Source organism: Algoriphagus sp. (genome assembly GCF_046296635.1).
In the GTDB taxonomy this organism is placed as follows: Bacteria; Bacteroidota; Bacteroidia; order Cytophagales; family Cyclobacteriaceae; genus Algoriphagus.
On record NZ_JBKBKZ010000003.1, the window covers coordinates 184756 to 231156 of the forward strand.

The 46401-nt window shown below is 40.9% G+C and carries 34 protein-coding genes and 1 tRNA gene; 23 read left to right on the plus strand and 12 right to left on the minus strand.

Translation table 11 applies throughout. From position 1 onward, the window contains the following. Nucleotides 1–392: 392 nt before the first annotated feature. The 5 genes from ACK4HU_RS04170 to ACK4HU_RS04190 all read right to left on the minus strand — a co-directional run bounded on the left by ACK4HU_RS04170 (nt 393) and on the right by ACK4HU_RS04190 (nt 6808). On the minus strand, nt 393–2309 hold the full coding sequence (locus ACK4HU_RS04170) for a fumarate reductase/succinate dehydrogenase flavoprotein subunit (protein WP_409803587.1): 1917 nt from the start codon (nt 2307–2309) through the stop codon (nt 393–395). A 195-nt stretch (nt 2310–2504) separates the two neighbouring features. Next, entirely contained in the window at nt 2505–3851 is a 1347-nt protein-coding gene (locus ACK4HU_RS04175; RefSeq protein ID WP_409803588.1) for a hypothetical protein, read from the minus strand. A gap of 91 nt (nt 3852–3942) precedes the next feature. After that, a complete protein-coding gene (locus tag ACK4HU_RS04180) occupies nt 3943–4302 on the minus strand; it encodes a DUF6150 family protein (RefSeq protein ID WP_409803589.1) in 360 nt (119 codons plus the stop codon). A gap of 89 nt (nt 4303–4391) precedes the next feature. Then, complete coding sequence (locus ACK4HU_RS04185; protein ID WP_409803590.1) at nt 4392–5387, minus strand: hypothetical protein; 996 nt, start codon at nt 5385–5387, stop codon at nt 4392–4394. 62 nt (nt 5388–5449) lie between these two features. Then, nucleotides 5450–6808: a DNA cytosine methyltransferase gene (locus ACK4HU_RS04190; RefSeq protein ID WP_409803624.1), complete on the minus strand. Its 1359-nt coding sequence runs from the start codon at nt 6806–6808 to the stop codon at nt 5450–5452. A gap of 500 nt (nt 6809–7308) precedes the next feature. Here ACK4HU_RS04190 and ACK4HU_RS04195 point away from each other — a divergent pair, with 500 nt between their 5' ends. Next, a complete protein-coding gene (locus tag ACK4HU_RS04195) occupies nt 7309–8169 on the plus strand; it encodes an acyl-CoA thioester hydrolase/BAAT C-terminal domain-containing protein (protein ID WP_409803591.1) in 861 nt (286 codons plus the stop codon). A 256-nt stretch (nt 8170–8425) separates the two neighbouring features. On the opposite strand, the gene ACK4HU_RS04200 is transcribed toward ACK4HU_RS04195, so the two are convergent. Further along, on the minus strand, nt 8426–8731 hold the full coding sequence (locus tag ACK4HU_RS04200) for a nucleotidyltransferase domain-containing protein (protein WP_409803592.1): 306 nt from the start codon (nt 8729–8731) through the stop codon (nt 8426–8428). Then, the gene (locus ACK4HU_RS04205; RefSeq protein WP_409803593.1) at nt 8710–9111 is read right to left on the minus strand and encodes a HEPN domain-containing protein; all 402 of its coding nucleotides are present in this window, start codon (nt 9109–9111) and stop codon (nt 8710–8712) included. The genes ACK4HU_RS04200 and ACK4HU_RS04205 overlap by 22 nt, the downstream gene beginning before the upstream one ends. 327 nt (nt 9112–9438) lie before the next feature. Between ACK4HU_RS04205 and ACK4HU_RS04210 the strand changes: the two genes are divergently transcribed. Further along, entirely contained in the window at nt 9439–10632 is a 1194-nt protein-coding gene (locus ACK4HU_RS04210) for an ATP-binding protein (protein WP_409803594.1), read from the plus strand. A 194-nt stretch (nt 10633–10826) separates the two neighbouring features. Here the strand turns inward: ACK4HU_RS04210 and leuS are convergent, their stop codons facing one another. Then, a complete protein-coding gene (leuS, locus tag ACK4HU_RS04215) occupies nt 10827–13601 on the minus strand; it encodes a leucine--tRNA ligase (protein WP_409803595.1) in 2775 nt (924 codons plus the stop codon). A gap of 328 nt (nt 13602–13929) precedes the next feature. On the opposite strand from leuS, the gene ACK4HU_RS04220 reads away from it, so the two are divergent. The 15 genes from ACK4HU_RS04220 (at nt 13930) to lpxB (ending at nt 33864) form a co-directional block, all read left to right on the plus strand. After that, the gene (locus ACK4HU_RS04220; RefSeq protein WP_409803596.1) at nt 13930–15519 is read left to right on the plus strand and encodes an amidohydrolase; all 1590 of its coding nucleotides are present in this window, start codon (nt 13930–13932) and stop codon (nt 15517–15519) included. A 327-nt stretch (nt 15520–15846) separates the two neighbouring features. Further along, nucleotides 15847–16635, plus strand: a complete 789-nt coding sequence (locus tag ACK4HU_RS04225; RefSeq protein ID WP_409803597.1) for a type IV toxin-antitoxin system AbiEi family antitoxin — start codon at nt 15847–15849, stop codon at nt 16633–16635. Further along, nucleotides 16632–17423, plus strand: coding sequence for a nucleotidyl transferase AbiEii/AbiGii toxin family protein (locus ACK4HU_RS04230; protein ID WP_409803598.1), 792 nt, complete (start codon nt 16632–16634; stop codon nt 17421–17423). Before ACK4HU_RS04225 ends, ACK4HU_RS04230 begins: the two co-directional genes overlap by 4 nt. Before the next feature lie 303 nt (nt 17424–17726). After that, the gene (locus tag ACK4HU_RS04235) at nt 17727–18194 is read left to right on the plus strand and encodes a GNAT family N-acetyltransferase (RefSeq protein ID WP_409803599.1); all 468 of its coding nucleotides are present in this window, start codon (nt 17727–17729) and stop codon (nt 18192–18194) included. 424 nt (nt 18195–18618) lie between these two features. Continuing rightward, nucleotides 18619–18795, plus strand: a complete 177-nt coding sequence (locus ACK4HU_RS04240) for a hypothetical protein (protein WP_409803600.1) — start codon at nt 18619–18621, stop codon at nt 18793–18795. Between the two features lie 148 nt (nt 18796–18943). After that, entirely contained in the window at nt 18944–19594 is a 651-nt protein-coding gene (locus ACK4HU_RS04245; protein WP_409803601.1) for a 7-carboxy-7-deazaguanine synthase QueE, read from the plus strand. 4 nt (nt 19595–19598) lie between these two features. Next, nucleotides 19599–21521, plus strand: a complete 1923-nt coding sequence (locus tag ACK4HU_RS04250) for an OmpA family protein (protein ID WP_409803602.1) — start codon at nt 19599–19601, stop codon at nt 21519–21521. 476 nt (nt 21522–21997) lie between these two features. Next, the gene (locus tag ACK4HU_RS04255; protein ID WP_409803603.1) at nt 21998–24970 is read left to right on the plus strand and encodes a SusC/RagA family TonB-linked outer membrane protein; all 2973 of its coding nucleotides are present in this window, start codon (nt 21998–22000) and stop codon (nt 24968–24970) included. A 39-nt stretch (nt 24971–25009) separates the two neighbouring features. Then, a complete protein-coding gene (locus ACK4HU_RS04260) occupies nt 25010–26419 on the plus strand; it encodes a RagB/SusD family nutrient uptake outer membrane protein (RefSeq protein ID WP_409803604.1) in 1410 nt (469 codons plus the stop codon). A 22-nt stretch (nt 26420–26441) separates the two neighbouring features. Further along, nucleotides 26442–27293, plus strand: coding sequence for a DUF4843 domain-containing protein (locus ACK4HU_RS04265; protein WP_409803605.1), 852 nt, complete (start codon nt 26442–26444; stop codon nt 27291–27293). Nucleotides 27294–27393: 100 nt separating this feature from the next. Then, complete coding sequence (locus ACK4HU_RS04270) at nt 27394–30837, plus strand: S8 family serine peptidase (protein ID WP_409803606.1); 3444 nt, start codon at nt 27394–27396, stop codon at nt 30835–30837. Nucleotides 30838–30839: 2 nt separating this feature from the next. Continuing rightward, nucleotides 30840–31541, plus strand: coding sequence for a hypothetical protein (locus ACK4HU_RS04275; RefSeq protein ID WP_409803607.1), 702 nt, complete (start codon nt 30840–30842; stop codon nt 31539–31541). Between the two features lie 285 nt (nt 31542–31826). Then, complete coding sequence (locus ACK4HU_RS04280; protein ID WP_409803608.1) at nt 31827–32246, plus strand: 6-pyruvoyl trahydropterin synthase family protein; 420 nt, start codon at nt 31827–31829, stop codon at nt 32244–32246. 85 nt (nt 32247–32331) lie between these two features. Further along, nucleotides 32332–32679, plus strand: coding sequence for a four helix bundle protein (locus ACK4HU_RS04285; protein ID WP_409803626.1), 348 nt, complete (start codon nt 32332–32334; stop codon nt 32677–32679). Nucleotides 32680–32685: 6 nt separating this feature from the next. After that, nucleotides 32686–33864, plus strand: a complete 1179-nt coding sequence (lpxB, locus tag ACK4HU_RS04290) for a lipid-A-disaccharide synthase (RefSeq protein ID WP_409803609.1) — start codon at nt 32686–32688, stop codon at nt 33862–33864. Here lpxB and clpX read toward each other — a convergent pair. The 4 genes from clpX to ACK4HU_RS04310 all read right to left on the minus strand — a co-directional run bounded on the left by clpX (nt 33861) and on the right by ACK4HU_RS04310 (nt 37340). Then, nucleotides 33861–35087, minus strand: coding sequence for an ATP-dependent Clp protease ATP-binding subunit ClpX (gene clpX / locus ACK4HU_RS04295; RefSeq protein ID WP_409803610.1), 1227 nt, complete (start codon nt 35085–35087; stop codon nt 33861–33863). The genes lpxB and clpX overlap by 4 nt on opposite strands. A gap of 5 nt (nt 35088–35092) precedes the next feature. Next, nucleotides 35093–35761, minus strand: coding sequence for a ClpP family protease (locus ACK4HU_RS04300; protein ID WP_409803611.1), 669 nt, complete (start codon nt 35759–35761; stop codon nt 35093–35095). Nucleotides 35762–35838: 77 nt separating this feature from the next. Continuing rightward, on the minus strand, nt 35839–37167 hold the full coding sequence (gene tig, locus ACK4HU_RS04305) for a trigger factor (protein WP_409803612.1): 1329 nt from the start codon (nt 37165–37167) through the stop codon (nt 35839–35841). Between the two features lie 91 nt (nt 37168–37258). Further along, nucleotides 37259–37340, minus strand: a tRNA-Leu gene (locus ACK4HU_RS04310). 168 nt (nt 37341–37508) lie between these two features. Between ACK4HU_RS04310 and ACK4HU_RS04315 the strand changes: the two genes are divergently transcribed. From ACK4HU_RS04315 to ACK4HU_RS04340, 6 genes are all read left to right on the plus strand, one after another. Next, the gene (locus ACK4HU_RS04315; protein ID WP_409803613.1) at nt 37509–39725 is read left to right on the plus strand and encodes a RelA/SpoT family protein; all 2217 of its coding nucleotides are present in this window, start codon (nt 37509–37511) and stop codon (nt 39723–39725) included. A 50-nt stretch (nt 39726–39775) separates the two neighbouring features. Beyond that, the gene (locus tag ACK4HU_RS04320; RefSeq protein WP_409803614.1) at nt 39776–40243 is read left to right on the plus strand and encodes a Fur family transcriptional regulator; all 468 of its coding nucleotides are present in this window, start codon (nt 39776–39778) and stop codon (nt 40241–40243) included. Nucleotides 40244–40563: 320 nt separating this feature from the next. Further along, the gene (locus tag ACK4HU_RS04325) at nt 40564–40905 is read left to right on the plus strand and encodes an STAS domain-containing protein (protein ID WP_409803615.1); all 342 of its coding nucleotides are present in this window, start codon (nt 40564–40566) and stop codon (nt 40903–40905) included. A gap of 284 nt (nt 40906–41189) precedes the next feature. After that, on the plus strand, nt 41190–42461 hold the full coding sequence (locus tag ACK4HU_RS04330) for an adenylosuccinate synthase (protein ID WP_409803616.1): 1272 nt from the start codon (nt 41190–41192) through the stop codon (nt 42459–42461). A 138-nt stretch (nt 42462–42599) separates the two neighbouring features. After that, complete coding sequence (locus ACK4HU_RS04335) at nt 42600–44897, plus strand: PKD domain-containing protein (protein ID WP_409803617.1); 2298 nt, start codon at nt 42600–42602, stop codon at nt 44895–44897. Next, the gene (locus ACK4HU_RS04340) at nt 44894–45913 is read left to right on the plus strand and encodes a type IX secretion system membrane protein PorP/SprF (RefSeq protein ID WP_409803618.1); all 1020 of its coding nucleotides are present in this window, start codon (nt 44894–44896) and stop codon (nt 45911–45913) included. The genes ACK4HU_RS04335 and ACK4HU_RS04340 overlap by 4 nt, the downstream gene beginning before the upstream one ends. The last annotated feature ends 488 nt before the right edge of the window (nt 45914–46401 follow it).

Genomic DNA, 46401 nt, shown 5'->3' on the forward strand with positions numbered 1-46401 from the left:
CCTGTTATTTTTTGTTGTTGTGGGGGTGTTTTGCTGGGGGGGCCCCCCAAACCTCCCCCCCTTCTCTCAACAATAACTATTGGACACCGAGCGAAGTCGAGGTGGGTTAAATAAAATTTTGCTATTGTCAAATTTCTACATACCCTTATTTTTTCCATTTAGTACTCAAATGAATCTACCGATTAGAATAAAAAAGCTTCAGCTTTTCCTTTGTACCCTTGAATAGGATTGATCCCCTTTTAACTCATGAGTTCAAGAATAGACTCGGCCTCACTTATTTCTCTTCCTTTGCGGAATCTTTGCGGTTAAAAAGAATGCTGAACTGGTCTTCAAGTGTTAGTCGATACCCTCTAATGCTCGGTCATTCCTCAACTTTGATCTATTCTGTGCAATTATTTATAGCTCCGCTCCTTCAGCTCCACGAATTCAAAATCTAACGCTTCCTTATGCAAATTGTATCGGTTTTCACCTATGTATTCCCAAGCACTCACATACTTGAAATCCTGATCATTGCGTAGCGCCTCCCCATCTTCGGTCTGATACTCTTCCCGAAAATGTGCACCACAGGACTCCTTCCGCTGCAAGGCGTCTTCCACGATCAGTATAGCCATTTCCAGATAATCAGCTACCCGAGCGGCTTTTTCCAGTTCAAAGTTGATCTCCGAAGCACCTCCTGGCACCAACAAATCTGTGTTGAACCGTTCCTGAAGTGCCAGCAAAGATTCTTGCGCCCCTTCCATGTCTTTTTGATTACGGGAAAGCCCACATTTTAAATAGAGAACTTGACCAAGTTCTTTGTGAAATTCTTCGGCTGTCGTATTTCCCTTGATTTTCAATAAACCCTCCAATTTCTTGGTAACTTCTGCTTTTGACAAAGCTGCTGCCTCTTCCCATTCCGGATTTTCTTGGTTTTTTTTTGGTTTGATTTCTGCAAGAAAATCCATAATCGTGCTGGGAGCTATGAAATACCCGTCCACACAAGCCTGCAACAGGCTATTTGCGCCTAATCGATTTGCTCCATGATCAGAGAAATTGGCCTCGCCCAACACAAAAAGTCCTGATAGATTACTCATCAAGCGGTAATCCACCCAAAGGCCACCCATACTGAAATGTGCCGCCGGTGCGATCATCATCGGCTCGGCATAAGCATCTATGCCCGTGATTTTCTGATACATTCCAAACAGGTTGCCATATCGCTGTTCGATGGCCTTTCTGCCATCACGCTTTATTGCATCCTTGAAATCGAGGTACACCGCATTTTTCATCGGCCCAACCCCATGACCGGCATCTATCCGCTCTTTTGCAGCACGGGAGGAAATATCTCTCGGCGCTAAATTCCCAAAAGCAGGATATCGTCGCTCAAGGTAGTAGTCGCGCTCTTCTTCCGGAATTTCCTGAGGAGGACGATGATCCCCTGCTGCTTTTGGAACCCAAATCCTGCCGTCATTGCGCAGGGATTCACTCATCAAAGTCAGCTTACTCTGGTAATCTCCGAGTTGCGGTAAGGAAGTAGGATGAAATTGCGTCCAACTGGGTGCTGCCATGAAAGCGCCCTTTCGATGGGCTCTCCAAATAGCTGTAGCGTTACAGTTCATCGCCAAAGTGCTCAGATAATAGATTTTGCCGTAGCCGCCTGTAGCCAAAATCAGCGCATCACAGGAATGGGAGGTAATCGCCCCTGTGTCCAAATTGCGAATAGTCACCCCTTTGGCTTCGCCTCCTAGGGTGATGATATCGAGCATTTCATGTCGGGTGTGGAGAGTGAGATTGCTGCCCCCATTTTGCCGCATTAGCGCTTGGTATGCTCCAAGTAATAATTGCTGACCGGTCTGACCTCTTGCATAAAATGTCCGACTGACCTGCACGCCACCAAAAGATCGGTTGCTGAGATAACCGCTGTATTCCCGGGCAAAAGGTACCCCTTGGGCAACTGCCTGATCGATCAAGCCCATGCTGCATTCTGCCAAGCGGTACACATTGGCTTCCCGAGCTCTAAAATCCCCGCCTTTCAGCGTATCATAGAACATTCGCCAAATACTGTCACCGTCATTCTTATAATCCTTGGCAGCATTTACGCCTCCTTGGGCAGCGACAGAGTGTGCCCTTCTTGCGGAATCATGGAAAGTGAATACCTCGACATTGAATCCTAATTCGGCCAAACTTGCAGCCGAAGAGGCTCCTGCCAAACCGGTTCCTACCACAATAATCTTATAATTTCTGCGGTTTGCCGGGTTGATCAGCTTGGCATTGGCCTTGTATTTTCTCCACTTTTCTTCAAGCGGACCTTCTGGAATTCTTGCTTCGAGCATGACATCAAAGTACAAAAAAATGGCTGGATCGGGGGGAATTGGAAGATAAAGACGAAAATATAGGTATGTGAAAGGGCTTTCTGATAAAGTTATTGATAAGGAAGGAACTGAAAATGTACGTTTTTTAAAGGTTGCCGAATGGAGGCAAAATCCAATTCAGTAAATGTGGTTTGTTTTTGTTAATCCAATGGTTTTTTAAAAAATAAATCCAAATCCAAACTCCAGCCTATTGCCCTCTTCCAGTGCAAATTCGCCCTTTGAAAGATTTTTTCTGAACTGGTAATTGGTTTTCAATACGATATTCTCTTTGGTATTGAAATTTAAACCCAATGTCCAAATCCTAAGGTTGTTTTGTACCAACGAAAAAGGGGAAGGGAGACAGGTAGGGCAGGTGGTTGGTATAAGCCCCTCATCAAACCTCAGGTGGGTGTTTAATCTTTCATACCTTATAAAAATCGGCAGCTTAAATTCACCGGTATTGTATAGAAAACCTTCTGAAGCTGTTTTCCTTTTCTTGAAATATGGAAGCAGATCGTGTCCTAACTCAAATAGGTACCCCATTGTCCGGTCACCCATAATTTGACTAATTCCCTTTTCGGTACCGGTCAGGGCAGCAATTTCTTGGGTTTCTTGGAGTGCGCCATAAGTGCCAACAGTCACAAATCGCCAATTGTCTTTCTCATACTTAGCATATCCTGTCCCTATCCGCACTGGTGCCTTGACTTCCTGAGAGCCCTGATTACCGATGATGGTCTGTTCCTGACCTGAATTGCCAAAGAATCCTGAAATACTCAGATTAAGATTATTGATTCCGGAGTAATTGAGTTGTGGGGCAAAGGAAAGAGCCTTTGGCAATCCCCAGGTGATAACTCTTCCCTGTCTTATCCAAGAACCGCTGAGGTATTCTGCAGCGTTTAGCCCTTGGGAAATTCCCAATGCATAGCTTAGATCATCTGTGAAATTTCCATAAAACATGGCGCCGAATTCGATCCATGTAGTTGGGGTAATCAATCGCTCTACCTCCGACCTATTGACCGAGTAAAACATGACCGGTTCGTCGTTGTTGTTGACATAACCGATAGGTAGCGGAAAGTATCCCACCCTAAATTTGAGGTAATCTTGCCAGAGAAAATCGATAAATGCCTCAAACAAAAATTCTGTCTTACTCTCCGTACTTCCATCGTGCAGGTACTCCACTTGAAGTTCTGAGTTCCAGATGAACTTATCGGAAAATCGATATCCAAAAAATGTAGCAAATCGGTAAAGGTTGGTAAAATAGAGTTCAAGGTCTCCGGAATCGGTGTCTTTTGGCCCAAGGTATTCCACAAAGGAAGCTTCACCAAACCCTGAGATGGAATATCTTTTATCAGAAAAAAAGATCTTTGAAGCCGCCAAAGCCAGACCGGGCTGTTGTTTGTATTTCAGTTTTTCGACCGTAACCTTTTCGGTTTTGGTTGTATCAGACTGGATTTGGGCTGTTATGGTAGAGCTGACCAACAAGAATAAGGGGAATACAATCAGCCTAGAAACGAAAAACTTCACTTTACTTGTTTTTTCTTCAAAATTAAGAGTTAAAATTGGGAGGGGGTAAAAAAATCGCATTTTTTAAAGGGTGTCTCAAAAAGGGCAAGATTCAATTCAGTAAATGTGTTTTGTTTTTGTTAATCCAACCTGCCTGGTTTTTGTATCTGACAAAAAATACTTTTAGGTCTGCTTGGTTTTCATATTCAACAAAGAATATTTTCTTATCAGCTTGATTTTGATAATCAACGAAAAACCAATTCCCATCATTCTTACCTGCTTCATTTTGGTAGTTTACCTTAAAAACTTTTAAGTCAGCTTGGTTCTCATATTTTACCTCGAATACTTTAACGTCCGATTGATTTACATACTTTACGGGGAAAACTTTTTGGGAGAAACAAAAAGAAGAAATTAGAAAAAGGGAAAGTGTAAAAAAGAGTTTCATACTATGTATTATTTTTATAAAGGCCATAGGGAACCATTCCAGTGTGGGAAGTTCTCCAGATGTCAAACTATACTCTGAGGGAGATTTAGATAGACAGATTGACTTAGGCCTAGAAGCTATTCAATCTCCATAAGAATCTCACGAAGGGAAACCCCACCAAGATCACCTTGAAAGTAAGTTCCTGCAAGTTTCATCCAATCCTGCCACTTGGTGGCTTCTGAGGTGGAAATCTCCCAAAACTCCGACAACTGCTCTGACGGCATTTGTTGAATCTGCTCTCGGATAGCTGGCAACCTGTCCAATAAATGAATGATGATCCTTGGAACCTGCATAATTTCAGCCCCACCAATCCGGATTGTTCCTTGTCCACCTGCTGAAAACATATCCCGGATGTTGGGACATACTATTCCTTCTCTAGTCACCAACCAGATTGCCATTCTGGAATATTTGGTGGGCTGGTTGCTCAATTGTACCGGGAAATAGGCCATGGCCTTGTCCCTTAAATCTTCTCGTTCAAGACGGGAAAGATTACTCCAAATACGAATGATCAGGTTGCTGGCTGTGGCGTCTGCCGACTGTTCCATCCACCACAGGTCCTCTCCCGGACTGAGCTGGGTCCGGTAGTAGTCGACGATTGGACGGATGGGATTGTCCATCTTACGAAGTGTATCATAGGGAACTTGGATCTTATCGAATACCGTGTGGCCCGAATTAAGATTCATATCAATTAAATACCTTGGAGAATGGGTCACTACCACCTCGGAAAGTACTTCCTCATAGGGACGACACTTCAGCTCTATAGGGTTAAACAACTTGGCGAATAACATAAATATTCGCTCCACCCCTTCAACCCTTGTTCCTTCAAAAACTGAGTTCCCTGTAGTCCGCCAGTGGTTTTGCTTTGTTGTTTTAACTTCTATTCCATAAAACTTTTTTGCGACGATGTCCGGGAATTTTTGCCCTCCTATTAACTCGATGGAGTCCTCAAAGGGTGTTCCTTTGGCTTTATCATCCAATACTTCCTTGACCAGTGGCTCGAAATTCCGACCTTCCAATTTCAAAATTGATTCAGGAGAATGGGTCGCCAATTTACTCAGTTCCTTTAGTGTCACTGAGAGTAAAGTGTTAAAATGTGATCTTTCCGGTTCTAGATTTACTGATACAATCATTCCTTTTAGTCAAAATAAGTGTCCCAGAGGGCTTCCAGCCTTGCGGCTAGATTAAAGGCTAATAGTGGAGGAACGGCATTCCCAATTATTTTATAGGCTTGAGATGGACTGACCAGAAATGAACCTTTCCTTCCCTCTTTTTTTGGTATAACGAAATCGTAGTCTTTAGGAAAAGTTTGAATCAAGGCACATTCACGCACAGTAAGTCTTCGCTCAGGCAAACCAGCCTCAAGTTCATGATCAATTTTACCTCCATGTGCTTTGGAAAGCCTTCTGAATTCGATATTGCCATGATGCTCCGCCCTAATAGTTGGACCAATGGAATTCAGTTTGATTTCTGTCTGTCCCTGACAGTGCGCACCCATATATTTTGCTTTTGAATAAAATTGCTGGGACAGTTCCTTTGAATTCTTTGGCTCTTCCAAGGTCTCAAAGACCCTTGACAATTTGACAAAAGGTTTCAATTGCTCCCCTTTTGCCAGATAGGAATGTGTAGGTGAGGGGTAAGGATTGAAGGAATCGGGAATTCTCTTGGCAGTCAGAGAACGGAATGCTACCTGCGTAAGTGCTGATTTCTTAATACCAATGAATATTACCCGCTCTCTGGATTGCGGCACACCATAATCAGCGGAGTGCAATACCATTGGATCCAGTACAATGTATCCGTTACCTCCCGCATTGGAAAAATCCTTTTGGATAATTTCCTTGACGTTGGGGAGGTTGGCAAGGCCTTTTACGTTTTCGGCGACAAAGATTTTAGGCTGTGTAATTTCGATGACTTCCTTCATCCACATATACAACTGTCCTCGAGTTTCGACAGTGGCCTTATCATCCTCAATAATCTCTCCCAGATGGTTTTTGTGGGAGTTGAAACCGTTTCTTTTTCCCGCAATGCTAAAATCCTGGCAAGGAAAACCTCCTGTGACCAAATCGATATTTTGTGGAAAAACTGGTGTTCCGGAACGGTGAAGTTTGACCAGGTCCACAATGCTTTCCTTGAAAAAAAATTCAGGCCGGTGGCCTCTTTTGATGAAAAAATTCACCCATGCATTTCTTGCATCAGTAAGGATATCATTTGCGAAAACTGTTTTGAATTTGGTTTTTCTCAGCTGAACAAAATCCGAGTCCACTGTTCGTGAAATAAAATCCGGGTGAAGGAGTTCATTTACAGAATCTTTCAGTACCTCGAAACCACCTTCAAAGCCGAGATCCATTCCCCCACAACCAGAAAATAAGGAAAGTACACGAATCGATTCCTCATCTTTTGTTCTGGAGTCAGTATCCAACACAATCGGTTGATAAAGGAGATCCAATTGGGGTTCCTCTACGGTATCGAGTGCCTTTTCTTGGGAAGTAGTTAACATTAAGTTCAAATTACTAAAATTTTTCAAGCGATCATTTTTTAAATACTCGGAAGGGATAAATACGTTTCTGAAACAATAGCCGAGAACTGAAATGTATCTTCTTATAATTATGATTCAAAGATAGTCACGGTATTAATGAAGTTGAGTATACCCTAAACTAAATCTAAAATTTTGACAGTAAATGACAGGGTAGATTACGGAAATTTGTTCTGAACTAATTCGTAAAAGTGATTATCCTGTTGCCTTTTCCGAAAATTGTCACCCTTCACCATTTCCCCATCTCAAATCCACTTTAAAGGATAAGTCAGGACTTGAAAAATTTTGAAGAAAACCTTTGGCTTGCTCCAGAAGGCTCTGGTTTTGTTTCTGTAAGCTTAAATTCCCCAATTCATCTCTTCAGATCAATTGACGGGTAAATGTCGGGCAAAAGCATAAGATTCGTCAGGTTGACTATTCCAATTTTCAGGTACCATTGCAGCGTAAAAATTAATTTAAAAGCAATGAAAAAGGCATTTCTATGTTTAGGGATGGTTCTGTTAGGACTGGTTTTAATTTCATACTTCTTAATCCTTCGAGTCCCTTCATTACCCTCCAATCATGGGAAATTTGACACACGTTTATTTTTGAGTGATGGCACTAGTCAAGCCTTGGTCGTTGCATTTGGAGGAGGGGAGGGAGGTAATGATTGGGAGAGGAACTACCTTAAAGATAAGCGGGATGAATTTCTTGAACGGGGTTTTGCTGTGCTAGCTATTGGTTATTTCAATACGGCTGAATCTCCAAATTCGCTCGATCGGATTTCCCTCAACGCACTTTCAGACACCATCCTAGCAATTGCAAAAAGACATCCCCAATTGGATACGACCCGCATCATTCTGATGGGTGCTTCCAAAGGAGGGGAATTGGTTCTTAATCTTGCCAGTAGGTTTCCTCACTTCAAAGGGGTCGTGGCACTTTCGACTTCGCATGTCAGTTTTCCAGCGCTTACTATTTCGGCCAATACTTCTTCCTGGCAATACAATGATCTTGAAGTTCCGTATGTACCCGCTCCATTGAGTATGATTTGGCCAGCCTTGCAGGGTGATTTTTATACTGCGTTTTCATTGATGTTGGAGGATGAAAAAGCAGTGTTTCAGGCTGAGATAGAAGTAGAGAAGATCAATGGTCCCATTTTACTCTTATCCGGAACCCAAGACGAACAGTGGCCCGCCACATTTATGTCCGACCAAATTGTCGCTCGTTTAACTAAAAATAATTTCCGGCATTCGTTTCATCATTTAGTATTTGATGGAGGGCATATTGAGCCACTAAATCATTTTGACAAGGTTTTTGATTTTTTGGAAAAGGAATTTAAAGAGTAGATCTGTAATGGTTTGAATTTGATCCGGAATTAGAAAGTAGGGAGGTTTGGAAGATTTTGGTTTTCCCGCAGATTTTCGCTGAAAAAGTCGCAGATGATCGCAGATTAAATTTATTTTCAGAAGTCTCGAAATTCACGGTTTTTGATTTGACTGTTTCAATTATGCCGAAAAAAATATTAGCGAAATAGCCTGATTAAACGGAAAAAGGCCCAAATTATTGGAAATGAGCCTTTTTGAAAGAATTTTTTCATTTGTTTTAGCCAATCAAAATTCCGGTTTCCTGAATTTCTTTGGCGAATGGATTTTTGGAGTTGAAGTCTTCTGATTTCAGAGGATGCGGCTCGATTCGCAAATCAACCTTTCTCCTAAGTTTCCTCAAAACTTGCTGAGTTTGAAAGAAATCACCCATCCGATCAAAAACCAAGGCTACGTCAACATCACTTGATTCTTGTTCAAGCCCTTTTGCATAAGAACCAAAAAGATATGCCTGTCTCAATCCCAGATTTGCAGGAACTAATTCAAGGAAATTTTTGACGGTTTTTAAAATTGATTGATCAACCATAGTCTTAGAGTTTGGATTCGATCTTTCCAATGTAACGAGAACTCTTCGTTACAAAGTTGATAAAATTCTCTTTTATAATTATCGTACCGAGCATTAAGATTAAAGGTTGATATTTGATCTAACCAATCTTTTTGTGTTTCATCTAAAGTGAAGTTGCATTTTTCGGCTAGCCGTAATAAATCATGAGTAAATAGCGCGTGCTTTTTATTGAATCTTACAAAATGGGCCTTTAGGAGTTTTTCCAAAACCAGGTGTCCAATAAAGAGAGCCCAACTAAAATCTCTAGAAGCGAATAAGTTTTGCATGGTTCGAAAATCCTGATCAGAGGAATCTCTCCAGTATTGAACAATTTTTTCAAATTCTGTTAAATCTTCTTCCATGAAGGAATTTAAAAAAAATGGACTTAAAGAATATCTATTGGCTTATTTAACTTTTTGATCCCGCAGATTTTCGCTGAAAAAGTCGCAGATGATCGCAGATTAAATTTATTTTCAGAAGTCTCGAAATTCACGGTTTTTGATTTGACTGTTTCAATTATGCCGAAAAAAATATCAGCGAAAACCTGCCTGGTTAGTATCGTGAATCAATGCTTATCAAGCATGTCTTTTTTTTTAATTTTATGCTTATTGTATTAAGCAAAATATTTTAATAAAGATTTTTGTATTAAGCAAAATTACTTATTTTTGCTTATCCAAATAAGCAATATTATGGAATCCATAGACGAAAAATTTTTAAAGAAGATTGATGCCACTTCATTGGACTTTGTCCGAAGTATGATCGATAAGATCCGCTGGGAGGCAAGGTTGATCGGTATCAAAGGGCCAAGGGGAGTTGGAAAAACCACCCTGCTGCTCCAATACATCAAGAAAAACCTGCCCATTGACCATACCACTTTATACGTGAGTTTGGACAATATCTGGTTTGCACAGAACAGTCTGGTGGACATGGTAGATCATTTTGTCAAAAGAGGAGGAAAATACTTATTCCTGGACGAGGTACACAAATACCCTAATTGGTCGATCGAAATCAAAAACATCTACGATGATTTCCCGGAATTGAAGATTGTGTTCACAGGTTCTTCTATGCTGGAAATCTTAAATGCCTGCGCTGACCTCAGCCGAAGGGCAGTGATTTACCACATGCAGGGTTTGTCTTTCAGGGAGTTTCTAGCCATCAGGACAGGAAATGAATTTCCAATACACAGCTTGGAAGAGCTGATTGAAAACCATGTTTCCATTGCAAGAGAAGTCTTGCAAAAGGTAAAGCCGCTAGAGCATTTTAGTGCATACCTAAATCATGGCTACTTCCCCTTCTTTCAGGAAGTGCCGGATCTGTATCATCAGCGCTTGGAGGAAGTGGTAAACATGACTTTGGAGATCGAGTTGCCCCTGCTGCGGAGTGTGGATATTTCCTACATTCCCAAGCTGAAGCACTTGCTGCATATCATATCGGAGTCAGTTCCCTTTATTCCAAATGTGACCAAGCTCAGCGAGCGTATTGGGATCAATAGGAATACTTTGGTGAGCTATCTCTTTTTCCTGCAAGAGGCCCATTTGACCAAAAACCTCTACAAGGACATCAAGGGAATTACCCAAATGCAAAAGCCGGAAAAAATCTACTTGGAAAACACCAACTTCCAGTTTGCCTTTACTCCCAAAAACGCTGACTTGGGTAACTTGAGAGAGACCTTCTTTATCAATCAGCTTTCTCACGGTCATACCGTGGAGTACGTGAAAGACGGTGATTTTAGGGTCAATGAAAAGTTCATCTTTGAGGTAGGTGGAAAAAACAAAACTGCTGAGCAGATTCAGGGAGTTAAAAACAGTTTTATCGCTGCCGATGACATTGAATACGGCAATCCCAAGAAAATTCCGCTGTGGCTGTTTGGTTTTTTATATTGATTTCAAATGCTGGTGACTCCAAAAAATTGAGGCTGTCTCATAAGTGCTGTTTGTCACATTGAGCGAAGTCGAAATGCGGTTGTTTTCGCTTTAAATAGCCTTCGTACTGCCCAACTCTCGTTGGTCAGGTGCTCAGGCTGACACCATCGATCCTTTTGAGACAGCCTCATTTGAAATTATTCTTACTAAGGTATTTAAACCACCAAATTCACAATTTTACCCGGTACGATGATCACCTTTTTTGGAGCTTTGCCTTCCAACCACTTTTGGACATTGGTATCGGCCAAAGCCGCTTTTTCGATTTCCGGAACGGCAAGTGAAAGGGATAGATTCAGCTTTGCACGCAACTTCCCATTGATCATCACAGGGTATTCAAAGTTGCTCTCGACCAAATATTCTTCCTTGAACTCAGGGAATGCTGCTATCGTGATCGAGGAAGTATGACCTAATAGCGCCCAAAGTTCCTCTGCGATATGCGGCGCATACGGAGAAACCAAGACTGCCAATGGTTCCAATACTTCTCGCTTGTTACATTTCAATGCGGTCAGTTCATTGACGCAGATCATAAAGCTGGAGACAGAAGTGTTGAAGGAGAAATTGGCCATGTCCTCTTCCAACTTCTTGATGGCTTTGTGCAGGGCTTTCATTTCCTCTTTGCTGGCTGGAGCATCGGAGACCACAAACTCACCTGATCCAGGATGATACAGGTTCCAAAGTTTTTTCAGGAACTTGAACACGCCGTCAATTCCATTGGTATTCCAAGGCTTAAACTGCTCCAAAGGGCCAAGGAACATCTCATACAATCTCAATGTGTCGGCTCCGTATCGCTCGATGATGTCGTCCGGGTTGACCACGTTGTACTTGGACTTGGACATTTTTTCCACTTCCGATCCGCAGACATATTTGCCGTCCTCCAGGATAAATTCTGCATCTGCCAAGTCAGGTCGCCAAGCCTTGAATTTGTCCAGATTCAACTGATCGTTGTGAACGATATTAACATCGACATGCATGGCAGAGGTGTCGTACTGATCTTTCAAGCCATAAGAGACGAAGGTATTGGTGCCCTTTAATCTGTAGACAAAATTTGATCTACCTTGGATCATGCCTTGGTTGATCATTTTTTGAAAAGGTTCGTCAATGCTTACCACGCCCAAGTCATACAAAAACTTGGTCCAAAACCGGGAATACAATAAGTGTCCTGTCGCATGCTCGGAACCTCCGATATACAAGTCCACTGCTCCCCAATAGTCGGTTTTGGCTTTGTCGGCAAAAACAGAATCGTTTTTCGAATCCATGTAGCGGAAAAAGTACCAGCTTGATCCCGCCCAACCCGGCATAGTAGAGAGTTCCAGAGGATATTCTCCATCCGCAGTTTTGTATATCCAGTCTTTTGCCCGTCCAAGTGGTGGTTCGCCATCTTCAGTTGGCAAGTATTTATCCACCTCCGGTAAAACCAAAGGCAGGTCTTTTTCATCAATTAGGTATGGCAATCCTTCCTTGAAATATACGGGAAGCGGTTCGCCCCAATAGCGCTGCCGGGTAAAGATCGCATCTCGCATTCTGAATTGGATTTTGCCTTTGCCGATGCCTTTAATTTCGAGAAATTCGATGGCTTTTTCCATCGCCTCTTTCATATATAAGCCAGTGATAAAGCCTGAATTGACGATCAAACCGCCTTTTCCTGGGAAAGAACCGTTTTCCATCGAACCTTCTATCACTTGGCGAATTTCGAGACCGAAGTGCTTGGCAAAGTTGTAATCCCGCTCGTCATGTGCAGGTACGGCCATCACAGCGCCCGTTCCGTAGCCGGCTAAGACGTAGTCCGCAACCCAAATTTGGATTTCTTCCCCGTTAAATGGATTGATCGCATAGGAACCAGTGAAAGCTCCAGAAATGGTTTTGACATCGCTCATTCTCTCGCGCTCCGAGCGGTTTTTGGCGACATTGATATAGGCTTCAGCATTTTCTCGCTGATCTTCGGTGATCAGTTCAGCGGCCAGATCCGATTCCGGTGCCAAAGCCAAATAGGTTACTCCATAAATCGTATCGATTCGAGTAGTGAAAACTTTGATAGATTTTTCAGAGTTTTTTACCTGAAAGACCATTTCAGCACCGATGGATTTCCCGATCCAGTTGCGCTGCATTTCTTTGATCGGCTCGGACCAGTCCACTTTTTCCAGTCCTTGAAGCAAGCGATCGGCATAAGCAGTGATCCGCATGGACCATTGCATCATTTTCTTTCGCTCGACTGGATGACCTCCTCTTTCTGAGAAACCATCCTTTACTTCGTCGTTGGAAAGTACAGTTCCCAAGGCAGCACACCAGTTTACGGTGGTTTCTGCAAGGAAAGTCAAGCGATATTTCAGGAGCATTTCCTGTTTTTGTTTTTCAGAAAAAGCATCCCATTCAGAGGCGGTAAAAGATGGGGTGTCATCATCGCAAACCGCTTTCACACCTGCATTTCCCTCATTTTCAAAGTGAGAAATCAAGGAATCAATCGACAAGGCTTTGTCAGCCTTTAGATCATAGTAGCTATTGAAAAGCTGCATAAAAATCCACTGCGTCCACTTGTAATAAGATGGATCAGAGGTTCGAACTTCCCGATCCCAATCAAATGCAAAACCGATGTTTTTCAACTGCTCGGTGTAACGGGTGATGTTTTGCTCAGTAGTGATGGCGGGATGCTGCCCGGTTTGGATGGCATATTGCTCAGCAGGCAAGCCAAAGGAATCATAACCCATTGGATGCAGGACATTGAAGCCTTTTAGCATCTTAAAACGGGATACGATGTCCGAAGCGATGTAGCCCAGCGGGTGACCTACGTGAAGGCCGGCACCGGAAGGGTAGGGGAACATGTCAAGGGAATAAAACTTTGGGCGATTTGGGTCTACCTCAGCTTTGAATGTGCTCTTATCTTTCCAGTATCCCTGCCACTTTAGTTCGATTTCCCTGAAGTTGTACTCCGCCATGATTTAATTTTTAATTCTGATTATTTTCGATCTTTCCTTTTCAAGCTTTTGTAAAAAACTGCAAATAAACTGATGCTCACCTTAGTATTTTAGCTTCTTCCGTCTTCGGTCTCCCGTCTTCCGTCACGATTATCCACATAAAGATGATGTTCAGATGATTTACCGATTTTTAAGTTTTTCAAACAAACGCCTGCAAAAATAGAAAAATCAGGCGGCTTTGGTAATCAAATTTCTAATTCCTCTCAGCCTCAGTTTCTTCCATTGATCAACTTTATTTCAATGACTTGCGGCTTTTTAGTATTTTCCAAGACTAGAAAAAAACTACCTTATGAGAAGCAAATTAATATTAAGTGTAGCCTTGGCTGGAAGTCTTGCCTTTTCAGCTTTGGCACAAAAGAAATACACTCCCAAGCAAATCGAGGCGCTCAAGACCGAAGTCGCCCAAATCGTCCAAGCCAATCACAAGCAAAGTCAGGTGATGGTGGACAAGATTTTTAGCTTTGCGGAGCTGGGTTTTCAGGAAATCGAATCCTCCAAATACCTGACTGGAATCTTGGAGCAGAATGGCTTCATCATCGAGCGGGGAGTATCAGGAATTCCTACCGCTTGGTTTGCGACCTGGAAAAATGGAGAAGGACCTGTAATTGCTCTGGGCTCAGATGTGGACAATATTCCGAAAGCCTCGCAATATCCCGGGGTGGCTTATCACAAACCTATGGTAGAAGGTGCGCCGGGTCATGGAGAAGGTCATAATGCAGGAATTCCGCTGAATATCACGGCTGCTTTGGCCGTAAAGCAAATTATGGAGCATGAGAAGATTGGTGGGACTTTGGTTCTTTGGCCAGGAATCGCAGAAGAATTGGTGGCGGCAAAGGCTTGGTTCACGCGCGATGGACTTTTTGAGGGAGTGGATATTTGCATTTTCACCCACGTGGCAAATAACCTTGGTGTGAGCTATGGTCAAGCCTCTGGAACTGGTTTGATTTCCGTGGAATATACCTTTTCCGGTGATGCGGCTCATTCTGCCGGTGCGCCTTGGAGAGGAAAAAGTGCTGCCGATGCCACCGAACTGATGAATATCGGTTGGAATTACAAGCGCGAGCATTTGCATCCATTGAAAAGATCCCACTCGGTCATCACTGATGGAGGCGATCAGCCAAATGTAGTTCCGTCTAAATCTTCAATTTGGTACTATTTCAGAGATGTGAAATATGACGGCATCATGGAAATGTATGCTCAGGCAAATGATATTGCTAAAGGTGCTGCGCTGATGACGGGAACGACGATGTCTTCCAAGATTTTGGGAACGGCTTGGCCAAGACACTTTAATAAAGTGATTGCCGAGAAGATGTATCAAAATATCCTAAAGGTTGGCTTGCCGGCTTGGGATGAAAATGATCAGATGATGGCGAAGGCAGTTCAAAAAGAATTGGGTTCCAAAGAAGAGGGCATGCCTACGAAACTGGATACGCTTGGATTGCCAGTAAAGGAGCCCATTTCCGGTGGTTCGGATGATATCGGTGATGTGTCTTGGGTCGTGCCGACGGTGACTTTGAGATTTCCATCAAATATTCCGGGCTTGCCGGGACATCACTGGAGCAATGCGATAGCGATGGCTACACCTATTGCACACAAGGGGGTAACAGCTGCTGCAAAAGTTGAAGCAATGACAATCTTGGACTTTTTGCTACAGCCGGAATTGGTTACTCAGGCTTGGGATTATTTCAAAAATGTGCAGACAAAAGAAGAAACTTATAAACCGATGATCACTAAGGATGATGCGCCGCCGATCTACCTCAACTCTGAAATCATGAATCGCTTCCGTCCTCAGCTGGAGAAGTTCTTCTATGACGAGACGAAGTTTGACACGTATTTGGAGCAGTTGGGAGTGAGCTATCCAACCATTCGGAAAGATTAAAACAGTGAGGTTAAAGTACGATTTATGATTTACGATTTACGGCCTATTATTGAACCTCAAGCCTAATATCTAGAGTGTTGCCTCTTGGAATTTGCGATAGTGGTTTATCATATGGTCGTAAATCGTAATTCGTAAATCAAAAATCCATAATTTTAAAAGAACGTCCTGTTTTTGAATTTCAGTCTTAACCTCCAGATGGTTGAACTTTGGGAATATCGATTGAGGTTCATCTCAAGGTCGTAAATCGTAGCTCGTAAATCGTAATTTTTTTAGTATTAATTCATGATAAGTAGTATTTTTTGCTACTTTTCGGTAAATTTTACTATAGTGAGAGCAAGAGAATTTATAAAACAATTACAATCCAATGAGAGCTATTCATTCTCGCTCGATGAGATGCGCGATCGAATTAAATCATCTAAAGTCTCGCTGAAATTTGAACTTGTTAGGCTTACAGAAAAAAAGGAGATAGTAAATCTTAGAAGAGGATTTTATCTGATCATACCACCGAGATATTCCAAACAGGCACAACTTCCCATTCAATTGTTCATCGATAAATTGTGTGGAAGTCTAAATCGGAATTATTATTTGGGATTCTATACCGCGGCAAAGTTTCATGGTGCGAGTCATCAACAAGCACAACGAGAATATGTTATGGTAGAAAAACCAAAGTTGGATGATATTACAAAGGGCGAATACGACATACGTTTTTTCACTTCAAGTACCTGGCCATCAAAAAACATAATTGAGAAAAAATCAGAGGCTGGCTTATTCAAGATTTCCAGTCCAGCATTAACTGCGGCGGACTTGATTCATCATCAAACCAAATTGGGCGGCATTAACAGAATGCTTGCTATTATTGAAGAATTGTCGGAAGAAATCACGGATTCAGATTTGAAGGATTTGTTGACCTGGTATCCCCATAAAAGCACCCTACAGCGGCTGGGGTTTTTACTGGAAAAAATACAAGTGAATATCGATCTCGGGATATTATATGAGTACCTAATCTCAGGATATTACTTTCCAACACTACTATCTCCCAAAGCAAATCAAAACCCTAGCGCAGTTAATAACAAATGGAAAGTGGATGTAAATATAAAACTTGAAACAGATTTATGATCCCCAAACCAGCTATAGCGAAATGGCAAGATCATGCGCCTTGGAGACAATTTTATCAAGTGGAGCAAGATCTTATTATAAGTCGAACCTTAATTGAGATTTTTTCTGATGATTACTTAAATGAAAACTTAGCATTCAGAGGAGGGACTGCGCTCCACAAGCTCTATATGATTCCTGCATCCCGCTATTCAGAGGATATTGATTTGGTTCAGGTTAAACCTGGCCCAATAAAACCAATTATGCAAAGGCTAGGCGAAGTGATTTCCTTTTTTGAAGAAGAACGAAAAACAGAAAATCGGGGACACGGTATAAAAGCGCTTTACAGATTCACATCAGAGTATGAAGGAATAAGGTTGAGGCTTAAACTTGAGATCAATTGTAAGGAACATTTAAATGCTTTAGAGTGGGTTTCTTTTCCCTTTGAAGTAAGTAATGATTGGTTCTCCGGAAAAGCACTAATCCGTACCTATAATATAAATGAGCTGCTGGGTACAAAACTCAGGGCTCTATATCAACGCAGTAAGGGGCGAGATTTGTTTGATTTGGATTTAGCCAGAAGAAATATGGATTTGAATTATGAGGAGATTATTCGAAGCTTCAAAATGTATACTCAGTTCTCAACCGGCAAAAGGCCTCCCAGTCAAAGGGAGTTTCTCATCAATCTGGAAGGGAAGGAATACGATCCTGATTTTGGCGGAGATATGGAAGGGCTATTGCGTATAGGAGTAGAATATTCACAGGACCTGGCAATGGAATGGGTAAAAAAAGAATTAATTGGTAGAATTTAAATTTTCTTAATAGGTAAGATCAAAAAGGAATTTTTTAAAAGAATATAGTTTAAGTACGATTTATGATTTACGGCCTATTATTGAACCTCAAGCCTAATATCTAGAGTGTTGCCTCTTGGAATTTGCGATAGTGGTTTATCATATGGTCGTAAATCGTAATTCGTAAATCAAAAATCCATAATTTTAAAAGAACGTCCTGTTTTTGAATTTCAGTCTTAACCTCCAGATGGTTGAACTTTGGGAATATCGATTGAGGTTCATCAAAAGCGTCGTAAATCGTAATTCGTACCTCGTAAATAATAAATGACATCTACAAATTTCACTTTCACAATCCGAGAAGCTTCTCCTTCTGAACTCCTCTGGATTCATGAACGCATTCCGGAATTTTCGGGGAAGGCTACTTTGGATTTTTACACCGAGCGATTGAAGGATCGAGTCTTTTTGGCTTTGGTGGCTGAAAAAGAGGAAGAACTGCTGGGATTCAAAGTGGGGTATCAAGATACTTCACCCGACACCTTTTATTCTTGGATGGGAGGAGTGAGGCCTGAGTTTAGGAGATTTGGAATTGCAGATGCCTTGGCTGAATACCAAGAGACTTGGGCTAAGGAAAAAGGCTTCAACCATATTTACTTCAAAACCCGAAACCGCCTTCCAACTATGATTACTTTTGGATTGAAACGAGGATTCAAAATCATCGAGATCATTCCAAAAGGAGAAGTGGATGATTATCGGGTGGTGATGAGGAAGGAATTGTTGGGGAAGTCAGAATGATGAAGTAAGAAGTCTAAAGTCAGAAATCTAAAAGTGGATACTTGTAAGTTGTGAAGGGTGAGTAGTTAAGTATGAAGTCTAAAGTCCAAAGTCAGAAAACTGAAAAATTGGCCACTTGTAACTTGTGAAAAGTAGGCAATGAAGGCAGAAATCCGAAGTCAGAAATCTGGTACAAAATTCAGAATGAATGTCTTGCAAACTATAGCTATCACAAAGCTTAGTTTGGGTGCTAATTTCGAAATTATTCTGCCGTAACTCCCCCTTTGGTACGAATGCTCAATTGTAATGTAAATTCTAATCAAAGGGGGCAAGGGGGATTTTTACAAATGTGAAATTCTATAAAAACCATTTATAACTAATTATCTATACCTTCTGAAAATAGACAACTAATTTAAAAGCTTTTCAAATGACAAAATCAAATAAAATGATGCTCCAGTTAATCCTAATGAGCTACTTCGGAGCGATTTTAGGTGCATATTTCAAAATCAACGAAAATCCAAATGCTGATTATATCCTGATTGCAGCGATAGTCTTTAAATTATTAGGCGTTTTGGGATTGATTTATTTTAACAAAAAGAAAATCGTTCAATTTTTAAGTTAACTCCGCAAAAGTTAACCTTCTGAACTGCCAGAATCGGAGATTTGGGCGAGGAATAATATTCCAATTTTTCAATCTTTCAATTTTCCAATCCTAAACCCTACCTTTGCTCTTCATTTAGCGGTCGAATCACCCGCTTTACCAAAAATTCATGAACACGCTCGATTTGGTAGCATCGACTACCCAAGAACTCGTGGCCGCTGGGCTGCAGCTTCCAATTATGGAAGCATTTTACACCATCCAAGGAGAAGGTAGATTTACCGGACATCCCGCATATTTTATCCGGCTGGGAGGCTGTGATGTGGGTTGTGTTTGGTGTGATGTGAAGGAAAGTTGGGAAGCAGCCAAGTGGCCAGTTTTATCAATCGGAAAAATTGTGGAAGAGGCTTTGGCTTTTCCGGGCAGGCTGGTAGTTATCACTGGGGGAGAACCATTGCTTTATAATTTGGATCCCTTGACCAAGCTTTTGAAGGAAAAGGGCTTTACCACCAATATTGAGACTTCAGGAGCGCATCCATTTTCGGGTGATTTTGACTGGGTCTGCTTTTCTCCCAAGAAATTCAAAAAACCACATCCTTCTATCTACGTTGAAGCAGACGAACTGAAAGTTGTCATTTATAATAGGAGTGATTTTGACTTTGCTGAGCAGCACGCTGATTTGGTCAATTCCCACTGCGAATTGAGATTACAACCTGAGTGGAGCAAGGCTTCCACATTTACGCCGGAAATCATAGAATTTGTAAAAAATCGGCCAAAATGGAAAATATCGCTCCAAACTCATAAATTTATGGACATCCCCTGAGTCAATGCGCCCTGTTTTCCTGTTTTTGGTGGTTTTCTTTCTGATTTTCCATGCGGAAGCTCAGACGTATTCCATTATAGATAGCCGGGCAATCAAACTTTTTCAGGAGGGGGAGGAGCTGACTCTGTCTCGTCAGTACGATCAGGCCATAGTAAAATATCAAGCTGCCATTTCCCGAGAAGCATCTTTTTTGGAGGCTTATGTCAAGGCTTCTCAATTATTAATCACCCAAGGTAGATTGGATGAAGCCGAGAAGATAGCCTTGGCAGGAAAAGCTAAATTGAGTGGGAAAAATACCTCTGCTAAACACGTCGCCGATTATGGTTGGCTGTTTTCTAATCTGTATCTAAAACAAGGCAAATTCACTGAAGCCTATCGGCAATTTCAGGAAGTTGATCCACTTTTTGACCCTGCATTCAAAAAATCGATGTACTACACTCAAATGAAGGTTCAGATGGACTTTTTGGGCGAGGAACTTGGAGATGTCCGGACGATAATAAAAGAGATGCTTGAATCACCTCTGAATCAATTCAGATTGCAGTATTTCCCGGTTTTGACAGCTGACGGTGAACAAATCCTCTTTACCAAACGAGATGGCACGGGGAATTTTGATAAGGAGGATATTTTCACTTCATATGCCGATGGAAAAGGGAGTTGGACCAAACCTCAGAGTTTAGCACAGACCATCAACTCATCTTTCAATGAGGGAACCTGTTCCGTCACAGCGGATGGTAAGATTCTGATTTATACTTCCTGTGATGCACCGGATTCACAGGGCAGCTGTGACTTATATATTGCTTACAAAGTTAACGGGGCTTGGCAAAGGCCAACCAATATGGGGCCGAAGGTTAATTCCCGTTCATGGGATTCACAACCTTCACTTTCCGCTGATGGTCGGGTGTTGTTTTTTTCTTCCAATCGCCGAGGAGGCTACGGGGGAAATGATATTTGGTACACCGTTCGGCAAAATGACGGATCATGGTCAGAGGCCAAAAATCTGGGGAGTGTGGTTAATACCCCAAAGGATGAGATTTCTCCCTTCATGTTTTTTAACAATGAAATATTATTCTTTGCCTCGGACGGTCATCAGGGCTTTGGGGGAATGGATATTTTTCTTTCCCGCGTGAAGGATGGAGTATTTCAGAAGCCTGAAAATCTTGGACTTCCTATCAATGATCATTTGGAGCAGGTGGCTCTTTTTATCACCGCAAAGAAAGATTATGCCTACTATACAGAATTAACAAAAGAGGAAGGGGAAAACGATCGCTCCTTGCTTTACCGATTCAAGTTCCCGGAGGAGATCTATTTGGGCGAAAATCTAACAGTAACAGAAGGCAAGGTCTTCAATGCCAAAACAGGGCAGCCTGTGGAAGCGACATTGTCTCTAGTTTCCTTGACTAACGATAGTACTCTTTACCAATTCCAATCAGATGGAAAGACTGGGGATTTTTTGATGTTATACCCTCAAAATGCTGTTTCAGGTCTTTATGTGGAAAAGAAAGGGTTTTTGCCCAAAATCTATAATGTGGAGCGTGACAAACTCCAAAACGTAAAGGATTTGAAAGTTGAGCTTATACCAGTGGCATCCGGTGAGCAGTTTGTCTTTGAAAATGTGTTTTTTGATTTTGATAAATTTGATTTGAAGCCTGAATCCTTGACTTCACTGAAGAGGCTTCAAAAGTTTCTGCTGGAAAACCCCAATGTTAACATTATGATTGCCGGGCATACCGACAACATCGGAAATCAGGGATATAACCAAGCGCTGAGTTTACAACGTGCAAAAAGTGTTCAGAATTTTTTGGTAAAAGCAGGGCTTCATCCTGGTAGGGTGATGGTGGAAGGCAAGGGAGATAAAGAACCGCTACTACCAAATACAAGTCCTGAGAATCAAGCTTTGAACAGACGAATTACCATCCGAGTGCTGTGATAATCGGAATTTAATTCTGTGATATTTGATATTTATATATATTAATATTAACAGTGAGTAATTTTTAATTATATGTCTTTTGTCTATACATTAAATACAAAATATAATTCTTAAACGTATATAAAAGGGGCAGTTTTTTAATTTTTGCAAGAGTTGAAATTTGAACCAACTTATTTTTAAAAAAAGGAATGCAATGCGTTTTGTCTCAATTAATTATTCGTAGGCCTTGTGTTTTTTCCAAATTGTTAATTTTTTTTTTCACAAATTAATTTTTGTTAACATTATATTTTCAAAATATTAATTGGTTTTGTTGTGTATATTTACAAAAAAACAGAATTTATTACTGATTACATTCATTTTGTCGAAAATTTGATCTGATTTTTTACAAAAACTTTTCTTACCATTCCTTGTAAATTGCTTGAGATATTCAAGAATTAGAAATATCATTGAGTTTATTAAACCAAAATCTAACCAATATGAGGAAAGTTTTACTTCTAGGACTCATGCTCTTTTTAGCCAGCGCAGTAGCGTTTGCACAAGGACGCGTGATCACTGGTACCGTGACATCCGTAGAGGATAACATGGGCGTACCGGGAGCAACAGTTCTGGTGAAAGGAACAACCATTGGTACTGCCACCGATTTGGATGGTAAGTATTCAATAAATGTCCCTGCCGGAAGCAATGTTTTGGTCTTTACTTTCGTGGGTTTGACTCCACGAGAAGTGACGATCGGAAATCAAACGACCATCAATGTTGCCTTGCAACCTGATGTTCAGGCTCTTTCTGAATTTGTAGTCACTTCTTACGGTGATCAATCAAAAAGAGAAATTACAGGTGCTATCTCATCTGTTAAAGGCGAAATTTTCCAAGATTTGCCAATGCAATCTTTTGATCGTGCAATGCAGGGACGAATTGCAGGTGTACAAGTTACCTCCACTTCTGGTCAGCCAGGTGGTGCGCTTAATGTGCGTATCCGTGGAGTAGGCTCTGCTAACGCTGGAAATGATCCACTCTACATTATCGATGGTGTGCAGGTTCCTGCTGGCGGATTGTCAGGTCAGGGTTCTCAGAACGCACTTGCTTCTATCAACCCAAATGACATCCAGTCGATTGAAGTATTGAAAGATGCGGCTGCAGGTGCGATCTATGGAGCTCAGGCAGCTAATGGTGTAGTTATCATTACTACTCGAAGAGGAACTAAAGGAAGCACTAAAGTAAGATTGTCAGCACAACACGGTGTGGTAAGACCACTAGGTTTATACGAAGTAATGAATGCTCAGCAATTAGCCGGTTTGAAGCGGGACGCATTTGTGAATTCCGGTAGACCTGCAGCTAATGCTGCGAATGTTTACGGAAATCCTGAAGATCCAAATCTTCCAAACAATAGCTGGGTGGACGCAACTTTTGGCGAGGATAGATTGAGTGTCTATGATATCTCCCTTTCCGGTGGAGATGATAAAACCACTTTCTTTCTCTCCGGTTCCTACACAGATCAGGGTTCGCAGGTTATCAAATCTGATTATGAGAGAGCTACTACACGTTTGAATTTGACACATAGACCAAATAAAAAGTTGACTGTGAATACGACTTTGTCGTTGGCATATCAGAAAACAAACGGCGCAATAGACAGAGGTAACTTTGTAAACTCACCTTTCCAGGCAGGTTTTACAGCAAGGCCAAACGTTCCAATTTATAATGAGGATGGGACATTCAGAGATTATCCTTCTGATCACTTGTTTGGTTATAACATTGTTCAAGGTGCTGCTCAAGAACTTAGGTTGGCAAATACAGTCCAAACAGTATCCAACATACAGTTGAACTATCAGTTCACACCTTGGTTGAGCTTTACTTCGTTTGCAGGTTTGGATTTTGCTGATAACAGAGATGAAAATAACAGACCTTCCACTATCGCAGCCTTCAGGGCAGCGGGTGGTAACTCAACAAATACCGATCGTCGTAATATTAACTTTAATACTAACCATAACTTCAACTTCAATAAGAAGTTTGGGGGCAAGCATGCTGTAAGTGGAATCTTGGGTTATGAATATAAAACGGAAAGTCGAGAAACCACCTTTGCACAAGGTCAGGGCTTCGCAAATCCAATCCTTCGATACTTGAATAATGCAGCTACTCCACTGAACGTAGGTTCATCATTTACACAGTTTAAGAGATTGGGTGTATTTGGTCAGGCCAAATATGATTTTGATGATAAATATACTGTTGACTTCACTTTGAGAAGAGACGGGCATTCAAGATTTGGAACTGATGTGCGCTTCGGTACATTCGGTGCAGTATCAGTAGGTTGGAGACTTTCTTCTATGTCATTTCTTCAGAATGCTACTTGGTTAGATAATTTGAGAGTAAGAGCTTCTTATGGTATCACAGGTAACTCCTTGATTCCAAATTTTGCATCTCAAACGCTTGTGAGTTCAGCAGGTCAATATGGTGGAAGCCCTTCTCTTGTTCTTAGTCAATTAGGAAATAACCTATTGACTTGGGAAGAAGCAGAAACATTCAATTTTGGACTTGACGCCACCATGTTCAATGGTCGTGTGATTACTACTGTTGACTTCTGGAGAAAGAATTCCTCTAAATTGCTATTTAGTACTCCATTGCCAAATGATTCAGGTTTTGGTTCAATCACCAGAAATACAGGAGAAATCAGAAATCAAGGTATCGACTTTGATTTGCAGACAGTTAACATAATCGCTGGAAAATTCCAATGGTCAACAGCGTTCAACATCACTGTACTTGAGAATGAAGTTCTTTCATTGTTTGGCGATGAGGAAAGAATCGGTAACACTATCGTAGTTGGAGAATCTCTTTTCCCAATCTACACCACTCCTTATGCAGGTGTGAATCCGGCAAATGGACGTCCTATGTATATCGATACAAATGGTGAATACACTTACACCATTCGTGATGCAGATGTAAGACTTCAAGGTTCTGCGCTACCAACTTCATATGGTGGTTTGGCTAATACCTTCTCTTATGGTGGCTTGACTCTTGAAGTGTTTTTCCAAGGTCAATTTGGTAACCTGGCATTCAATGGTGACTTGTTCAACTTAGCGTCCACAGGTTCAGGACCAAATAATCAATTGGTAAATCAGTTGAACTATTGGAAAGCTCCTGGTGACATAGTGAGCAATCCTATGCCTTGGGAAAGTGGTGCAAGACCGGGAGGTTCAAGCTACACTGCTACCTCCACTAGACAATTAAGCGATGGTAGCTTCATTAGATTGAAGCAGGTGACATTGAGCTATGCAATTCCTCCTGTTGCATCTCAAAGAATCGGAATTGCTCAAGCTAACGTATTTGTACAAGGATTGAACTTGGCGACATTCACTAAATACAACGGAATCGATCCTGAAGTGAATTCTATCGGAAATACTTTTGCTGCGTTCCCTAACTCACAGCAAATTACAGCGGGCGTAAGTCTTAGTTTTTAATTAAGAATAATGATGAAAAATCTCTTAAAAATAATGATAATGGGAGGAGCTTTAGTGGCTTCCTCATGTGCTGATCAATTGGATGTTAACCCGAGACAGAGTTTGACTCCGGCTACCGCATTCGTTGATTTGGCAGGATACAATGGACTTGCTTTGAACATGTATGGTCGGACAAGAGCGTTTGGTTATTATGGCCAAACAATGATGATTGCGCCGGAAGTCCTTGCAGACAATGTCTTGGTTATTGCAAATACCGGACGTTACATTCAGGAAGAAGTGAATGCTGACAGAGCTGGAATTGGTATCTGGAACTTGAACTCGTTCGGAGCTATTAACGATGCAAATATTATCATTGCTGGAGTTGATGGTGCCACTGGTACAGATGAAGTATTGCGTAACAGAATTAAAGGTGAGGCATTTTTCATGCGTGCGATGTACCACTTTGACTTGGCTAGAGTCTACGGATATGAGCCAGGTAGAGAGGTGAATGGATGGAACAAGGCAACTGTAATTCGAACCACTCCGACACTTGGATTTTCTGATGCTGATTTAAGAGCTCGAAGTACCAATGTCGAGGTATATACTCAGGTTGAAGCGGATTTACTTCAGGCTATTTCATTATTACCAACGGCCAATCTTGGCTCTCCAAACGTCTATCGTGCATCTAAAGCAGCAGCTCAGGCGCTTCTTGCAAGAGTTTATCTGTATTGGGGCAGAAATGATCGAGCAGAAGCATTAGCTACAGAAGCAATGGCAACTGCGGGTCTTACAAATGATGGTACGGGACTTGTAACAAGCGCAAACTATGTGAGTTCATTTAATACTTTCCCAAATCCAGAGTCTTTGTTTGAAGTTGAAATCAGACAGGTAGACTGGTCTACTGTAGATGGAGTCAACAACTCAATTAGCTCACTATCTTCGAATGCTATTGCGGGTGCTCAATTTATCCTAAGTGCTTCTCTTCAGTTGATTGCTTCCTATGAGCCTGGCGACATTCGTTTGCAGACTTGGACTGCAACTACTAGAGCGGGTTTTGCAGGTCCGGTTTACAGTTCTAACAAGTGGAGAGGTGCTAAAGGCCTATACCTTGAGAATCTCCCAATCTTGAGAGCTTCTGAGCTTTATTTGATCAGAGCAGAGGCAAGATCTAAAACTGGCAACGAAGCCGGAGCGAGAGCAGATTTGAATGCACTTCGTAGTAAAAGAAATCTTGGACCTGTAGATGCAGGCTTGTCTGGAAATGCTCTTTTTGAGCGTATTCTTCAAGAAAAAAGAGTTGAGTTTGCTTTGGAAGGACATCGTTTCTTTGATCTGAAGAGAAATGGGCTGGATATTCGTAAGCATAGAAATTTGCCAGCTGTTCCTTTTGCTGATTACCGAGTATTGAACAACTTGCCACTTGGTGAGCTTCAGTTGAACGACAAGCTTGAACAAAATCCTGGCTATTAACAGCCTTTTAATTTAGAAAAACATGAAAATAAATAAATTATATTCGGTTATACTCTTATTCCTAATGGGGGCTATGGCCTCCTGTATGAATGAGTCGGATTTCGATAAAGTTTGGGATGGCATGGAAGTAGAGTTTGATGCGTCTACACTTCCAAATGGCGTGACTCAAAACTTCATTCGAATGAATGCCATGCAAACTGATCAAGCAAACCTCCAAATCAATCTTGTAGGTGCTGCTCAGACTACTCCTGTTACAGTAACGGTTGAGGCTGACCCAACTTCCACTGCGGTGAATGGAGTACATTATACGCTTGCGAGTAATACAGTTACGATTCCAGCAGGTCAAGTGATCGCTCAGTTGCCAGTGACAGTTCTTACGGGCAATATTTTGCCTACAGAGACGCCAAATCTTGTGTTGAAAATCACCTCAGCCAACGGAGCCAAAGTAAGTGTAAACTATAACAGTTTGACTTATAGAATTCGTGTGATCTGCCCGTCAGCTCTTACAGGATCATATGACGTACTTTGGAGAACATTGAACCTTGGTGACGGTACTGGAGGGGTTGCACAAACAGCCACTAACTTTACAATTGCTGGATTTTCGACTATTTCTCTCACATCAACTGCAACGGGTGTCTACACAATGAGCGATATGTCTTTTGGTATGTATCCTGGATTATATTCAGATACGGCCCCTACAGGCACTTTCACGGACAGATGTAACGTTCTGACTGGTGCGGCTGCAAACAGAGACAGGTATAATGATCCATTTACCCTTTCAGGAGTTAGTACTCCTGCAGATGGCAAAATCGTAATTACTTGGTCAAATACCTATGGAGATGGCGGTACTGTAGAACTTACCAAAAGACCGTAGAATTAACTTAATTTAGATTAAAAAGAGGGTGTTAACCCTCTTTTTTTTTGAACTTATTCTTAAATTTAGAGTTTATTAGTTTTGTATGAGAAGTGTGACGATGAGAATGTTATTTGTGTTATTTCTTCTTTTGGCGGGTGGAGCCAAAGCTCAAATCACAATAGCCCAAGAGCCTGAATTGCAAATTATTCGAAATGGTATTTCAAATAATTTCATTTCTAAATATCAGTTATTTAATCAAAGTAAAACAGAGATTTTGCTTCGAGCCAATCAAAAGAAAATTCCGGTAATTATTGGTTTGGAGAATGGTAACATAGCTGAGTTGCGATTTTTTGATGATCTTGGATTCCCTCATTATGTTACAACTCTTAACATGGGAGCTGCTTCTTCAGTTGGGACTACTGCACTTCAGCCCGGAGGAAGTCTTGGACTAAATCTGACTGGAAAAGGATTTGTAGTTGGGATTTATGATCAGACACGTCCTAAGCCAGATCATGCTGAGTTTACAGGACGATTGACCCAAATCGACGGGTCAACAGAAACAATTAGCAACCATGCCACCCACGTATCCGGGACAGTATTAGCATCTGGAATAAATCCATCTGCACGTGGGATGGCAAGTGAGGCCACAGGTTGGTCTTTCAATTGGGATAGTGACCTTTCCAAGATGTTTGCCAATGCTTATGATCCCACTACCAAACCTAACGGGCATTTAGTATCAAATCATTCCTATGGGTTTGTACTAGGTTGGTTTAGAAACAGTACAGGAGCTTGGACATGGGCTGGTAACTCCGCAGTAGATCCAAATGAAGACTATAGATTTGGGTTTTATTCTACAAAAAGCAAAGGTTTGGATGATTTGATTTTTGTAAGGCCGCAGTACACAGTGGTATGGGCTGCTGGGAATGACCGGACCGATGTGGGAAATGGAACCAAGCCAAGTGATGGACCAGATGATACACTTGGACCGGAAGGTGTGGCTAAAAATGTAATTACTGTAGGTGCAGTCAGTTTACTTGCTCCTTATTCAGGCCCAAATTCTGTTTCCATGAGTTCTTTTTCCTCTTGGGGTCCTACCGATGACGGTAGAATCAAACCTGATCTGGTTGCTGTTGGAGTTGGTGTTTTTAGCTCAACTGTTGCAAATGGGGGTACGACTGATTCCTATGGAAGCCTAAGTGGCACTTCAATGGCGGCACCTAATGTTACAGGATCATTACTTCTTTTACAACAGCTATTTAGTCAGCGGAACAATGGCAGATTTATGTGGGCATCTACCGTGAAAAGTTTAGTGCTCAACACGACCAAAGAGGCAGGATTAAATCAAGGTCCGGATTATGTTTACGGCTGGGGTTTATTGGATGTGGAAGCTGCGGGTCGCATTATTCTCAATGAAAATGGAACCTCCGATGTAATTAGAGAAGAGACCATTTCGTCCGGTGAAAAATTTGATTTTGACTTTATCTCTGATGGGGTAACTCCAATAAGAGTGACAATTGCGTGGACAGATCCTTCTGGAAATCCCCCTCCAATTTCTTTAAATCCGCAAAATCTTATGCTGATAAATGATTTGGACATGAGAATTGTGGATGAAGAGGGGAATACTTTTTTTCCATGGTCTTTGAACCCTGCGGCTCGTTCGAGTGCTCAGGCAGTGAGGAACCAAGATAATTTCAGAGATAATGTAGAGCAGATTTTTATTGAATCACCCAAACCTCAAAAATACAGGGTCAGTATTTCCCATAAGGGTGCCTTAGTAGGAGGAAAACAAGAATTCTCATTGGTCCTGACTGCCGGAACAACAGATGGGGCAAGTGAAACACTGTACTGGATTGGGGGAACTATGGGCAACTGGAACAATCCTGCTAACTGGTCTATCACTCCAAATGGACCCTCAGCAGATAAGATTCCCACAGCCTCATCTCGTGTGGTTTTTGAAGGTTCCGGAGTTGACAGTCAAGTAATTGGGTTTCCAAGTGATGCCCAGGCATTCAGCGTCAACCTATTTGGAAGTCAATTGGTCAAATTTGATTTAAAAGGAAACCAAATTTCTGTCACCAATGGTTTTAGAGTGAGTAATCAAATTACCGAAATTGAAAATGGAACAATTCTTTTTGAATCAGGCAGTTCCAATGAACACTTGGTGGAATTAGGACAGGCCATTTTTTCCAACGCAACCTTAAATTTTAAATCAGGAAAATGGAAAATTTTAACGGCTGAAATCTTAGATAAATTGATAATTAATGAGGCAGAAGTGTCGGTTAATGTTGGTTCCTTGGCACTTTCCTCATTAAACGTCAATGCTACAGGAATCTTGGGAGGGATAGTTCAATCGATCACTTTTAAGAACGATTTCACAGTTGGCAATGGAAGTAAAATTCCTGGCGATTTAAGCCTTGTATATACAGGATCTACAGGGGAGATCAATAATCTATCTGGGATTACAGTTGAAAATCTCTCCATCCAATCGGGTTTATTGGTTCACCTGACAGGGGCAATTTCCAACCTTACTATAGTTAATGGTGAATATGTTTTAGGTCAGGCCTCAAGTCAAGTAAATAATTTAAAACTCGGTAATTCTTCTATTCTGAACTTAGGTGCTACTGGTCAAATAGTGATTTTAGACAAAATTGAAGTTGATGCATCAGCTAGTAATTTTGCAGTTATAAAGGCTGGTTCGGCAGGTAAATTCATACACGATTTTTATTTGAAATACTGCTTTGAGCATGTTTCAGTTACAAATGTTAATTTGGAGGGTAAAGCAATTATTAATCTCGGTGAAAGTGCCCAAATCATTAACTCATCTGGCTGGGTTGCAAAAAAATGCGAAGACGTTTTATTTGCAAATTTCAAAACAGCGTTCACATGTGTTGGGTCTCTTGTTTCATTTGAAAATCTAAGTGAGGGAGCTATCAAATCTTTCAAGTGGGATTTTGGAGGTCAAGGATCTTCTACCCTTTCCAATCCTTCTTTCGTTTTTAATTCGCCTGGAATATTCATTGTAAAATTGGAAATATCGAATGATGATCAAATCATATCGTTTGATAGGGAAATTACTATCTCCGCTAATGACCTTTTAAAACCTGTAATCGTGGTTAACGGCAGTTTACTTACCTCTCAACAACCCGCAGCTCAATATCAATGGTTTATCAATGGTCAACCAATTCCTGGGGCTACCCAGAGAAGTATTGAGGCCACTGATGACGGATCATATCAAGTAGCGGTATTTAATGATACCTGTAATAGAATTTCTGATGCTACAGTTATTTCCTCCATACCTGAACCAGATTTAAGTGTTTTTGGAATTTTTGTGGGCCCTGTACCGTCTCAGGATAAATTGGATGTTTCCATTACCAATGATTTTGTAGGTCCAGTTTATTTCACTTTAACTGACATGTCAGGTAGGAAGTATTTGGAGGAAGAAGTAACTAAATCGAGCAATAAACTTTTAAAGACGTTTTCACTACCAAATCCTCGTGGATTATATATCTTAAAAATTCAAACCAACAATTTAATTTTACACAAAAAAGTCATTAAGTATTAATCATGAAGAAGCTATTGATCTTGGTATGTATTCTTACCTCTCATTCAACATTTGGACAAATTACAAATTTGAATATGAATGGTGTTCCTGCCAGAATAACTCCATATACTGGCGTGGAAGGTTCTCCTTATCTGTTTGAAGATTGGTCGAGGGCAAATATCGGTTTAACAAATGCCGGAATAAAAGAAAATGTAGCTTACAAATTCAATATTTATGACAATGAATTGGAGGTGATTAATGAAGCTGGAAACACAATTTATTTGACAAAAGAGTACGTGGAATTTGTTGAATTAGAACGACCATCACTTATTTTGGCAAATGCTCAGCAGCAGGGGCTTCTTCCTAGATTAATGTTCAAAAAAGGGTTTGAAATAGTAAATGGAATAGGGCCAAATGATCTGGTAAATGTTTTAGCGGAAGGTAAAAAATACACTTTGATCAGGAGGTTTTACTCAGATCTCGTTACCCCACCTAAAAATAGCTATGCGCCTACAGCTGGTAGAATGTTTGTTTTCGAAGAGTCTTTTTATTTAATAGATGAAAGGGAAAATGTAACGAATGTCAGAAATAGGGCTAATGTAATTTTGAAAGCAATTAATCCTGCCGACCAAGACAAAGCCAAACAAATCATTAAAGATGGAAAACTTGATTTGGGTAGAGAAGATCATTTGGTTCGATTTTTCACGGAGCTAAATAAAAGCTAGAAATTTCGCCTAGAATTTAAGAGGCGTAAATTGAATTTCAGTAGGATTGCCACAGATGCACAGATTTATCTGTTAATCTGTGGCAATCTTATTTAAATTTTTTAGTCCTACCGAGGCAGGATTAAAGTTTCCAGAGTTCTATAATCATACCTATATGGGATCATGTATGGTATGGATTATGCCTGAGCATTAGACAGGCTTGATTTCATTTATACTATACTGACTCTTATTTCGGTTTCTAATCCCTATTCTTTTCTATAACTTTGCAGAGAATTAAAGCAGTAGATGATCCACGTTTGCAGAAAAGAACATTTCAATGCAGCCCATAAGCTGTGGAATCCGAAATGGTCAGATGAGAAGAATTTTGAGGTATTTGGCCCTTGTGCCAATGTCAACTGGCATGGCCATAATTTTGAACTGATCGTGACTGTAAAGGGACTACCTGATCCTGAAACTGGTTTTGTGGTAGATTTGAAGCAACTGAGCACAGTGATCAGGCGGCTTGTTATAGATAAGGTTGATCACAAAAACCTTAATATGGACGTTGATTTTATGCTAGGAAAAATGGCAAGTTGTGAAATTCTTGTCATGGAATTCTGGAAAATCCTTGAGCCGGCGGTGAAGGAAATCACTCCTCATGGAGGACTGTATAAGCTTACGCTTTACGAGACGCCGAGGAATTTTGTGGAGTATTTCGGCGGTTAATTTTTTTGTAAATTGTGAGTTGTAAAAAGTAAGTTGTTAACTCACACATGTTATGCCATTTGCTCAATTTTATTACGAATTGGAAGTGTACAAGCTTTCTAGAGAATTAGCAAGGGAAGTTTACACTGTATCCAAGAAATTTCCAATTGAAAAGAGGTTTTCTTTGACTGACCAAATTAGAAGGGCATCCAGATCAATAGGGGGTCAAATAGCGGAGGCTTGGGGAAAAAGGAGGTACATCAATCACTTCATTTCCAAATTAACTGATGGAGATGCAGAACAATACGAAACCAGACATTGGATTGAGGTAGCTCATGATTGTGAATTAGTTACATCGAATGAAATGCAATCAATTGTTTTGAAATGCGATCAAATAAATTACAAGTTAAATGCAATGATGTCAAAAGCTGATAAATTTTGTTTTAAACCTTAAGCAAAATTGGGACTCACCACTTACTTTTTACCACTTACCAAATTGACAAAGTTTTATATCATCTCAGGCGAAAGATCCGGCGACTTACACGCATCTAATTTGGTTTTGGCCATTCAAAAGCTAAATTCAAACGTGCAATTCCGAGGCATGGGAGGAAGTTATTCCAAAGATGCAGGAGTTGAACTCGCTGTAGATTATTCAGAAATTGCAGTGATGGGTTTTTTGGAAGTTGTTATAGGGTTTCGGAAGGTTCTTAAATACCTCAATCTAGCCAAAAAGGATCTCTTAGCTTTTCGCCCTAATGCCGTGATTTTAGTTGATTATGGTGGCTTTAATATGAAAATCGCTGCTTTTGCGAAAGAAAGCGGGGTTCCAGTGCACTATTACATTCCACCCAAAGTCTGGGCTTGGAATCAGAAAAGGGCATTGAAACTGAAAGCTTTTACTGATCAGATTTATTCCATTCTCCCATTTGAACCTGAGTTTTTTGAGAAGTTTGACATGAAGGTTCATTATGTTGGTAATCCGCTTTTGGATGAAATCCGCAAGTTTAAACCGCATGATTTTTTCTTTCAGAAAAACGAAATTAGCTATCAGCCGATTGTGGCATTACTTCCAGGAAGCAGAAAACAGGAGATAAATGCCATGCTTGATCGAATGGTTTCGCTGGTCAAGGAATTTCCAAATGCTCAGTTTGTAATTGCTGGGGTTGACAGCCTACCGGAATCGGATTATTTGGGAGCAAAAAAGGCAGGAATTAAAGTAGTTTTCAATCAAACTTACGATCTGCTAAGCCATGCTACCGCTGCGGTAGTTACATCGGGAACTGCAACTTTGGAGACTGCGCTATTTCGAGTTCCTCAGGTGGTTGTTTATCGTACTTCTGCCATTTCATATAGAATTGCAAAAAACCTGATTAGGGTTCCTTATATTTCTTTGGTGAACCTTATAGCTGGGAAAGAAGTGGTGAAGGAGTTAATTCAGGATGATTTTTCAATCGAAAATCTCAAAAATGAATTGAATCGAATTTTTTCCAATGTGGTCTATAAAGGAGAAATGCTTCAGGGTTATGATCTGATTCAAGAAAGAATAGGGGGAGGTTCAGCTTCAGAGACAACGGCAGGATTGATTTTGGAGTCTCTAAAAAAACAAAACCCCGACTTTCACCGGGGTTTTACAGTTTAAGCAACCTGTAGTCGCTTGAATTTTGATTTATCAAACTGTGATCTGGCGTAATCTTCGTCTATGACCAATTCTTTGATCGAATCGTCTGATGGCAATTCGTACATGGCATCTGTGACAATCGCCTCGCAGATAGATCTAAGTCCACGTGCACCTAGCTTGTATTCGTCAGCTTTGTCTACAATGAAATCCAGTGCACTATCCTCAAATGTCAACGCCACTCCTTCCATTGCCAACAGCTTTGTGTATTGCTTCACCAAGGCATTTTTAGGTTCGGTAAGAATACGCTTAAGTGCTTCTTTATGAAGTGGATCCAAATGTGTCAAAACAGGTAATCGACCGATTAGCTCAGGAATTAATCCAAAAGCCTTGAGATCTTGCGCAGTAACATATTGGAGGAGATTTTCTCGGTCTGCTTGAGGAGTGTCGCTGGTTTTAGCAAAACCCATAGGCTGAGTATTCAAACGCTTTCCGATATGTCTTGCAATTCCATCAAAAGCTCCACCGCAGATAAACAGGATGTTTTCTGTGTTTACAGCGATCATTTTTTGATCCGGATGTTTACGGCCGCCTTGAGGTGGTACATTGACCATCGTGCCTTCAAGAAGCTTTAGCATGGCCTGCTGCACTCCTTCACCACTTACATCACGGGTGATGGATGGATTGTCTGACTTGCGGGCGATTTTATCCAGTTCATCAATGTAAACTATGCCACGCTCGGCGGCTTCCACATTATAATCTGCTGACTGAAGAAGTCGAGTCAGGATACTTTCCACATCTTCTCCTACATAACCTGCCTCAGTCAAGACGGTCGCATCTGCGATACAAAAAGGAACTTCAAGGATTTTGGCAAGAGTTTTAGCCAAGTAAGTTTTACCTGTACCTGTATCTCCAACCATGATAACATTTGATTTTTCAATCTTGATTTCGTCATGATCGTCTTTTTGCTGCAGCCGCTTGTAATGGTTGTAAACTGCTACTGTCAAAACCTTTTTTGCCTCTTCCTGACCAATCACATATTGATCTAGGTAGGAGGTAAGCTCCTTCGGTTTTTTAAGTTTAAACTTGGGTTTGGTGGCACCGGATTTCTTGGTTTTATCTTCTTCTCCAAGAATCAGATGAGCTTGGTCGATGCAGAAATTACAGATATGGGCAGAAATGCCCGATACCATCAGATCTACATCTTTCTTGTTTCTGCCGCAAAAGGAGCAGGTTACTTGAGCCATTCTTTTTATTTTTTAACTAAAACTTCATCGATTAAGCCGTATTCTTTGGCTTCCTGTGCTTTTAACCAATAATCTCGGTCGGAGTCACGCTCGATTTCTTCAAATGTTTTGCCGCTATGATCAGCTAATATCTGATACAATTCTTGTCTCATCGAAAGGATGAGTTTGAGAGAAATCTCCATATCTCTTGACTGACCTTGCATCCCTCCGGAGGGTTGATGGATCATAACTCTAGCATGCTGCAAAGCAGATCTTTTGTTTTTTGCTCCGCCAGCCAATAAGACGGCGCCCATAGAAGCAGCAATTCCTGTACAGATAGTTGCAACATCCGGACCAATGTACTGCATTGTGTCATAAATACCCAAGCCTGCCGTCACTGAACCACCTGGGCTATTGACGTAAAGCAAAACGTCTTTCTTCGCATCCACTGATTCCAAGAATAGCAACTGCGCTACGATGATGTTGGCCACATGATCATCCACTCCTGTACCAAGGAAGATGATTCGATCCATAATCAATCTTGAGAAAACGTCAATTTCACGAAAATTTTGTGGTCTTTCTTCGATGACCGAACGGGTCATATTTTCGATGTGTTGGGTATATTGGTCAAATGCCGTCCCGCTTACGCCCTGATTGTGAATGGCGTACTTTCTGAATTCTTCTTTGCTAATCATTATTGAGTTTGTTGTGGTAGACAAAAATAAAAAAGTCCTTTAAAAAAGGACCTTTGAATATAACTCTCTAAATCGATTTACTTCTCTAAAAGTTCCTTGAATTCATCAATTGAGATTTCCTTTTCGGTTAGGTCAATTTTTTCCTGGACGAATGCAAGTACTTTTTCATTCTGAACTGAAGTCATCATATTCATATAATTCTGACCTTCATTTCCTTTAAGATAGTTGTCTACAAACATATCCATGCTCGCTTCCAACTGGGAACCAAGACCTGATGACGCAAACTGCTCACGCACCATTTCTTTTGTTTTTTCTATGACATCGACATGTTCAGCCTGAATGCTGTTGTCTTTTGCGATTTGATTGGAGATCAATGACCAGGTTAATTGCTTGGCGTAGATCGGATATTCCTTTTCAACATCTGCCTCGGTCACTTTGCCTTGATTTGCTTTGATAAGCCACTCTTTCAAGAAAGCATCTGGAAGATCAAGCTTAGCCTTATCCACCAAAACCTTTTTCAATTCTTCTTCCGTGAAGACTTTTGATTCGCGATCATAGCTGCTCTGAAGTGTTTCCTTCACCTTGTTGATGAATTCTTCTTCAGAGGAAACTGTCTCAGGACCGAAGATCTTATCAAAAAACTCCTGATTCAATTCCGCAGCTTCAATTCTATTGATGTTTTTGACAGTGAAGGTAAATGCTGCTTTAGCTTCTTCAATCTCCTCATCAGTCAGGCCAAATGCTTCAGACCACTCATCCTTCTTAACTTCTTTTGCATCAAATTCAACCACAGCATCCTTGCTCAGACCAATGAATTTTGCTGAAAGCTTTTTTGAAATTTTAGACAGTGGGAGTGAAAGGGTTTTTGAAAAATCTCCTTCAGCCGCTTTCAGATCACCGTAGATGTTGTCGTCAGCCTCACTTATTTCTGGATTTGTGCTGTTTCCATATTGAGATTTCAGATTGTCAATGGTTTCATTGATCAACTTGTCATCTACCTTGATTGAATATTTTGCAGCTTTTGTTTTTTTGTCCAAAGCAACATCTACAGACTCAACAAATCCGATTTTGTACTCAAAGTCGAAGCCTTTTTGAGTTTTCCAATCAATTGAATTATCTTCTTTTTCTACCGGTAAAGGCTCGCCAAGAATTCTAAAAGTTTGTTCCTTCAGGTAGCTGTTCAGCGATTCGCTAAGGATAGTATTAATTTCGTCAACCAAGATAGAAACCCCATACATGCCTTTCACCATTGATATCGGTGCTTTGCCTGGCCGGAATCCCTTGATGGCTGCTTTTTTTGCGTAATCCTTTAGTTTGGCATCAACCTTTGGTTGATAATCTTCTTCTTTTATCGTAATTTTAATCGAAGCTTGATTTGCTGAATGCTTGTCTAATGTAATTTCCAAAGTGTATAAAATTAAACAGATGATGAACTAAAAACCCCCAATCTCTTTCCTGTCTGATTAAAAACAGTGGAGTGATTGAGGGCTTGTGTTGTGCGGATAGAGGGACTCGAACCCCCATGCCTCGCGGCGCTAGATCCTAAGTCTAGTGCGTCTACCAATTTCGCCACATCCGCATTGACTTCAATCAGGTCGAGACAATTCAGAACAATTGATCTCGTTTTCTAATTGTGGATGCGAAGGTAAAGACATTATCGAATTTTTCACAAGTCTGACAAAAAAAAATTCCAAAAAAAGTGGAATGGTCAATTCCCTATTCCTATTTTGAATAAAATTCCACCCTTATGATCCCTGTGGATATAGAAGAAGAGCGTAAAGAAATTCTCAAACGATATCGAAAACTTTTAAGACAGGCCAAGCCTATCCTGAAATCCGGCGATACCAAACTTATAAAGAAGGCATTCAGTATTTCTCTCGAAGCGCATAAAGAAATGCGCAGAAAGTCAGGGGAACCCTACATTTATCATCCGCTAGAGGTAGCCTTGGTGTGCGTAGAAGAGATCGGGTTGGGCACTACTTCCATCATTGCCGCTTTACTTCATGACGTGGTCGAGGATACCGACTTAGAACTCGAGGATATTGAGCGGGAGTTTGGGCACAAGGTGATGACCATTATAGATGGTTTGACAAAAATCTCAGGAGTATTTGAATATGGGAGTTCGCAGCAAGCTGAAAACTTTCGAAAAATGCTCCTTACCCTGTCTGATGATGTTCGGGTTATTCTCATCAAGCTTGCCGATAGACTCAATAATATGCGTACGCTCTCAAGTATGCCGCGTCATAAGCAGTTGAAAATTGCCTCTGAGACCATGTATCTCTACGCACCTCTTGCGCATCGCTTGGGTTTATATGCGATCAAATCGGAATTGGAGGATCTGTATCTGAAATACACCGATACCGATACCTATCTGGATATCGTTCAGAAAATCAACGAATCAAAAAGTTACCGGAATAAGTTCATCAGGTCTTTTATCCAACCTATTGAGGATGAATTGACTAAGCAAAAATTTGAATTCACGATCAAGGGAAGACCAAAATCTGTGTATTCAATTTACAACAAGATGAAGAAACAAGGGATACCTTTTGAAGAAGTATATGATCTTTTTGCGGTCAGAATCATCATCGAAAGTGAGCTGGACAATGAGAAAGCGGATTGTTGGCAAGTGTATTCCATCGTAACTGATTTTTACAGGCCTAATCCTGATAGACTTAGAGATTGGATTAGCACACCACGATCCAATGGCTACGAATCACTTCATACTACCGTAATGAGCAATACCGGTCAGTGGGTGGAAGTGCAGATCCGAACTGACCGAATGGATGAAATTGCCGAGCGAGGATATGCCGCGCATTGGAAATATAAAGAAAAGGACAACACGACTAAATCAGGTTCAGGATTGGATGATTGGATTGGGCAGGTGAGGAGTATCCTTGAGTCAAATGATACTAATGCCATTGAATTCATGGATGATTTCAGGGGAAATCTCTTTCATGATGAAGTTTTTGTTTTTACACCGAAAGGTGATTTGAAGGTGCTTCCAATTGGAGCAACTGCGCTGGATTTTGCTTTTGAAATACATACTGAAGTTGGTGCAAAATGCATTGGAGCTAAAGTCAACCAACGTCTTGTCTCAATAAGTCATGTGTTAAAAAATGGGGATCAAGTAGAAATCCTCACCTCAAATAAGCAAAAACCGACCGAGGACTGGCTTAACAACGTCGTCACATCTCGGGCCAAAGCCAAAATTAAAGACGCACTTCGGGAAGAAAAGAAATCTGCAATCCTCGATGGAAGAGAGATCGTGCAGCGGAAGTTGAAGGCCATGAAGATGGAATTCAACTCTGAAACTGTCGAGCAATTGCGGGCCTACTATGAGCTCAAGACGGCTAATGAATTTTATTATAGAGTAGGGAAAGGAACAATAGATCCCACCTCGATTAAGGCTTTCAAAGATTTTAAAGAAAACCAAAAAGGGAAAAGTAAGGTCGGGGAAAAAGTAAAGGATGAATCGACGTTCACCAAAGAGATAAAAGGTCTGAAAGGTGCAGAGCATGATCAGCTGCTAATAGGAGAGGATATGGATGTTGTCGATTACATTTTAGCTAAATGTTGCAATCCTATCCCCGGCGACGACGTATTTGGGTTTGTCACCATTAATGAAGGCATAAAAATTCACCGAACTTCCTGCCCCAATGCACTTGAGCTGCTATCCAATCATGGAAACCGTGTCATCAAAGCACGCTGGACTAGCCAAAAGCAAATTGCATTTCTGGCAGGATTAAGGATTTTGGGTACAGATCGTGTGGGCCTGATCAATGATGTCACCAAAGTGATTTCCAACGAACTAAAGGTAAATATGCGTTCGATTACTGTGGATTCAGATGCGGGAATTTTCGAAGGCACGATCAAACTCTACGTGCATAGCACGGAGCATCTGGATCATCTGATCAAAAACCTTCAGCAAGTGGATGGGATTATTAAAATCTCCCGTTTTGACTAATGGAATCTTTTATAGATGACAAAAGTTATATTTGAAAAAAAACGCAGAAAATGTCCTTGAATACAACTCATTTCGAAGAGGTCAAAAAGATATTTACCGCATATCTGGAAAATAAAAAACTCCGCAAAACGCCTGAACGCTATGCGATTTTGGAGGAAATTTATAGCCGTACTGGTCATTTTGATGTAGAAGGTCTCTACATCAGCATGAAGAATAAAAACTATCGAGTCAGTAGGGCGACCGTTTACAATACCCTGGATCTTTTGGTGGAATGTGATTTGGTGACTAAGCATCAGTTTGGAAAAAATTTAGCTCAGTTCGAAAAATCCTATGGATTCAAACAGCATGATCACCTGATTTGTGTGGAATGTAATCAGGTTATGGAGTTTTGTGATCCACGCATTCAAAATATTCAAAATACCGTCGGTGAGATTTTGAATTTTCAAGTTTTGCATCACTCCTTGATCCTATACGGCAACTGTACAAAAGAAAAGTGTGACAATAGAAACAACAATTAAATGAAATCGAGCATGACTCTGAGCGACACACAGAGGATTGATTATAATCGATGCGAGATTCCATATGGCCGCTGAAAATCAAATTATAACCATATGAAATCGAGCCTGCCTAAGGCAGACAGGCATGACGAGAACGTCACACACTGGGATGATTATCCACCATGCGAGATTCTCCCGAATCGAGTTCGGGACAGGCTATGTGACAATTCAAAATCTAATTATAAACACATGAAATCAAGCATGACCCAAAGCGACACACAGAGGGATGATTATAAACCATGCGAGATTCCATGTGGCCATAAAGAAAAAATTATAAACACATGAAACTTACTTATAATATAAGCAGAGACGACAAAGCAAGATATCTTTTCATTCAGGGTGACTTGATCGGCGATGAAGTTGGTCCTAAGCTCGTCGAGGTCGTTTCAGATGGGATTCAAGATGGGGCAAAAATATTCGTTATTGATTTAAGTGAGGTTCGATATATCAGTTCCAGTGGAATTGGTCTTTTGATCACCATGCTGACCAAAATGCGTAATGCAGGAGGCGAAGTTTATCTGACCGCCCCGTCAGAGCATGTCAAAAAACTCTTGATTATCACAAAACTAAATAATATTTTCACCGTCCATGATTCGGTGGAAGATTTTAAAGCAAAGCATTAAGCTCATAGTGGCGATAGCCATACTTTGGTCCTGTTCAGAAGAAAAATCAAATTCTGGACAGGATATTTTTTTGGAAATTTCTGAAAGAAAGGAGTTTAAAATATTCACACCAAACATGGCCTCATGGTCAGAGCTAAAGATCAGCCAAAGGAAGATGTGATGTACTTTTACTATTTAAATATCAGCCAATCCAAATAATTAACCTGTTTCCCTTGGTTTTCTATGCCCTTATCGCAAATTTCGCCCTTTAAAAAAATTCGATTAACCGATAAGACTGCACATCAATGAAGATGGATGTATTGCTGGGTCTCCAGTGGGGAGATGAAGGAAAAGGTAAAATTGTAGACGTGTTGGCGCCTCAATACGAGGTAGTTGCTCGATTCCAAGGTGGTCCTAATGCTGGGCACACGCTGGAGTTTGATGGTATTAAACACGTTTTGCATCAAATTCCCTCAGGGATTTTCAGATCCCAAATCTTGAATATCATCGGAAATGGTGTGGTGCTTGACCCAATTGTACTCAAAAAGGAAATCGACGGTTTAGGTAAATTCTCCATTGATTACCAAAAGAATCTGGTGGTTTCTAAAAAGGCTACCATTATTATCCCAACACATAAACTTTTGGACGCCGCACTGGAAACTTCAAAAGGTGATAAGAAAATCGGTTCGACACTCAAAGGAATTGGACCGACATACCAGGATAAAATCGGAAGAGCTGCTCTTCGTGTGGGTGATATCCTTAGTTCAGATTTCAGAGAGAAATACGACACCTTAGTTGAGAAGCATAAAACAACACTTTCTTTCTATAATCATCCAATTGATGCCCTACCAGAAATGGAAGCACAGTTTTTTGCTGCTATCGAATTTTTCAAAACCCTCAATTTAATCGACAGTGAATACGTGGTCAATGATGCTTTGGCATCTAATAAAAAGATATTAGCCGAAGGTGCACAAGGTTCCCTTTTGGATATCGACTTTGGAAGTTATCCATTTGTGACCAGCAGTACCACTATGACAGCTGGAGCATGCACCGGCCTTGGAGTGGCTCCTTCCAAAATCGGTGAGGTTTTTGGGATATTCAAAGCTTATTGCACTCGAGTAGGAAGTGGCCCATTTCCTACAGAACTCTTCGATCATACGGGAGAGGCGATGCGTAAAGAAGGTAATGAATTTGGAAGTACCACAGGAAGACCAAGAAGATGTGGATGGTTGGATTTGCCAGCTTTGCGCTATTCGATCATGATCAATGGAGTGACACAGCTTTTTATGATGAAGGCTGATGTCTTGAATATTTTTGAAGAAATCAATGTCTGCACATATTACGAACTTCCTACCGGTGAGCGGATTGATCGATTGAGTTTCGAGATTTCCGAGTTAGACGTTCAGCCAGTTTATAAAGTTTTTAAGGGTTGGCATTGTTCCCTTGGAGATGTTAGATCTTACGACGAATTCCCTTCTGAATTGAAAGAATATGTTTCCTATTTGGAAAATGATCTTCAGGTGCCAATCAAATTGGTTTCCGTCGGTCCGGATCGGATTCAGACTATCTTAAGGTAAATACATACTTGTTTATAAAAAGCTCCGTAGAACTACTTCGGAGCTTTTGGTTTATAGCCCCAATGTGATTTTATTTAAGGTTCTAAAGAAGAAGCGTTGAAGGGGCTTGTAAGAATTTCCGCAATTATTTTTTTGGCTTTGCCTGTAACACTAGCAAAGGCTCAAATTGGTTTTCCCTACTGTGAGACTTTTCAGACTGCAAGTACTCAATCCAATACGGTTTTTGGAGGCGATGCTCGACTAATCGAGGGAGTACTTCGACTAACAAATAATCAACTGGATCAACGTGGCCATATTTATATCGATGTTCCATTTCCTTCCTCTTATGGTTTGAAAGTTGAATTTGAATATTTCAGCTACGGAGGAATAGGGCAGTTTCTGGCGGATGGCTTGACTCTTTTTCTTTTCGATGGAGATACTCAAGTTTTCAATGCGGGAGGATTTGGAGGTTCATTGGGGTATGCCCAGCGGAATTCAGAGCCTGGTCTTTCAAATGCTTACATAGGAATCGGATTCGATGAATATGGAAATTTCGGGAATAGTTCAGAAGGCCGAAGTGGAGGATTTTTTGGAATTGCCCAAAATGAGCGCGTTCCTGATGCCATAGTGATCAGAGGACCAGGGAACGGGAATTCAGGGTATCCTTTTATTGTTGGGAGAAAAACCATGACCACAGGTAATGATGGGCTTTTGCCAGGCGGACAATTCCCGATTAGCTCAGGTGGCGCAGGCACGTCTAGAGTGACTGATCGCATGAATATTGGTTATAGAAGGGTGAATTTGGAATTGCAGCCTAATCCGAATGGCGTTGGATTCTTTTTAACTTTAACTATGGTCATTACCACCGAGCAAGGTCTTCCAAGACAAATTACCATTTTTGATAGGCCTTATGATTTCCCAGCTCCAAAAAATCTTAAAATAGGATTTGCAGCCTCTACGGGTGGGTTTTCAAATTTTCATGAAATAAGAAATCTTATTGTAGAAGTTTCCGCGGATGATCAGCTTCAAAATCCACAAGGAGTAGATTTCTCAGAAATCGCCTCCTGTGCAGGTCAGGAAAATCAATTTTACATCACCGATGAAGAGGTAACTTTGCCTAATGAGAACAGCGTGATCCGATGTCTTCAATTTTATCAATCACTGGAAGATATAAAAGCGGAAACAGGTGACATTTGTGCACAGGCCAGGTGTTTGGAACAAAATAGGGTTTTGATTCTACCTCAGGGGACTTTTCGTGCCAGTGATCAGGAGGGTGGTTTTACATTTTTTCCAAATGAAGAATTTATAGATAAGTCGGTTACAGTTTACTACACCATCACGGATAGCTATGGAAAGACGTCCGGCGGAAATGCAATGACATTGGCAATTCAGGAATCTCCAGAGCCGATCAGCTTATTTATAGCGGGGGAAAATGAGATCATTAATCAAATCGATATATGTCAAGGTGAGGTTGTCTCTTTTGTAGGAAAAGGAAATGAAGTATATGAGCGCTTTGAATGGTTTAGAGATGGAGATTTAATCGAAGGAGCAGCCGGAAATACTTTTGAAACAGGAGAGCCTGGTGAATATGAAGTATTAGGTTACAATCGAAAAAATTGTCCTGCAATCAGTAACAAAATTATTGTCGCACTTCCTGATTTTCCTTCCTTGCAAGTGGTTTCACCGATAGTTGGTTGTCAAATTGGCCAATCTGTTGATGTTACAAGGGAAATAGGTGGATATGATCCCTTGAACTTTGATTACCAACTTTCAGGAGTCGGTATGACTTTTATAAACGATGAAATGAAGACAGTAACCCAATCGGGCATTTACGAACTTCGTGTTAAGTTAAAAAATCTGGATTGTTATTCAGATCCAGTTACGGTGGAGGTTTTTATTCAGGAAAAAGAATTGACCATTGATATTGATTTTGGTGTTCTTGGATCAGGTGTCAAAGATGAAGCAGGGGGAGGAGTTTTTCCCAGTGATGTGATACAGTTCGTGGGATTATCTGATGACAGAGGGGTAAAATGGGAATGGGATTTCGGCGATGAATCTGGTTCACAAGAAAGAAACCCTACTCATGTTTTTGGTAAAAAGGGTGAGTTCGAAGTTACTTTGATTATAGAGGATGAATACGGCTGTCAAAGGACAATTTCCAAAACAGTATCCATTACCCGTAGCTATCGATTGATGATTCCAACTGGATTTACCCCCACAGAATCTCAGAACAAGACCTTTCTCCCCAAACAAAAAGGACTAATAAATCTTGAGATGATGATTTTTAATACTTGGGGAGAATTGATTTTTAGAACAGTAGATTTGGCAACTGAAGGTTGGGATGGCACACTTAATGGGAAATTACTTGATTCGGGCCTGTATGTGTTTAGAATAAATGGAGTAGCGACGGATGGCGAAAAAGTTAAAGAAAGCGGCAAATTCAGGCTAATTCGATGAAAAAGTTCATACTTTTTACTTTTGGTACGATTTGGAGTTTTCTGAGCTATGCTCAGGATATTCAGTACAGTCAATACTATGCAAATCCGATTTACTTAAATCCTGCTTTCACAGGCAGTACAAGTATGACAAGGGTCGGAGTCAATTTCAGGAATCAGTGGCCGGCCTTAGATCAAAGTTTTATAGCATATACAGCATATTTTGATCATTTTGAGGAGAAAATTAATTCTGGATTTGGAGTGATTTTTCATGGTGCTCAGGAATCCTTTTCCCAGACAAATGTCAACGAAGTTGGTTTAGTTTATTCTTATAGACTCAGGTTAAGTGAATCGAGCTATATCCAGGCTGGAGTTCAGGGTAGTTTCATTGCAAGGGATGCCCTATTTGATCGAGTCATCTTGGGGACACAATTGAATATTAGTACAGGCCAGATTTTAGGAGAACCTGGGGATGGATTTGAAGGGGACAGTCAGATTAGATCGGCTGACGCACATGCAGGACTTCTTTATTATGGGAAAAAGTCTTGGTTTGGGGTTTCAGTAGCACATCTATTAGAGCCCGAGATAAGTTATTTGGCTGACAACACCAATCAGCTCCCGATGAAGTATTCCTTTCACGGAGGTTATCGGTTCGATCTAGCAGCGGGAGATATAAATGAGTACTTTAATAATACAGATCAGGAGCGGTCTGTAGCGGTTGGTTTCAATTACAAGCAGCAGGGTCAGTTTTCCCAATTGGATATTGGCACTGAATTTTTCTTTGAGCCTTTAGTCCTCGGATTTTGGTATAGAGGACTTCCTAGCAAGTATGACCTGCCCAATAATGAGTCGCTGATATTTTTATTGGGGGTTAATCTCCCTTCTGGACTTGACCTTGGGTATAGTTTTGATTATGCTATCTCGAAATTGGGATTTCTATCCTCAGGTGGAGCGCATGAGTTATCTATGAGGTATGTTTTTTACTCAAAGGACCCAAGGAAACCGAATTATCGTCGATTGCCATCATTTAGATACTAAAGATTGGTTTATTTTCAATATTTAATTTTGGTTTTTCTTCAATCACCTTCTATTGTCCATGCGGGAGAGTTTGTTTTCTGTTGAAATCAGATGAAAATTTTTCCCAATCATATTCAGCGACTTAGGGCGTATCTAGATTTTTTTTGAGTGTGGGTGTTGTTGTGGAGAAAAAAAGGGGGATATTTGCACTCCCAATCGAGTCGAACGGCATCGGAAAGGGGAGAGAAAGGGAGTAAATGGGAATTGTGATGAGGTTAGAGGAACCGAAGCCAGCTTTAAAGTCTTCCAAATTTATTTTCTTTCAGGAGTTGAAAAAGTAAAAAAGAAAGTTACCTTTGCAACCCTGTTCAGAAGGAACGGGAGTAAGTAAAATTAAAAATACACAAAAATCACGTTAAAACGGTGAGTTTGTCAAACCCTGAAAATGTTCGGGGGAAAGTTCTTTGAAATGATGTAAGAGAGAAAGAGAGCCTGAGGAATCAGGCGGG

What these genes read in the sequence shown, in the direction of transcription:
- ACK4HU_RS04250 (WP_409803602.1), top strand. Translation starts at nt 19,599, where the DNA reads ATGCGCCCTGTTTTCCTGTTTTTGGTGGTTTTCTTTCTGATTTTCCAT.
- ACK4HU_RS04230 (WP_409803598.1), top strand. Translation starts at nt 16,632, where the DNA reads ATGATCCCCAAACCAGCTATAGCGAAATGGCAAGATCATGCGCCTTGG.
- ACK4HU_RS04300 (WP_409803611.1), bottom strand. Translation starts at nt 35,761, where the DNA reads ATGATTAGCAAAGAAGAATTCAGAAAGTACGCCATTCACAATCAGGGC.
- ACK4HU_RS04240 (WP_409803600.1), top strand. Translation starts at nt 18,619, where the DNA reads ATGATGCTCCAGTTAATCCTAATGAGCTACTTCGGAGCGATTTTAGGT.
- ACK4HU_RS04180 (WP_409803589.1), bottom strand. Translation starts at nt 4,302, where the DNA reads ATGGCCTTTATAAAAATAATACATAGTATGAAACTCTTTTTTACACTT.
- ACK4HU_RS04220 (WP_409803596.1), top strand. Translation starts at nt 13,930, where the DNA reads ATGAGAAGCAAATTAATATTAAGTGTAGCCTTGGCTGGAAGTCTTGCC.
- ACK4HU_RS04260 (WP_409803604.1), top strand. Translation starts at nt 25,010, where the DNA reads ATGGGAGGAGCTTTAGTGGCTTCCTCATGTGCTGATCAATTGGATGTT.
- ACK4HU_RS04170 (WP_409803587.1), bottom strand. Translation starts at nt 2,309, where the DNA reads ATGCTCGAAGCAAGAATTCCAGAAGGTCCGCTTGAAGAAAAGTGGAGA.
- ACK4HU_RS04275 (WP_409803607.1), top strand. Translation starts at nt 30,840, where the DNA reads ATGAAGAAGCTATTGATCTTGGTATGTATTCTTACCTCTCATTCAACA.
- ACK4HU_RS04200 (WP_409803592.1), bottom strand. Translation starts at nt 8,731, where the DNA reads ATGGTTGATCAATCAATTTTAAAAACCGTCAAAAATTTCCTTGAATTA.
- ACK4HU_RS04205 (WP_409803593.1), bottom strand. Translation starts at nt 9,111, where the DNA reads ATGGAAGAAGATTTAACAGAATTTGAAAAAATTGTTCAATACTGGAGA.
- ACK4HU_RS04190 (WP_409803624.1), bottom strand. Translation starts at nt 6,808, where the DNA reads ATGTTAACTACTTCCCAAGAAAAGGCACTCGATACCGTAGAGGAACCC.
- ACK4HU_RS04210 (WP_409803594.1), top strand. Translation starts at nt 9,439, where the DNA reads ATGGAATCCATAGACGAAAAATTTTTAAAGAAGATTGATGCCACTTCA.
- ACK4HU_RS04245 (WP_409803601.1), top strand. Translation starts at nt 18,944, where the DNA reads ATGAACACGCTCGATTTGGTAGCATCGACTACCCAAGAACTCGTGGCC.
- ACK4HU_RS04340 (WP_409803618.1), top strand. Translation starts at nt 44,894, where the DNA reads ATGAAAAAGTTCATACTTTTTACTTTTGGTACGATTTGGAGTTTTCTG.
- ACK4HU_RS04195 (WP_409803591.1), top strand. Translation starts at nt 7,309, where the DNA reads ATGAAAAAGGCATTTCTATGTTTAGGGATGGTTCTGTTAGGACTGGTT.
- ACK4HU_RS04235 (WP_409803599.1), top strand. Translation starts at nt 17,727, where the DNA reads ATGACATCTACAAATTTCACTTTCACAATCCGAGAAGCTTCTCCTTCT.
- ACK4HU_RS04325 (WP_409803615.1), top strand. Translation starts at nt 40,564, where the DNA reads ATGAAACTTACTTATAATATAAGCAGAGACGACAAAGCAAGATATCTT.
- ACK4HU_RS04330 (WP_409803616.1), top strand. Translation starts at nt 41,190, where the DNA reads ATGAAGATGGATGTATTGCTGGGTCTCCAGTGGGGAGATGAAGGAAAA.
- ACK4HU_RS04315 (WP_409803613.1), top strand. Translation starts at nt 37,509, where the DNA reads ATGATCCCTGTGGATATAGAAGAAGAGCGTAAAGAAATTCTCAAACGA.
- leuS (WP_409803595.1), bottom strand. Translation starts at nt 13,601, where the DNA reads ATGGCGGAGTACAACTTCAGGGAAATCGAACTAAAGTGGCAGGGATAC.
- ACK4HU_RS04265 (WP_409803605.1), top strand. Translation starts at nt 26,442, where the DNA reads ATGAAAATAAATAAATTATATTCGGTTATACTCTTATTCCTAATGGGG.
- ACK4HU_RS04270 (WP_409803606.1), top strand. Translation starts at nt 27,394, where the DNA reads ATGAGAATGTTATTTGTGTTATTTCTTCTTTTGGCGGGTGGAGCCAAA.
- clpX (WP_409803610.1), bottom strand. Translation starts at nt 35,087, where the DNA reads ATGGCTCAAGTAACCTGCTCCTTTTGCGGCAGAAACAAGAAAGATGTA.
- ACK4HU_RS04255 (WP_409803603.1), top strand. Translation starts at nt 21,998, where the DNA reads ATGAGGAAAGTTTTACTTCTAGGACTCATGCTCTTTTTAGCCAGCGCA.
- ACK4HU_RS04320 (WP_409803614.1), top strand. Translation starts at nt 39,776, where the DNA reads ATGTCCTTGAATACAACTCATTTCGAAGAGGTCAAAAAGATATTTACC.
- ACK4HU_RS04280 (WP_409803608.1), top strand. Translation starts at nt 31,827, where the DNA reads ATGATCCACGTTTGCAGAAAAGAACATTTCAATGCAGCCCATAAGCTG.